The sequence below is a fragment of the Frigoribacterium sp. Leaf172 genome (assembly GCF_001424285.1).
Taxonomy (GTDB): domain Bacteria; phylum Actinomycetota; class Actinomycetes; order Actinomycetales; family Microbacteriaceae; genus Frigoribacterium.
On record NZ_LMPB01000002.1, the window covers coordinates 687,070 to 743,778 of the forward strand.

Sequence of the window (56,709 nt, forward strand, 5' to 3'; positions counted from 1 at the left end):
GACGAACCGACCCGCGCCTCCTCGGCCCCCCTGCTGAGCGGACGCGGCCTCAGCCGGACGTATCGCCTGCCCCGGTCGTCGCCGTTCCAGCCGGGCCCGGTCAGGCACGCGCTGGTCGGCGCCGACCTCGACGTCGGCCACGGCGAGAGCGTCGCCCTGATCGGCGAGTCGGGCAGCGGGAAGAGCACCCTGGTCAAGACCCTGCTCGCCCTCGACACGCCGACGGAGGGCACGGTCCGCTTCGACGGACGCCCGGTGCGACCCGGCCGGGCGTCGGCGCTGCGCTGGTTCCGCCGCGACACCGGCGTCGTGCTGCAGGACCCCTACAGCTCGCTCGATCCGCGGATGCGCGTGCGCGACACCGTCGCCGAGCCGCTGCGGGCCCTCTCGATCGCGGGCGACCGGCGGGCCCGGGTCGACGAGGTGCTCGACCGGGTGGGTCTGACCCGGCACCACGCCGACGGCTACCCGCACGAGCTCAGCGGCGGGCAGCGCCAGCGCGTCGCCATCGCCCGCGCGATCGTCCACCGACCCCGCCTGCTCGTCGGCGACGAGCCGATGAGCGCGCTCGACGTCACGGTCCGAGCCCAGATCCTGCAGCTGCTGCGCGAGCTGCGCGACGACCTCGGGCTGTCGCTGCTCACGGTCTCGCACGACATCGGTCTCGTGCAGCATCTCGCCGACCGGGTCGCCGTGCTGCACGAGGGGCGGATCGTCGAGCAGGGGACGGTCGACGCGGTGCTGCGCCACCCCGGGCACCCCTACACCCGCGCGCTCGTGGCCGCGGTGCCGACGCTAGACTGATCCGCCGACCCTCGACCGACCCGCCATCGGGCGCCCGTCGCGCCTCGCGGGTCACCAGAGCGGCGGGTGCCTCCGCTGCCATCTCAGGCGCCGCTCGAGCTGCGCCCCCACGGCCAGGAGGACGTCCTCGCGACCGGGCCTGCCGATCAGCTGCACGCCGGCCGGCGATCCGTCGACCTCGCCGACCGGCAGGGTGATCGCGGGCAGCCCGGCGACGTTGACGAACGAGGTGAAGGGCGAGTAGAGGCACTGCTGCTCGAAGTTGCGCTCGGCGTCGTCGGCGTCGTACCAGCCGATCGGGCGGGCCGTCAGGGCGAGCGTCGGGGTCAGGACGACGTCGAAGGGGGCGAACCGGTCGATCACGGTCCGCTCGAACGCCGTCAGCCCCGCGAGGGCGGCGCCGAGCTCGCGAGCCGGGACTCCGCGGCCCCGCTCGACGAGCCACCGGGTGATGGGCTCGAGACGGGCGAGCTGCTCGTCGGTCTCGGCGGGGATCCCCGCGGCGCCGGCCTGCCAGAGGGTGCGGAAGAGCGCCGGGTAGTCCGACGCAGGCATCGTCGTCTCGTCCACGCCGTGCCCGAGATCGGCCAGCAGGTCGGCCGTGAAGCGGACGACGCCGAGGAGGCGCGGGTCGACCCAGACGTCGAACACGTCGTCCCAGGGGCTGGTCGTCATCACGGCGACCTGGAAGCGTCCGGCCCCGCGGAGGGCCGTGCCGAGGTAGGCGCCGTCGGGCGACGGCGGCGCCCAGAGCGCGTGCCCGTGCCGCGGCGGCCGTCCGTCGGGCGAGACCATCGCGTCGAGCAGCAGGGCGGCGTCGGCGACGGTGCGCGCCAGCGGCCCCCCGACGGCGAGCCCGCCGAGGCTCGCGAGTCCCGGCTGCGAGGGCACGCGTCCCCGCGACGGCTTCACCCCCACCAGTCCGGTCGCGGCGGCCGGGATCCGGATGCTGCCGCCCCCGTCCGACCCGGGGGCGAAGGGCAGCATGCCCGCGGCGACCGCGGCCGCGGCCCCTCCGCTCGAGCCGCCTGCGCCGGTGTCGAGTCGCCAGGGGTTGCGCGTCGGCGGGCCGATGAGGGTCTCGGTGTACGCGGTCAGCCCGTACTCGGGGGTCGCCGTCTTGCCGAGGCTCACGCCGCCGGCCTCGTCGAGGGCCGCGACGATCTCGGACGACGTCTCGGGCACCCGGCCGTCGGCCAGGCGCGAACCGGACCGGGTCGGCACGCCCGCCCGATCGCCGAGGTCCTTGTCGGCGAGCGGCAGCCCCCACAGCGGCGCCGTCGTCCGACCCGCACGGGTCAGCTCGTCGGCACGGTCGCGGGCACGGTCGGCGGTGACCGTCACGAAGGCGCCGACCTCTCCGTCGAGGCGCTCGATGCGGTCCAGGTAGTGGTCGGTCAGCTCGCCGGGGGAGAGCTCTCCGCGATGCAGGAGATTCCATTGCTCGTGGGCGCTGAGGTCGTGGAGTTCGGGCACCCGTCGAGCGTAGGCCCGCCCGTCAGCGCGCGCTGCGGCCGCGTCGCCTCTTGAGCGACTTCTGCATCGTGATGGTGCCGAGCCAGCGGCCGAACTTGAAGCCCACGCGGCCCATCCGGCCCACCTCGACGAACCCGAGCCGGGCGTGGAGGGCGACCGACGCCTCGGCGTTCTTGTCGGCGATGACGGCGACCATCTCTCGGATCCCGGCCTCGCGGCAGGCCTCCACGAGCGCCTCGAGCAGACCTGCCCCGAGGCCCTTTCCCGTCGAGGCGGCGCGCAGGTAGATGGACGTCTCGACCGTGTACCGGTAGGCCGCCTTGCCGCCCCAGGGCGAGGCGAGGGCGTACCCGAGCACTTCGCCGCTCGGATTCACGGCCACGAGGAACGGCATCCCGAGCGACGAGACGAACGCGAGCTTGCGGCGCCATTCGGCGAGGGTCATGGCGTCCTCGTCGAAGGTCACGGACGAGTTGGCGACGTAGTGGTTGTAGATCTCGCGCACGTAGGGCAGGTCGGCGGCCACGGCGGCACGGACCTCGAAGCGGAACGGCGGCTCGACGGGGGCGGGCGGGCGCAGGGCGCGCGGCAGCTGCCGACGGGTCTGGTATTCCTCTTCGAGCACGCAGCCACTCTGCCACGACGGCGGGAGGCGCGGCGAGGGCGGGAGGGGGCGGCGCGCGTCAGAGGGGCGGGAGCGCCCAGTCGACGGGGTCGCCGCCCTGCTCGACCAGCAGTGCGTCGGCACGGCTGAACGGCTTCGAGCCGAAGAAGCCCCGGGACGCCGACAACGGGCTCGGGTGCGCCGACTCGATGGTGGGGACGTCTCCGAGCATCGGCTTGAGGGCCGCGGCGTCACGACCCCACAGGATGGCGACGAGGGGTCCGCCGCGTGCCGCGAGCACCTCGATGGCGCGCTGGGTCACGGGCTCCCAGCCCTTGCCGCGATGCGACGCCGTCTCACCGGGACGCACGGTGAGCACCCGGTTGAGCAGCATGACGCCGTGGTCGGACCACGACGTCAGATCGCCGTGCTCGGCCGGGGGCACGCCGAGGTCGTCGTGCAGCTCGCGATAGACGTTGACGAGGCTCCGCGGCAGGGGTCGAACGCTGCGCTCGACCGAGAACGACAGCCCGACGGCGTGACCGGGGGTCGGATAGGGATCCTGGCCGACGATGAGCACGCGCACGCTCGCCAGGGGCGCGCGGAAGGCGCGCAGCACGTTCTCGCCGGCGGGCAGGTACCCCCGCCCCGCGCGCACCTCCGCGCGCAGGTACTCGCCCATGTCGGCGATGCGGTCGGCGACCGGTTCGAGGGCCTCGGCCCAGCCGGGGTCGATCTGCTCGGCGAGCGGACGACGCGACGCGCCCGCGGGCGCGGACCCGGCGTCCGGCGTCACGCAGGACCCAGCGTGCCGACCGAGACGCCGATGATCCCGCCGCCGTCGTCGACCTGCGGCTCGACCCGCCAGACGCTCCCGGTGCCGAGCACCGTCAACGCGCCGTCGCCGACCACGAGGGCCGTGTTCTCGTCGATCGCCACCCCTCCGGCGACGAGTCCCGCCTCGGTCGCGGCGATCAGGCGGGTGAGGGTCCCCCACTGCGCGGCGTGGACGTCGACGGCGATGTCGACCAGGCCGAGTCCGCCGCTGAGGGTGACCTCGTCGAGGTCCTCCGCCGCGTCCTCCGGGCAGACCGGGACGTCGCCGATGAGCCAGCCGCCGAGGAGGGCGCGGTCGGCGGCGATCATGGCTCCGGCGGAGAAGCCGAGGTACGGCAGACCGTCGGCCACGAGCAGCCGGACCTGATCCACGAGCGGGATGACGGCCTCGAGGTACGCCGGCGTCAGCCCCCCGGCCACGACGAGCCCGTCGACGTCGCTCAGCACGCGGGTGTCGAAGACCTCCCCCGCCTCGACGATGCTGGTGACGACCTCGCAGCGCCCGCCCGAGGCGAGCATCGACGGGTACCCGGTGCGGAACCCGGCCGACGGCGAGTCGTCGGCGACGACGATCAGGAGGGCGATGCGCGGCACGGCGCGCCCGACCGCTCCGCCCCGCACGGCCGCCTCGGCGACGAACAGGTCGTACAGGTCGGGGGTGTCGGGCGACCAGCCGCCGCCGACGAGGTGGATGCTCATGCCCCGACCGCCGTCGCGTGGTCGCGGGTCACCGGCGGGAGGGCGCTCCAGGGGAAGGTGATCCAGCGGGAGGTGCGCTTCCAGACGAAGTCGGGCTCGAGCACCGTGCGCGGCTTGCTGTAGAGGCAGACCGTGCGGACGTCGGCGGCGATCCCGCCGAGGAGGTCGCGGACGAGCACGAGCGTGCGCCCCGAGTCCGAGACGTCGTCGACGATCAGCACCCGCTTGCCCTCGAGCGAGGGCGCGTCGAGGGTCGGGGGCAGCAGCACCGGCTCGGGCAGACGCTCGTCGACGCCGGTGTAGAACTCGACGTTGATCGACCCGCACATCTTCGTGTCGAGGGCGTAGGCGACGGCCCCCGCCAGCACGAGCCCGCCCCGGGCCACGGCGACGATCACGTCGGGGGTGAAGTCGGCCGCGACGACGTCGCTCGCCAGGTGGCGCGCCGCCTCGCCGAACTCCAGCCAGCCCAGCACCTCACGCTCGGGGGCACCGGTCTCGACCGACCCGTCGGACTGCGCCGGCGGGGCCTCGGGCGGTGCTGCGGCGGTGTCGGTCGAGTCGTCGGGTGAGGAAACCATGCCAGCAACCGTAGTGCGCCCACGGGCCCCGGCGCGAAGGCGGACCCGTCAGGGTCCGACCCAACGACCCCCGGGAGGCGCGAAGACGGTGTCGACGCCGTCGGACCACAGGAGGGAGTCCGGTTCGCGGTCGGCCACCCCGGGCAGTCCGGAGTCGGCGACCAGCTCGTCGTCGAGGTCGACGAGCTCCGCCCGTCGCAGCGGCCAGGCCCCGTGCTCGTTCGGCCAGAAGCGCGTCGTGCCGCCGCGTCCGACGTGCATGCCCCACCGGGCCGTCAGGAAGTCGGCGAGCGGGTCGCCGACCACGGCCTCGTCGGTCGGCCGCACCTGCAGACGCGTGCTCGGTCGGGGGCCGGGACCGTGCCGACGCGAGGCGTACTCGACGACGTCCCCGCGCCTCCTGCGGGTCATCGAGGCCCACCGGTACGGCAGCCCGAGACCGGCGTTCGCGGCGAGCACCGGCAGGAGGCGCGCGGCCTCGAGCGTCCGGAAGACGACCCCTCGCCTCCCCTGGTCGTCGACGGAGTAGAGCCGCACGTTCGTCTCGAGGAACGTGCCGAGGACGGGGACCGGGGGCAGCGGACCGAACGCGCTGCGCGACAGCTCGAACGGGATCAGACCGACCCAGGCCGACCCGTCGAAGACGTCGGGGCGGGTGCCCCGGGGCAGCAGCGGTGCGACCCGCTCCGGCTCGACCCTCCAGTGCGCGAACGCAAGACCGCCCCAGTGCTGCCGGATGAACGGCCGGCGGGACAGCGCCGGGGCGACGTCGGAGACGGGATCGGGTTCACGGGTCATCGCCTCACCCTACGGGCGCGGCGGCCGGTGGGTAGGGTCGGGGTCGACCCGAGAGGAGCAGTCTCCGGTGCCGACCGATCCGACCGACCCGACCGTCCGCCTCGCGGACCCGACGCCCCTCGAGCGAGCCGTCGACGAGGGGTTCCTCATCGTGCGCGCGGCCGCCGTGGTCGCCGTCGCCAACAGCATCATCGTGCGGGCGCTCCAGGAGCGGCTGCCCTTCGACGCCGACGTCGCCACCGCCACGGCCCGCGACGAGCTGGCCCGGCTCGAGCGCGAGCAGCGGGACGGCATCGCCCGGCTCAAGACGCTCCGGCGCCGGACGCACCGCTCGTACGGGCAGTCGAGACACCAGTTCGACTACCGCGTCGACGACATCGACGCCCTGCGCCTGCGCGAGGCCACCCACCGCGAGCTCGCGGGACGGATCGCCCGCAGCGCCGCCGACGACGCCTTCGTCGACGACCTCGTCGCGACCGCCCGATCGCGTGCCTGGGACGACGTGGGCAGCACGGTGGTCGACCGTCTGGGCTGGGCCGCCGCGCCGACGCCCGACTACGACGAGGGTCGCGCCGACCGCCTCCGCGGGCTGGTCGACGAGGATCTCGCAGGGCTGCGAGCGGTCAGGCGTCCTCGCGGCTGACGACGCCGTCGAGCAGCGCGACCGGGTCGTCGACGAACGCCCGGACGGCGCGTTGCACGGCCTCGCGGTCGAACGACGTGTCGTTGTACGAGACCGCGACGTGCAGCACGCCGTCGAGCACCATCAGCTGCGCGGCCACCGTCTCGGGGGCGATCGGATGAACCGCCGACGCCGCCTCGATGGACCGTCCGTCGCGGATCCACGGGATGGACTGGAGCGGACGGTTGAGACCGAGGTTGCTGAGGACGACGCGGGCCCGGGCGTGCGCCGGGGTCGACGCGGGCAGGACCCTCCTCGCCGGACGGACGGACTCCTTGATCGCGCCCGCCATGAGGGCGGCGAGAGGGCGACCCGACGACGTGGTCTGCGCGATGCTGCGATCGACTGCCGTGAGGTCGTCGCCGCCCGTCACCGGGATCCCGGTGACGAAGTTGCCGGTCGTGTCGACGCCCGACGGGAGGTAGCCGCGGACGTCGTAGACCATCTCGCTGTCCGGCGAGAGGCGCAGCCCCTCCGCGGCCAGAGCGGCGCGGAGGGCCACGATGACGCCGGCGCCGAACGAGACCGGCTCGTCCCGTCGTCGGAGCCAGTTGTGGAGCGCCTTGAACGACGCCTTGGAGCCCGCCGCCACGACGACCGAGGTGGAGCCGTTCCAGCCGATCGACGGGCGCTCGACCGGCGCGATGCGGGGCGCGACGGGCGACTCGACCCGGCGGGCCCTCAGGAGGGCGACGACGCGCCCCGGGTGCTTGGCGAAGGTCTCGACGAACGCCGTCCAGAGGGGGCGGCTGATGCCCTCGGCCGTCAGCCACGCGGGGATCTCCCCGCCCCCGGCGACCGCGACGAGCGTGGCCGGCAGGCGCGTGGTGAAGCGCGCGTCCACGACGCCGTGGTCGAGGATCAGGAGCAGGCGGTCCCCCGCGAGCACGACCCGCATGGGCAGACCGGGCTCGATGTGGGCGACGAGGCCCTCGAGGGCCTCGGAGAGCTCCCGGGTGGCGAGCTCGGGCGCCTCGACGACCATCCGCTCGGCGACCTCGCGGAGGCTCTCGGGGGCGTACTCCCATTCACGGCCGTCGACGGCGCGGAGCCCCAGGCGGGCGTCGGGGCCCACGGAGAGGATGCGCCAGACCGCGTCGACCAGCGCCTCGCGGCCGGGCAGGGCGACGGGTCCGAACACGGACAGGATGTGGATCCCCGAGCCGAGCCGGTCGACGGCGCGCATGGGCAGACGGGCGACGCCCCGGCCGGTGGACGCGGCGGTCATCGTGCCCTCTCGGCGACGCTCGACGAGCCGCCCGGGACGCCCTGCGTCTCGCCGGCCGGCACGCGGTGGCCCATGAGCCCCGCGCCACGACGACGCTGACGGAGGTAGAGCAGAGGACCGCGGGCGACGGACACGAGCTCGTGCCGTGCCGTGCGGGCGATCTCGCGATCGAGATCGACGTCGCGCGGAGCCGAGGAGGCGCGGGGCGACTCCGTCCCCTCGCCCATCGGTGCGTCGACGCGGCGTTTCGCGGCGAGCACCCGGATCGCCCCGGGGGCGCGACGCAGTGCCAGTCGGAGGCTCGCGGGGTCGAGCGCGATCTTCGTCAGCCAGGCGCCGAGACCCGTGCCGTAGCCCGTCGCCTGCAGTCGCAGGGCGGCGAGATCCGAGCGGTGACGGTGCCAGACGAGCGCCGACGGCTCGACGACGAGGGCGTGACCGGCCAGCAGGACGCGGGTGAAGACGTCGAGGTCCTCGCCGCCGCCGGTCGGGGTGCCGACGCCGAAGGCGGTGTCGAACCCGCCCAGCAGCACGGCGGGGCGACGCCGGAGCGCGAAGTTGGCACCGGTGCCGAAGGCGCCGACGGAGAAGGGGAACAGCGGAAGGTCGGCCGGCGGCTCGGCGAGCCGGAACACGCGGGTCGAGACGTTGCGAGACCACGAGACGCGGTCGTCGAAGAAGCGCTGCACGGGCGTGCGCAGCTCGCCGCTCGGGACGAGACCCGAGACGCACACGACGTCCTCGCCGTGGGCGAATCCGGCGGCGAGGCCGTGGAGCCACTGGTCGTCGACGATGACGTCGTCGTCCGTGAAGGCGACGATCTCGCCGGTCGCGGCGGCGAGGCCGGCGTTGCGGGCGCTGGAGAGTCCGGGCACCGGCTCCTCGAGGTACCGCACGCGCGGATCGTCGAACTCGGTGCGGACCAGATCGCGGGTCTCGTCGGTCGCCGCGGCGTTGTCGACGACGATGACGTCGAACGAGGGGTAGTCGAGTCGGAGGACGCTCCGCAGCGCACCACGGAGGTGATCGGCGCGGTCCCGCGTGCAGAGCACCACGGTCGCCGTCGGCAGGTGGATCGGTTCGACGGGGGTCAGGGCCTCCGGAAGGGAGGCGACCTCCGACCGCAGCAGGTCCACCGAGACCCGTCCGTCGACGACGGGCGCGTCGACGAAGCCGAGCACGCTCCGACCGCGGCGGACGAGCAGCCGCGCGCCGCGGTGCCCCTCGGGGTCCGTCAGCACGACGTCGCCGAGATCCGGGCGGGCGAGGTCGTCGGCGTCGATGGCGCCGATCCAGAGCGCGCCCTCCCAGGTGGGCGCGCTGGAGCCGGCCATGGGCCGGACGAGGTGGAGATCTGTCATGAGGTGCCGTCCGTCCGGCCGGCCGTGGCCGGCCGCGTCGAGTCGCGGGTGAGGAGCGCTCGGCCGGCGACGGGGTCGACGGGAGCCAGGGAGGCGCGGCGGAGGCTGCCGAGGGCGTAGCCGGCCACGGTGGCCACGACGGCGGTGACGAGCGCGAGGAGACGACCCGCGCCTCCTCGTCCGATCGAGCGCAGCTCGCGGAGGGCCGCGCGCGGGATGTCGCGACGCAGGTAGGCCGACTCGCTCGAGAGGGAGTCCGAGGCGCCCAGCTGCCGGCTGAGAGCCGCCTTCGAGACGCCCTCGTAGAACGAGCGACGACGGAGGTAGGCCCAGGTGACCCGGTTCGCGGTGACGTGGTGCCGCACGTCGGCACGGGGCTCGAGCACGATGCGGGCGGTCGGATCGGCCTGGCGGATGCGGATGCAGAGATCGGTCTCCTCGCCGCCGAGCGGGATCGCGCCGACCCGGCCGGTGTCGAGGTTGAATCCCCCGACGTCGAGGATGCTCTCGCGGCGGAAGGCCATCGAGCAGCCGATCACGTTGCGCACGGCCGAGAGCTCGGTCGGCAGACCCCGGTGGCTGCAGCCGACGATCCAGAGCAGCTCGGGCGGGTAGAGGGTGTTGCCGCCGTCCGGCCACACGGGGGTCGCATGGCCGCCGACGCCGGCCACGCGGGCGTCGGCGAAGGGGCCGAGCAGATGCGTGAGCCAGGCGGGGTCGGCGGAGGCGTCGTCGTCGAGGAACGCGACGACGTCGCCCGCGGCGAGGCGGACCCCCGTGTTGCGCGCGCCCGAGAGCCCCTGGCGGAATTCGTTCGGGGCCACGACCACGTCGACCCACCGCTTCCGCGAGCGGGCGAGCAGCGCATCGTTGTGGTCGATCACGAGCACGACCTCGGGCCCCTCGGGGAGTCCGCGCACGGACTCCACCGAGGCGACGAGATCGTCCCAGCGGTCTTCGGTGTACGCGCAGACGATGACGGAGACCGTCGTCGACCGCAGGGTCACGCGACGTCCTGGCGGGCTCCGAGTCGGGCGTCCCCACGGGCGCCGTCGATGACCGCGAAGACGGGTGCCGGCTCGTCGGTGGCCTGGGCCGCCGTCAGAGCGGACTCGCGGATGCGGCGCATGCGGGCCGCGCCGGACGGGCGACGACGACGCTCCTCGAGGATCACGCGCAGCACGCGGAAGCCGTCGGAGATCGCGTTCAGGTTGCTCGTGCCGTGGATGCGGAGCTTCTCGACGCTCGGGACCTCGACGATGTCGTAGCCGAGAGCGGCGATGCGGCAGTTGAGGATCGTCTCGATCTCGAAGCCGTCGCCGTTGTGCATCTGACCGTCGGCGCGGGGCGCGAGGTCGGAGGGCAGCAGCTCGAGGCTCGGCACGATGCGGGCCCAGAAGGCGTTGTAGCCGTAGCAGAGGTCGGTGTACTTCGTGCCGAGGAGCAGGTTGGTGAGGGCGTTGAGGCCCCAGTTGCCGAGGGCGCGGAATCGCGTGATGTCCTCGCTGCCGCCGCCGTGGACGAAGCGGCTGCCCTTGGCGACGTCGGCGCCCGAGGTGAGCGCCTCGACGAAGCGGGGGATCTCGGCCGGGTCGGCGGAGCCGTCGGCGTCGAACATGACGATGATGTCGCCGGTCGCGGCCTCGAAGCCGCAGGCCAGGGCGTTGCCCTTGCCCTTGCGGCTCTGGCGGACGACCTTGATGTCGGGCATGACGCGCTGAGCGGTCGCGATGGTGTCGTCGACCGAGTTGCCGTCGACGAGGATGACCTCGTGGACGGACGGGAGCATCGGGAGGACGATCTCGAGGTTGCGGGCTTCGTTCCGGGCGGGGACGACGATCGAGATACGGGGAGCGGCGCCGTTTTCGGGCGTGGGGAACACCTGGTTCATGGGGTCCTTGCAGGGGTAAGCGAACTGGCAAAGGGGATGGTGCGAGAGAGGCCCTGTCACCGGCGGAGTTTCGGGTTCACGCCAGGGGGCTGGGCTCGGTCGTCCAATTTCGGGTTGAACGACGTCGCCGTCGGGTGAGTGCAAACTTACGCGTCATCCGGCGGAGCGCAAGTACCGATCGGGCGGCCGTGTCGCGCAACGATCACCCGAGCGCCGGGAACGGCCCGGGCCTCACCCGGTCCCCCTCGTCCGAGCGCCCGCCGGAGGGGCCCGGTCGCCCGTGTCCCCCGAAGAGCGGCCCTGGCCGGGGGACATCGGACCCCTCAGCCGGCTCTTCGGTACAGTCGACGAGACCTCGAGGCGCCGTCGCACGACAGCCCCTCGGACCGAGCTCGGGAGGGCAGCCATGGGGCGCAGCGTCACGGAGGACAGCACGCTCTGCGTCTGCGGCCACACCCGCGAGGCCCACGAGCATTACCGCCGTGGGAGCGACTGCTCCCTCTGCGGAGCCGCCGCGTGCCGGCGCTTCCGAGTCGATCGGACGGCGCCCGCCCGGCCGTCCTCCGCTCCGGGCTTGTCCCCCGAAAAAAACTGACTGGTACTCACTTACCGGCCGATCGGTCCCCCAGAGGGAGGACATGCCGGTCGAGGACGACCCCCGTCCGGGGGTCGCATCACCCCCGGACGGGGGTGCTCCTCACGGCGGCGCCGCCGGCTCTGCCCCCTCTTCTGGGGCGGGCGGGTGACCCGCCGGATGGTCCGCGAATCACCCGTCCGGCGAGTCGGCCGCCGGGAGCGGCCGGCGCTCAGCGCGTATGGAGCACTCCCTTGGCGACCTTGTGGGGCGCGGCCTGGGCCACGGGCTTGACCGTGACGAGATCGAGGTTGACGTGCGACGGCAGCTCGACCGCATGGACGATGGCCTCCGCCACGTCGTCGGCGACGAGCGGCCCCTCGACGTCGCGGTAGACCGCGTCGGCCCGATCCTGATCGCCCGCGAAGCGGTTCACGGAGAACTCCTCCGTGTGCACCATGCCGGGGGCGATCTCCACGACCCGGATCGGCTCACCGGACAGCTCGAGGCGCAGCACGGCCACCAGGGCGTGCTCCGCGAACTTCGAGGCGTTGTATCCGCCGCCGTTCTCGTAGGCGACATGACCGGCGATCGACGTCACCGTGACGATGTCCGCGCCTCCCGGTCCCCCTCCGGTCCTCGCGTGGTCCGCGCCGCGACGGAGCGACGGCAGGAGCGCCGACACCGCGCGCTTCGTGCCGAGCACGTTGACGTCGAACATGCGCTGCCAGTCCTCGATCGAGCCCGCCTCGACGCTGTCCAGGCCGAAGGCGCCGCCCGCGTTGTTCACCAGCGCGTCGAGCACCCCGGTCGACTCGACGTGCTCGCGGAGCGCGGCGACGTCGGCGTCCACCGTGACGTCGGCCCGGAACCAGGTCGCCCCGGTCTCGGCGGCGAGCTCGCGGAGGCGGTCCTCCCGTCGGGCGACGGCGATCACGTCCCAGCCCCGCCGGCGGAACAGACGGACCGTCGCCGCCCCGATCCCCGAGCTGGCCCCTGTCACCACGACACGCTTCGTCATCCACTGCTCCTCGTCGTCGAGTCGGCGCCCGCCGACCGGCCGCCGGTCGTCCCGGCACCCCGTCGACGCTAGCGCGCCCGGTTACGCCGCGTGTCCGTCGCGTGGACAGCCCCACGGCCCTTCCGTAGCGTTGCCGCATCGCAGTCCGGCCGATCGGCCGCCGCAGACCCCGACCGCAGGAGCACAGCATGAGCGACGACACGTCCGCCTGGAAGTTCGAGACCCGGCAGATCCACGCGGGGGCGCAGCCCGACCCCACCACGCACGCCCGCGCGACGCCGATCTACAAGACGACGTCGTACGTCTTCCGCGACGCCCAGCACGCGCAGGACCTCTTCGCGCTCGCCGAGAACGGCAACATCTACTCGCGGATCATGAACCCGACCCACGACGTCGTCGAGCAGCGGATCGCCGCGCTCGAAGGCGGCACCGGGGCCCTGCTCGTCGCGTCGGGTCAGGCGGCGTCGACGTTCGCGGTGCTGAACATCGCGCAGGCCGGCGACCACATCGTGTCGTCGTCGTCGATCTACGGCGGCACGTACAACCTCTTCAAGTACACGCTCGCGAAGCTCGGCATCGAGACGACGTTCGTCGAGAACCAGGACGACCCCGACGAGTGGCGTCGCGCCGTCCGGCCCGAGACCAAGCTGTTCTTCGCCGAGACGATCGGAAACCCGAAGATCAACATCCTCGACATCGAGACGGTCTCGGGGGTCGCGCACTCCGAGGGCGTCCCGCTGATCGTCGACAACACGATCGCGACCCCGTACCTCATCCGCCCCCTCGAGCACGGCGCCGACATCGTCGTGCACTCGGCGACGAAGTTCCTCGGCGGGCACGGGACGGTCATCGGCGGGTTCATCGTCGACGGCGGCGCCTTCGCCTGGTCGGACAACGCCGAGCGGTTCCCGGGCCTGACGACGCCCGACCCGTCGTATCACGGCGCCGTGTACACCCAGGCGGTCGGCGACCCCCTGGCCTACATCATCAAGGCGCGCGTGCAGCTGCTGCGCGATCTCGGCGCCTCGAACAGCCCCGACACGGCGTTCTCGCTCATCCAGGGCATCGAGACCCTCAGCCTGCGGATCGAGCGTCACGTCCAGAACGCGCAGGAGATCGCGGAGTGGCTGGACGCCCGCTCCGACGTCGCCGCCGTGTACTACGCGGGTCTGCCGACCAGCCCGTGGTACGCCGCCGCCAACAAGTACGCCCCGAAGGGCGTCGGCGCCGTGCTCTCGTTCGAGCTCAAGGGCGGCGTCGACGCCGGCCGGGCGCTCGTCGACGGGCTGAGCCTGTTCAGCCACCTCGCCAACATCGGCGACGTCCGCAGTCTCGTGATCCACCCCGCCTCGACCACGCACTCGCAGCTCACCCCCGAGCAGCAGCTGACGACGGGCGTCACCCCGGGTCTGGTCCGGCTGTCGGTCGGCCTCGAGAACATCGACGATCTGAAGTCCGACCTCGAGGCGGGCTTCGCGGCCGCGCAGGCCGTCACCCGCGAGTCGCTCCGCAGCAGCTGAGCCGGGAGGACGAGGAGGCGCGGTGCGGTAACAATCGCACCGCGCCTCCTCGGCTCCACCAGGATGGGGACCCATGGACTGGCAGACCACACCCGAGGACACCGTCCCGTCGAGCGTCGTCAGCGAGCGCACGCGTCTCGCGATGCTCGGCCGACCGCCGGTCACGGGCGCCTGGCGCGACGGCGACGACCCGGGCGACCGGCGGTTCGTCGCGCTCGACGACCTCGCGCTCGAGAGCGGCGTCGTCATCCCCCGACCCCGCATCGCCTACGAGACGTGGGGCGAGCTCGACGCTGATCGTGGCAACGCCGTCCTGCTGCTGCACGCCCTGACGGGCGACAGCCACGTGCGGGGCGTCTCGGGGCCCGGTCACCCGACCGCCGGCTGGTGGAACGGCGTCGTCGGGCCGGGCCTCGCGATCGACACCGACCGCTGGCATGTCGTGGCGCCGAACATGCTGGGCGGCTGCCAGGGCAGCACGGGCCCCGCGTCGATCGCGCCCGACGCGGTCGAGTGGGGGTCGAGGTTCCCGCACCTGACCATCCGCGACCAGGTCGCCGCCCAGACGGCGTTCTCCGACCACCTCGGCATCGACCGGTGGGCGGCCGTCGTCGGCGGATCGATGGGCGGGATGCACGCGCTCGAATGGGGCGTCACCCACCCCGAGCGCGTCGCCCGTCTCGGGGTGCTCGCCGCTCCGCCGGTCGCGAGCGCCGACCAGATCGCGCTCAACACCGTGCAGCACGAGGCGATCCGGATGGACGCCGCGTGGAACGACGGCGACTTCTACGACGCACCGGACGGTGAGGGGCCGTATCGCGGGCTCGCGCTGGCCCGCCGCATGGCGCTGCTGAACTACCGGTCGCCCGACGAGCTCAACGCCCGGTTCGGACGGAGCTGGCAGAGCGACATCTCGCCGCTCGGCGGGCCGGGGCGGTTCCAGGTGGAGAGCTACCTGGACTTCCACGGCAACAAGTTCACCCGGCGATTCGATGCCGGCAGCTACGCGACCCTGCTCGGCGCGATGAACTCGCACGACGTCGGCCGCGACCGGGGCGGCGTCGCGGCGGCGCTCGACCGGGTCACCGCGCGCACCCTCGTCCTGGGCATCGACAGCGACCGGCTGTTCCCGGTGTCCGATCAGCGCCTCATCGCCCGTCATCTCGCCGGCGGGATCGACGGTCACGAGCCGGCGGTCATCGCGAGCGAGTTCGGCCACGACGGCTTCCTGATCGAGAACGAGGCCGTCGGCGGGCACCTGCGTCGGCTGCTGGACGACTGAACGGCGCGTACGTCCCCCGCCGGGGGGTCCTGTGTGAAAGCATGGGGTCTGCTGTCAACCGACAGGATGGACGACATCCGATGCACACCTGGGATCCGCATGGACATCTTCGCGCAGGAGCGTGACCGGTTGCTCGGCCGTGCGGCGCGGGCGCTCGGCATCCCGTGCGCGCTCGTCTCCCTCGTCTCCCTGGCCATTCCGGGGGTGACGGAACCGCTGCACCTGGCGGCGATCGTGCCCCTCGCGGCCCTCCTGATCGTCGCGCTGTGGATGGTCGGACGGGCGTCGACGCCGTCGTGGGTGCTGATCGGTCTCGGCTCCGGCATCGCCGTCAGCCTGGTGGCCCTCCTCCCCTCGGGCGATCCGACCGACCCAGCCCTCGCCACCGCGGTGATCCCCCTCGTGGGCGGGGCCACGGCCTCGTTCTGCATCGTCCTCTCGTCGAGCCGCATCCGGGTCGTCATCGCCGCGGTCGCCTTCGTGGTCGCCGTGTCGCTCGTGGCCTGGACGACGGGCTCGCTCCTCACCTTCCCCGTCGCGTCCGTCGTGCTCGGCTGGGCGCTCATCTTCGTCATGGGCGTCTGGCTGGGTCGCAGCGTCCCGCTGGCCGCGCGACGCATCTACAGCATCGGCAACGCCCATCGCGCCGAACGCCAGGCCAGCGAGACCGAGGCGCAGCGACGCCAGGGCGCCCGGCTGCTGCACGACACCGTCCTCGCGACGCTGACCCTCCTCGCGCACTCCGGCGTCGGGGTCACCCCTCAGGCGCTGCAGGCGCAGGCGGCGGAGGACGCCCGACTGCTCCGACACCTCCGCCTCGGCGGGACCCCTCAGCCGCAGGCCTCCGGCGACTACTCGCTCGAGACCGTCGAGGAGTCCCCGCTCGGCCAGACGCTGGAGTCCGTCAAGCAGCGCTTCGGCCGGATGGGTCTCGAGGTCAGCTGGCACGGCACCGGTCAGGTGCTGCTGCCCACCCACGTGCTCGACGCGTTCCTGCTCGCCCTGGCCGAGTGCCTCGAGAACGTCCGCCGGCACGCCGGGGTCACCGAGGCGCACGTCACGATCATCCACGACGACAGCATGGTGCGGGCCATGGTCACGGACGCCGGGGTCGGCTTCGACCTCGACGGGGTGAGCGAGGAGCGCCTGGGCTTCAAGGAGTCCGTCGTCGGACGACTGCGCGAGGTCGGCGGCAGCGCCCGCCTCTTCTCGTCGCCCGGATCGGGGACCACCGTCGTGCTGGAGGCGCCGCGATGAACGTCGACGAGAACACGCTGGGCGTCACCCGCGGGCGGCGCGCCGCGCGCGGGCTGCCGATCGGCTCGACGGGCGCCCGCTCGCTGCGACAGGCTCGTGCCGCGGGTGCGACCCTCGGCACGGGCTATCTGGGCATCGGCGCCGCCGTGGTCGCGGGTCTCCAGGCCGTCTACGGACTCATCTTCTTCTTCAGCCACCTCGAGGACTACCCCGCGGTCGCCCCCGCGCTGGCCGCGTGGCTCCTCTACATCGCGGTCTTCGTCGTCACGACGGCCCTCGTCACCATCCGGGGCCAACGGCTGACCGGGTGGATGTTCGCGGCCATCGCGGTCATCCTGGCCCTCGTCGTCGCCCTCGACTTCATCGCCATCGCACCGCTGCACGACGTCGGGGCCTACGCCACGGCCAGCGTCGCCGTCGGCTTCGGTCTGCTGCCGGTCGTGACGCTCCGACCGGCCCGCGAGATCGTCGCCGCGACGATCGTGCTCCTCGCGGCGTTCGTCGTCATGACGCTCGCCACGACGCCGATCACCTCGGCGTCGGGGCCCCAGCAGATCGCCGTGATCTCGCTCGCGGTGCTGCCGAGCGCGGTGGCGACCGTCGTCCTGCAGCGGTTCCGCCGCATGGTCCAGGTCGAGCTCGACCGCGTGCTGGTGCAGAGCAACGTGTCGCAACCCCGTTTCGCCGTGGGCATGCTCGCCAGCGACGAGCTGGCCCGGCTCGACCTCGCGGCCGAGAAGCTCCTCGACGGGGTGGCCGGGGGCGAGGTGCCGCTGCCCCTCGCGCCGAAGGTCGCGTCGCAGGCGGCGTCGCTCGCCACCGAGCTGCGGCTGCATCTCATCGAGGGTCGTCGCGAGACGTGGCTGCACCACGCCGTCACCGAGTCCGAGTACCTCGGCCGCTCGGTGACCCTCGCCGACCCGTCGTCGCTGGCGGGCCTCCTCGCTCCCCCGCAGCGCGACGGGCTCCTGCAGGCCGTCTGGCTGCTGCTCGGCGACTCGAAGAGCCGGAGCCCGGGCACGACCATCACGCTCGGTCTCGGTCCGGTCACGGCCGCCGGCCAGTCGCTCGCCGGTCGCAGCGTCGAGGTGCCGGTGCTCATCACCACCACGGGGATCCGGCGGAACAGGGTCACCCCCGCCACCTGGAACGTCCTCGAGCGGGTGGGCGAGTACACCGTCTCGACGCACGAGCAGAGCGTCCGCCTGCAGGTCTCGTGCCTCGTCGACAACCCGGCCGAGACGTGATCGGCCTGGCCGCTCGGCGAAGCGGTCCCCCCACCCTCACGGCATCTAGCATGATGGGCACGCTCGAAGAAAGAAGGACCCCGTGACGAACTCCGACGATCGCATCCGTCTGGCCCTGGTCGACGACCACAAGATGCTCCTCGGCGCCCTCAGCGAGTGGATCCGCGGCGCCGCGAGCGACATCTCGGTGGTGGCGGCCGTCGCGTCGTGGCCCGAGCTGCTGACGCACCCCGAGTTCCCCGTCGACGTCGTCCTGCTCGACCTCGACCTCAAAGACAGCATCCCCATCTCGCTGAAGATCAACACGCTGAAGACCACCGGGGTCAAGACGGTGCTGATGAGCACGTACTCCGAACCCAACGTCGTGCGCGAGGCGCTGGCCGCGGGCGCGCTCGGCTACCTCGTCAAGAGCGAGGACGCCGAGATGATCGTCGAGGCTATCCGATCGGCGTCGCAGGGCGAGTCCTACATCTCGGCCGAGCTCGACCTCGCCCTCAACGCCGCCGAGATCGGCGGCGTGCCGAAGCTCAGCGCCCAGGAGCGCCGCGTCATGGCCCTCTACGGCGGCGGCGAGCCGGTCAAGGCCGTGGCGTACCAGCTCGGCATCAGCGAAGAGACCGCCAAGAGCTACCTCAAGCGCATCCGCGAGAAGTACCGGGTGGCCGGTTACGACGTCGGCACGAAGGTCGCCCTCCGGAAGCGCGCCATCCAGGACGGCATCCTGCTGCAGACGGACCTCCCGGCGCAGACCAGCTTCTAGCCGCGTCACGGACGAGCCGAGGAGGCGCGGGTCACCCGACCCGCGCCTCCTCGGTCGTCTCCGGCCGGGGCTCACCCCGGCCCGGGCGCCTCAGCCCTGGGTGATGAACACCGACCCGGTGTCGGTGTCCTCCTTGTGGTCCGCCTCGGCGGCGGCCGCGCAGAGCGCCGCCTGGCGCGCGTCGCCCGTCTTCTGCAGACGGAAGCTGATGACCGTGAGCACGACACCGGCGAGGGCGAGGGCCACGCCGACCCAGCCGGGGGCTGCGAAGCCGAAGCCGGCCGCGATGACGGCGCCGCCGAGGTAGGCGCCGGCGCTGTTGCCGAGGTTCATCGACGAGTGGTTGAGCGCGGCGCCGATGACCTGGCTCTCGCCCGCGACCTCCATCAGGCGCGACTGCACGGACGGGCCGATCATCGAGCTGACGAGACCGAGCAGGAACGTCGTCGCGAAGATGCCGACGATGCCGTCGACGAGCAGGGCGTAGGCGACGAGCGCGGCGATGAGACCGATGAAGCCGACGGTGAGGGCGGCCTTGAGGTTCTTGTCGGCGGCCCATCCGCCGATCACGTTGCCGATCGTCATGCCGACGCCGACCCCGACGAGCACCCACGGGACGACGCCCTCGTCGACGCCGGCCCCCTCGGTGACCGCGTTCGCGATGTAGCTGTAGACGGCGAAGAAGCCGCCGAAGCCGATGGCGCCGATGCCCATGACGAGCCAGACCTGGGGCTTCCGGAACGCGCTGAGCTCACGGCGCATCGATGCGGACGAGTCGCCCTCGAGACGCGGGACGGCGAGCGCGACGGCGACGAAGGTGAGGGCGAAGATGGCCGCGACGGCGAGGTAGGCCACGCGCCAGCCCTGCGCCTGACCGAGGGCGGTGATGGTGGGCACGCCGATCACGTTGGCGATCGTCAGACCGCTGAGCACGAGCGCGACGCCCTTGCCGCGGTTGCCCGGCCCCATGATCGTGGCCGCGACGATCGAGGCGATGCCGAAGTAGGCGCCGTGCGGCAGCCCCGCGAAGAAGCGGGCGCCGAGCACCCAGCCGAACGACGGCAGCACGGCCGAGAGCACCGTGCCGAGCACGAAGAGCCCGAGCAACCCCATCAGCAGCTTCTTCTTCGGCAGGTGCGACGACATGGCCGCGATGGTCGGGGCCCCGACGACGACGCCCAGGGCGTAGGCGCTGACGAGCCAGCCGGCGCGCGCGATGCCCTCCTCGGACGACTGGGCGTAGAGGCCCGGCAGCAGATCCTGGGCGATGTTGGGCAGCAGCCCCATGGCGACGAACTCGGTCGAGCCGATGCCGAAGCCGCCGAGCGCCAGGGCGATGAGGGCGAACGTCTTGCGACGGGTTGAGAGGGTGTTCACGGGCGGCTGCCTTCGCTGGGGTGGAGGGTGTCGGGCGGCGGGTGCCCGGGGCTCTCCGTCGAACGGGCCGGGATGGTGCGTCGGAGGCGGACCGCACCTCCTGCGGGCCTCGGACCGAATCGATTCGATCGGCGCGGGACCACCGACGAGCTTACGACCTCGGGAGGCGCGGTGACAGCCCCGCGACGGACGTCAGGAGGCGCGGCGGAAGCCGTGGACGGCTGGTCCCCGACGGAACGGCCGGAGGATGCGATTCCCCGGGAGCGTGGTCAGGCCGCCGGGTCTCGCCTAGGGTGGACCCCGGCCGTACCCGGGGCCTTTTGTCCGACATCGAGCGACTCACCCGCGCTCACCGCACGAAAGAGCCCTGTCTTGCGCCCTTCTCCCCTGCGTCGCCTCGCGACCGTCCTCGCCGCGGCCTCGCTGGTCGCCACCGTCGCCGTCGTGGCGCCCGTCGCGTCCGCACCTGCTCCCGCGGAGGCCGCCACCGTCGCGGCCACCGCCCACCCGACCGGGTCGACGTCGCTCAAGACGCCGGCCGCGGGCGGCACGACGATCTGGGTCTCGACGACCGGGCGCGACTACATCGACCTGCGCTACCCCGACGGCCACGTCGAGCCGTACAAGCGCTCGTACTGCATCGGCAACGCGGCCTCGACCGACTGGGTGAGGAAGCAGTGCCCGGCGGCGAACTACTCGAACCCCGTCCGCTCGCTGCAGATGGCGATGCTCCTGGTGCAGCCCGGCGACGTCGTGGTCGTGCGGGGCGGCACCTACACCGAGTCCGTGAGCAACAACGGCAAGGGCGGCAGCGCCTCGAAGCCGATCGTGATCCAGAACGCCCCCGGCGAGCGCGCCGTCGTCGCTGGGCGCTTCGTCTTCACGGGGGCCGACCACTGGCTGGTCTGGGGTCTCCGCTTCACGTACGACGCGGCGAAGTCGAACACGTACGGTCTCGTCACCTTCGCCGGCGGCACGGGCTGGACGTTCCGCGGCAACGACGTCTCGGGGTCGAGGCGCACCGCGAACGTCATGGTGACGACCGAGGCCCCCTCGGGCACGAGCACCGCAGCGCGGGTCGCCGCGGCGCCGCACGACTGGACGGTCGTCGGCAACGTGATCCACGAGAACAAGGGTCAGGACGTCCTCGGCACCGACCACAACCTGTACCTGCTCGCGTCGATCTGGTCGTCGAACGGCCTCGTCGAGCGCAATCTCATCTGGGGAGCACCCCGCGGCGCGAACATCAAGGCGGCCGGCAGCAGCGACCCGAACGAGAGCCCGCGCGACGTGGCCATCCGCTACAACACGCTCCTCTACGCGGGCAGCGGCGTGACGATCGGGCTGAAGGCCGAGGGCGTCGTGCTCTGGCGCAACGTCATCGGCGCCCCGCAGGGCGAGCAGTACAACAGCGGCGGCATCAAGACGTACCGCATCGCGCAGCCGGCCAGGAACCTGGCGAAGTACAACTACATCGCCGGGTACCGGTATCCGTACTACACCGATCCGGGTGCCGGTCAGATCACGAAGGCGAGCAACGTCGCCGTGACCTACGCCCTGCCCCTGACCGGTTCGGTCAAGAACGACACGGTGCGCCCGGCGAACGCGTCGGTCGACCGGTCGTACGGGCGCAACTACGGGCAGTGACACCGCCCGGGGCGTTCGGCTCAGGCGTCGAGGGCCCGTTCGAGGCGTTCGACCTTGCCCGTGAGCTCACCCGTGCGCCCGGGTCGGATGTCGGCCTTGAGCACCAGCGAGACCCGGCTGCCGAACGCGCCCACCGCCTCCGCGGCCTCCTTGACGACGGCCATGACCTCGTCCCACTCGCCCTCGATCTCGGTGAACATGGACGAGGTGCGGTTCGGCAGCCCGGAGTCCCGGACGACGCGCACGGCGGCGGCCACCGCGGCGTGCACCGAGTCGCCGTGGGCGTCGGGGTCGAGGTCTCCGGCGGGGGCGCCGCCGCTGGGTGAGAGGGAGAAGGCGACGATCATGCGCTCATCCTGTCAGCGGCCGGGCCGCGGCGCACTCCCCCGAGACGCCAGAGCATGATGCAGCCGACGACGAGCAGAACGACCTCGCCGAGGTTCCGCAGGGTGATGACGACGAGCATCCACGGCTCGACCCGCAGCAGGTCGTCGTAGAACCACGGGTAGATCAGCTGGGTCAGCGCAGCGATGCCCAGGGCGAGCCCCGCCGGGACCCGGAACGACGGCCCGCCGGTGCGCGACGCGACGAGTCCGACGACCACGGGCACGGCCAGCCACGACACGAACTGGGGCGAGCCGACCTTGTTCGTGACGATCAGGGCGGTCGTCAGCGCCAGGGCCAGTGGGCCGAGGAGGTGCGGGGCGGCCGCACCCGCCAGTCGCGCCCGCAGACCGAGCAGCACCACGCCTCCGACCACCACCGCCATCACGACGGTCGTCGCCCGGGCGGCGAGACCCACGCCGTCGCCCTGCACCTGGAAGGTCAGGATCTGCTGGTCGTAGTAGACAGCCGTGCCCGTCACGCCGGCGGCGGCCCGCCAGAGCCACGGCGTCGCGGCCGGCGATTCGATCTGCAGCCCCCGGCCCGCCTGCTGTCCGATGAAGCCGAGCACGGTGGCGCCGCTGCCGAGCGCCAGCGAGACGGCGACGACGGCGGCCGTGGTCGCGACGGCGGCGACGACGATCGCCGGCCAGCGCCGCGAGGCGAGCACGGCCGCGCCCACGAGGGCCGCGGGCCACACCTTCACCCAGGCCGCGATCGTCAGCACGACGGAAGCCGCCACGGGCCGCTCGGCGACGAGCAGCACGCCGATCAGGGCCAGCGCCACGGTCACCGCGTCGATTCGCCCGAGGGCGATGGGACCGAGCGCCGCGACGAACAGCAGCCACCACCAGGCGGCCGTCGTCGTCGAGGGCGTCCGTCGCCGCGTGATGACGGCGAAGGCGACCGCGTCGAGGGCGACGACGACGACGAGCCACACGGTCGCGTAGTCCGCGGCGCCGCCGAGCCGCGCGACGAGCATCGGGACGGCCGCGAGCAGGGGGTAGACCCAGGCGACGTCGATCCCGACCCGGTCGCCGCCCGACACGGCCTGGTCCATCCACGACCGGTAGACGGTCCGGACGTCGCCGAGCGACTGGTCGGGCCCGACCAGGGCGATCCAGGCGACGACGAGGTGCACGACGGCGAAGGCGATCCAGAGGATCTCGCGTCGCCGCCCGACCACGACGAGCCGCCGGCCGAGGGGCGTCCGCGCCGCGACGATCTCGGGAGGCGCGGCGACGGTCATCCCGTCAGGCTAGCCGTCGTGCGTCACACGGCGCCTCACGGCTCGGCGGTGTCGCCGGTCGCCGATATCCTCGGCTTCATGACCCGTTCCCCGTCGCGACTCGTCGCGTCCGTCGCCGCCGCCCTCCTCTCGGTCGGCGCCCTCGCCGCCTGCGCCCCCACGTCCGACTCCGAGGGCTCGGGCAGCGGCGTCGGCGCCGTCACCGAGGGCAAGCTCACCGTCGCGACCGGCGAGCCGGCCTACTCCCCCTGGGTGGAGGACGACGCCCCCGAGTCGGGGTCGGGCTACGAGGCCGCGCTGGCCTACGCCGTCGCCGACCGCCTCGGGTACGACCGCGACGACGTCGTCTGGGTGCGCGCCACCTTCGACGAGTCGATCGCACCCGGCCCGAAGACCTTCGACCTCAACCTGCAGCAGTTCTCGATCACCGAGCAGCGCGCGAAGGCCGTCGACTTCTCGTCGCCGTACTACGAGACCCGCCAGGCCGTCGTGACGCTCCCCGGCACGGCGGCCGAGGGCGCGTCGAGCGTGGCCGACCTCCGGGGACTCGACATCGGCGCGCAGAGCGGCTCGACGAGCTTCACGGCCGCCGAGACCGTCATCGACCCCGAAGACGGCGTCCAGGCCTACAACTCGAACGACGACGCCAAGGCGGCCCTCGAGTCCGGCCAGGTCGACGCCATCGTGCTCGACGTGCCCACCGCGACCTACTTCGTCGAGGGCGGCGTCGTGCTCGGTCAGCTCGCCGCCGTCGACGGGGCGAGTGATCAGCTCGGCATCGTCCTGCCCCTCGGCAGCTCCTTGACCGCCGACGTCACGAAGGCCGTCGACGACCTCGAGGCCGACGGCACCCTCGGCGACCTGCAGCAGGAGTGGCTCGCCGACTACGACGTCAAGGACCTCTCGTAGCGCCCACCGCGGTCGCGACGGGGGCTCCCCCCGTCAGCGATCTCGAGATCGGACGCCGCGCCTATCGCCGCCGGCAGTCCGTCCGCTCCGTGCTCGTCGCCGTGATCAGCACGGTGGTCTTCGCCGGGCTCGCCTGGTGGGCGGTCACGAGCACGCCCGGGTGGGAGCGCGTGCGGTTCAGCTTCTTCGACGGTCCGACCCTCGTGGCGGCCTGGCCGCGCGTGCTCGAGGGCCTCTGGCTCAACGTGCGCGTGCTCGTCGTCGCCGCCCTCGGCGTCGCCGTCCTGGCGACCGTCCTGTCGGCCCTCCGGACCCTCCGCGGCCCGGTGTTCTTCCCGGTCCGAGCTCTCGTCCGCGGCTACACCGACCTGTTCCGGGGCCTGCCGCTGATCATCGTCCTGTACCTCGTCGGCTTCGGCATCCCGGGCCTCGGTCTCGGCATCCCGCGCCTCCCCGCCGAGTTCTGGGGCACCATCGCGCTGGTGCTGACCTACTCGGCCTACGTGTCCGAGGTCGTGCGCGCCGGCATCGACGCCGTGCACCCGTCTCAGAGGCTCGCCGCCCGATCACTCGGGCTCGGCCATGCCAAGACCCTCCGCCTCGTGGTGTTCCCTCAGGCCATCCGCAAGGTGACCCCCGCTCTCATGAACGACTTCGTCTCGATGCAGAAAGACGTCGGCCTCATCTCCGTCCTCGGCGCGGTCGACGCCGTCCGGGCCGCGCAGATCGAGACGGCCACCGCCGCGAACTTCACGCCGTACGTGCTCGCCGGGCTGCTCTTCGTGCTGCTGGCCCTGCCGACGCTCTGGCTGACCGACTGGCTCTCGGCGCGCCTCCGTCGTCGCGAGCAGGCCGGGAGCGTCGTATGACCGCCCCCGCATCCGCCGCGTCCGGCGCCCCCGCGCCCGAGATCGTCCTGCGTCTCGAGGGGGTCCGCAAGGCCTTCGGCCTCACGACCGTGCTCGACGGCATCGACCTCGAGGTGGCCCGCGACGAGGTCGTCGCGCTCATCGGCGCGAGCGGCTCGGGCAAGTCGACCCTGCTGCGCACCGTCAACCTCCTCGAGCCGATCGACGACGGGCGCATCGTCCTCGGCGGCGATGACATCAGCGACCCGAGGGCCAAGGCGGACGCGGTCCGCGCCCGGATCGGAGTGGTCTTCCAGCACTTCAATCTGTTCCCGCATCTGACGGTGCTCGAGAACGTGTCCCTCGCCAGTCGCCACGTCCTCCGACGGCCGAAGGCCGAGGCCCACGCGAGGGCCCTCGAACTGCTCGATCGGGTGGGGCTCGGCGACAAGGCCGGCGCCTACCCCGACCGGCTGTCGGGCGGTCAGCAGCAGCGGGTCGCCATCGCCCGGGCGCTGGCGCCCCGGCCCACGCTCCTCCTGCTCGACGAGATCACGAGCGCGCTCGATCCCGAGCTGGTGGGCGAGGTGCTCGACCTCGTCCGCACCCTGAAAGACGTGGGGACGACGATCCTCATGGCGACGCACGAGATGGCGTTCGCGCGCGACGTCGCCGACCGCGTGGTGTTCCTCGACGCGGGTCGCATCGCCGAGCAGGGTCCGCCCGAGCAGCTCTTCACGGCGCCGCGCACCGAGCGGGCGAGGGAGTTCCTCACCCGTTTCACCGCCTGACGGGTGACTCCCAGCTGATCCCAGGGGGGCCATAGGGTCACCCGCCATCATCCTCTCAGGGCCGCACGGCCCCGCATCATCCGAGCCGACACCGAGGCGTGACCGCGCCGCACCCCGAGCCGACCCTGGAGAGACCATCATGAAGAAGAAGACCGGAATCATCATCGCCGTCGCGGCGGTCGTCGTCGTCGGCCTGGGCACCACGGCGGCTGTCGCCGGGCCCGCGTTCTACCGCGACGTCATCGTCGGCGAGCCCGACGCGGCCCCCACTGTCTCCGTGACCCCCGGTTCGAGCACGGTCGACGCGAGTCAGCTGACCGGCGACTGGTCGGTGGGCGACGGCAGCACCGCCGGCTACCGGGTCGACGAGGTGCTCAACGGCACCGACGTCACCGTCGTCGGCACCACCGACCAGGTCTCGGGCACGGTCACCGTCGACGGCACCTCGGTGACCGCGGCCGACATCACCGTCGACGTGGCCAGCATCGCGACCGACAGCGGCAACCGCGACGGGTACTTCCGCGACACGGCGATGGAGGTCGGCACCTACCCGACGGCCGAGTTCACGCTGACCGAGCCCGTCGACGCGGCCGTCCCCGCCGACGGCGAGGTCGCCACCGTGACGGCCACCGGCGAACTGACCATGCACGGCGTCACGCAGACCGTCGAGGTCCCCCTCCAGGCCGCCCTCTCGGGCGACGGGGTCCAGGTGAGCGGATCGATCCCGGTCACGTTCTCCGACTACGGCGTCGACGCGCCGAGCCTCGGCTTCGTCGAGGTCGAAGACCAGGGGACCGTCGAGTTCCTCGTGTCGGCGACCCCCGCCTCCTAGTCCTCCGCCGCGCTGCCCGCCACGAGTGATGCGATCGTGGCGGGCAGCGCGTCGATCAACCCGAGCACGGTGATCGGGCCGCCGCGACTGGCCCGGACCGCCGCGAGTCCGTGCACGACCGAGGCCGTGGCCGCCAGACGCGCCAGCGCCTCGCCGTCGGCCGCGATCTCGGCGGCGTGCGTCGCGACCAGGGCTCCGAGCACTCCCCCGAGGGCGTCACCGGTGCCCGCGGTGGCCAGCCACGGCGTCCCGCTCTCGGCCACCAGGCGGGTGCCTCCCGGCGAGGCCACGACGGTCCGGTGCCCCTTCACCAGCACAGTGCACCCCCACTCGCCGGCCGCTCGCACGGCGGCTCCGCCCGGGTCGGCCGCGATCTCGTCGACCTCGCGACCCGTCGCCCTGGCCAGTTCGCGGAAGTGCGGCGTGACGACCACCGGCCCTGCGGCCTCCGGTCGCCAGGGCAGCGCGCCGGCGTCGAGCACGAGCGGCAGCCCCGAGGAGGCGGCGGTCGCGAACCCGTCGCGCGTCTCGTCGTCGAGGTGGTCCGGATCGACGCCCGAGCCGAGCAGCCATGCCTGCACGCGCCCGCTGCTCGTGACCGCCTCGGGGCGTCGCTGCAGCACGAGGTCCGACGCCCGCGCGGGCCCGAGGTAGCGGAGCATGCCGACGCCGGTGTGCAGCGCCGCCTCCACGCCGAGCACGGCCGCCCCCGGGAAGGCGCTCGAGCCGGTGACGACGCCGAGCACCCCGCGGCTGTACTTGTCGTCGTCGGGCGCCGGCACGGCGATCCCTGCGGCGGCGTCGGAGGGGGTCCAGGTCGCGAAGTCGCTCATGCCCTCGACGGTAGTCGCGGCCCGCACGCTCCGACGGGGGAACATCGGGGCGAGGCGTACCGTTGGCTCCCGAAGACGATCCCCAGCGAAAGGCGACGAGGACACCCGTGACCCAGACGGCAGCGACCCCCACGACCGACACGACCACCTCCGACCGGGCTCCCGGGCTCTTCGACCCGATCACCCTCCGCGGCACGACGTTCCGCAACCGCCTCTGGGTCGCGCCCATGTGCCAGTACTCGGCCGAGCGCGAAGACGGCGTCCCGACCGACTGGCACCTCGTGCACCTGGGCTCCCTGGCCCGAGGAGGCGCGGGTGCGGTCATCGCGGAGGCGACCTCCGTCACGCCGGAGGGCCGCATCTCGCCTCAGGATCTCGGCCTCTGGAACGACGCGCAGCTCGAGGCGTTCCGTCCGATCACGGACTTCATCCGCTCGAGGGGATCCGTGCCCGGCGTGCAGCTCGCGCACGCCGGTCGCAAGGCGTCGACGTTCCGCCCCTGGAGCGACGAGCAGGGCACCGTGCCGGCCGACCAGGGCGGTTGGCGGACGGTGGCGCCCTCGGCGGTCGCCTTCGAGGGCTATGACGAGCCGGCCGAGCTGACGATCTCCGACATCGCCGGGCTGGTCGAGGCCTTCCGTCTGGCGGCTCGTCGATCCGTCGAGGCCGGCTTCGAGCTGATCGAGCTGCACGCCGCCCACGGCTACCTGCTGCATCAGTTCCTCTCGCCCCTCAGCAACCGACGGGACGACGAGTACGGCGGCTCTCTCGAGAACCGTGCGAGGTTCCTCCTCGAGGTCGTCCGGGTCGTCCGCTCGGAGGTCGGCGGGACCCTGCCCCTCCTCGTGCGCTTCTCGGCGACCGACTGGGCCGACGGCGGCTGGAACGAGGACGACACCTCGACGGTCGCGGCCTGGTGCCGGGACGCCGGTGCGGACCTCTTCGACATCTCGACCGGTGGTCTCGTCTCCGGCGTCAGCATCCCCGTCGGTCTCGGCTACCAGGTGCGCTTCGCCGAGCACGTCCGCATGAACGCCGAGGTCGAGACCGGGGCAGTGGGTCTCATCGTCGGGGCCGCCCAGGCCGACGAGGTCATCACCAGCGGACGCGCCGACGTCGTCCTGATGGCCCGCGAGTTCCTCCGCGATCCGCATTTCCCTCTGCGCGCCGCCGCCGAGCTCGGGGTCGAGCTCGACTACTGGCCCGCGCAGTATCAGCGCGCGCCCTTCCGCCTGAGCTGAGACCCCGCCGCGGGGGCGCCGAGCCGAGGCTCAGCGTCCCCGTCGCGTGGCGTCCTGGACCTCGCCGATGAGCTCCTCGAGGATGTCCTCCAGGAACAGCACGCCCTCGGTCGTGCCGTGCTCGTCGAACGAGCGGGCGACGTGCACGCCGCTCCGGCGCATGGTCGCCAGCGCGTCCTCGAGGTCGGTGCCCCGGTAGATCGAGATCAGCTGCCGGATCCGCTTCGGAGGCACGGGGTCGCCGAACTCGTCGTCGTCCAGGTCGAGCACGTCCTTGAGATGCAGGTACCCCGTGGGGTCGCCGACGTCGTCCACGAGCACGTAGCGCGAGAAGCCGTTCTGGGCCACGGCCCGCTCGACGTCCGACGGGGTGGCGTCCTCGGGAAGGGTCACGAGCCCCGGCATCGGCACGGCGACGTCGGACACCTTCTTCTCGGTGAACTCGAACGCCGCCTGGACCGTCCCGCTCGCGTCGGTCAGGGTGCCCTCGCGGCGCGACTGGGCGACGATGTTCGCTACCTCGTCGACGGTGAAGGCGCTCGCCGCCTCGTCCTTCGGCTCGACCCGGAAGGCCCGCAGCACCGTGTTCGCCGACCAGTTCAGCGACAGGACCACGACGTGCAGCACCCGGGCGATGGCGACGAGCGGGGGTGCGAGCATCAGCGCGGCGCGGTCGGGCAGCGAGAACGAGATGTTCTTCGGCACCATCTCGCCGAACACGACGTGCAGGAACGACACGAGCACCAGCGTGATGACGAAGCCGATCACGCTCACGAGCTCGGGGCTGAGACCGGTCAGGCCGAGAGGCCCCTCGAGCAGATGGTGGATCGAGGGCTCCGACACGTTGAGGATCAGCAGCGAGCAGATGGTGATGCCCAGCTGCGTGGTCGCGAGCATCATCGTCGCGTGCTCCATCGCCCAGAGCGTCGTCCGCGCCGCGCGGCTGCCGGTCTCGGCGAGAGGCTCGATCTGCGACCGTCTGGCCGAGATGACGGCGAACTCGGCGGCGACGAAGAACGCGTTGCCCATCAGCAGCAGCACGAGCCAGACGATGCCCCACCAGTCGTCGCTCATCGGAGGGCCTTCCGTTCGGCGGTCGTCCCGCGAGGAGCCGAGGAGGCGCGGGTCGGGGTCGCGCTCGCGTCACCCGATCCGGTGGTCGCGTCGTCGTCCGTGGCGGGCGTGAAGCGGATCCGATCGATCCGCCGCCCGTCCAGCCTCTCGACGCGGAACGCGCCGGCCTCGGTCTCGACCACGTCGCCGGCCGACGGCAGGTGCCCGAGCTCGCTCATCAGCCAGCCGCCGACGGTCTCGTACGGGCCGTCCTCCGGGACCTTCACCGACGCGCGCTCGAGGAGCTCGTCGGGGCGGAGCAGACCGGGGAAGGTCAGCCAGTTGCGCGATCGGACCACGTCGACGCGACTGCGGTCGTGCTCGTCGGACACCTCGCCGACGAGCTCCTCGATGAGGTCCTCGAGCGTCACGACGCCGGCGGTTCCGCCGTACTCGTCGACGACGACGGCCATCTGATAGCCGCGCCCCCTGACCTCGGTCAGCAGGTTGTCGAGCGTCATGGTCTCGGGCACCCGCACGGCGTCGGTCTGCAGCGCGGAGACGGGGACGTCGGCCCGACGCTCGCGCGGCACCGAGACGGCCTGCTTGACGTGCACGAGCCCGACGACGTCGTCGATCCCGTCGTCGGTCACCGGGAACCTCGAGTAGCCCGTCCGGCGGGCGAGCTGGAGGACGGTCTCGGCGCTGTCCGTGCGCGAAACGGACGAGAGGCGGGGCCGCGGGGTCATGACGTCGGACGCCGTGTGATCGCTGAACGCGAGGGTGCGGGCGAGCAGCGTCGCCGTGTCGGCCTCGAGACTGCCCTCGGTGGCCGATCGACGGACCAGCGACGAGAGCTCCTCGGCCGTCCGAGCCCCCGAGAGCTCCTCCTTCGGCTCGACGCCCACCGACCGGAGGATGGCGTTCGCGGTGTTGTTGAGCAGCGCCACCGCCGGCTTGAAGACCGTCGTGAACCCGACCTGGAACGGCATGACGAGCTTCGCCGTCCGCAGCGGGAGCGCGAGGGCGAAGTTCTTCGGCACGAGCTCGCCGACGATCATCGACAGGAGGGTGGCGACCACGATCGACACGATCGGGGCCGAGATCGTGACGGCCGCCTCGGGGATCCCCGCCGACACGAGCGGCGGCGAGATGAGGCGCGAGATCGCGGGCTCCATCGTGTAGCCCGTGAGGAGGGTGGTGAGGGTGATGCCGAGCTGGGCGCTCGAGAGGTGCGTCGAGGTGATGCGGAGGGCCCCGATGGTGGTCGAGAGGCCCTTCTCGCCCTTGCTCTGACGGGACTCGAGCTCGGACCGGTCGAGGTTCACGAGGGAGAACTCGCTTGCCACGAAGAGACCGGTGCCGATGGTCAGGAGGATGCCGAAGGCGAGGAGGATCCATTCGTTCACGACGAACGGTCACCTCGCTCGGCGTGGTGCGGGTGAGTGGTCGTCGACGCGGTGCGCGTCGGAGACGGAGGGTCGTCCATAGACGGAAGAGCTTACGGCACGCGCGCTCGTCGCGGTGGCCCGGCTACCAGCCCACCGGGAGGGCCTTGCCCTCCTCGTAGCCCGCCGCGGACTGGACGCCGACGAGGGCGCGGTCGGCGAACTCGGTGACTGAGCGGGCGCCGGCGTAGGTGAACGAGCTGCGGACGCCCGAGGTGATCATGTCGAGGAGGTCCTCGACGCCGGGGCGGAGCGGGTCGAGGTAGATCCGGGACGACGAGATCCCCTCGGCGAACAGCGTCTTGCGCGCCAGCTCGTACGGGTCGAGCCGCTCGAAGCGCCCCTGCACGGCCTTCGTCGAGGCCATCCCCCAGCTCTCCTTGTAGAGGCCGCGCTCGTCGGCCGCCAGATCGCCCGGGGCCTCGATCGTGCCGGCGAACCACGAGCCGATCATGATCGACGACGCCCCGGCGGCGAGCGCGAGGGCCACGTCGCGCGGGTAGCGGACGCCGCCGTCGGCCCAGACGTGCGCGCCCATGGCCTTGGCCGCGGCCGCCGTCTCGAGGACCGCCGAGAACTGCGGTCGCCCGACGGCCGTCATCATGCGGGTGGTGCACATGGCCCCGGGTCCGACGCCGACCTTGACGATGGTCGCCCCGGCCCCGACCAGGTGGTGCACGGCCTGCTCGGTGACCACGTTGCCTGCGACGATCGGGAGCCCCAGCTTCAGCGCGGACACCGCCGCGATGGCCTTCACCATGCCGTCCTGGTCGCCGTGCGCCGTGTCGATGACCAGCACGTCGACGCCCGCCGCCGCGAGCGCCCTGGCCTTCTCGGCGACGTCGCCGTTGATGCCGACGGCGGCGGCGACGCGCAGGCGTCCGCCCGCGTCGAGGGCCGGCTGGTAGAGCGTCGACCGGAGGGCGCTCTTCCGGCTGGTGGTGCCGATGACGCGCCCGTGTCGGAGGACCGGTGCGAAGTCGATGTCGGCCGCGACGAGGCGGTCGAAGGCGGCCCGCGGTCCGTCGACGTCGTCGGCGTCGAGCGAGGTCAGGGCTCCGTGCAGGAGATCGCCGAGGACGGCGTCCCGGGGGGCCGTCGCGAGTCGGGATGCGGCGATGCACCCGAGGTAGGCGCCGTCCGCGTCGCGCAGCACGATGCCGTGGCCCTCCACGGCCGGGACGGTCGAGAGCGCCGCGTCGACGGTCTGCCCGGCATCGAGGGTGTACGGGGTGTCGTAGTCGACCGGCTGGCTCTTGACCCACCGGATGGCGGCGTCGAGCTGCTGGAGGGGCATGTCCTGCGGGAGGACCCCCAGGCCGCCGCGACGAGCGAGGGTCGCCGCGAGGCGGGGCCCGGTGACCGAGTTCATGTTGGCCGAGACGACGGGGATGGTCGCGCCCGTGCCGTCGCCCGGGGCGAGAGAGACGTCGAGCCTGCTGGTGACCGATGACCGGCTGGGCACCAGGAACACGTCGGAGTACGTCAGGTCGTGGGTCGGCGTCGTCTCGTAGAACCTCATGCCGACAAGGTTAATCCCTGTGAGTCCCGGACCCGCCTGTCGTGCGAAGCGATTAAGCTGGAGGACGGCGGGCCTCCCGGGGCCCCACCTGATCAACAATCAACGGAGAGTGGGCGATCGGCAGTGACTAGCCACGTGACGGGAACGACGGACGACGGCGCGGCGGCCGAGTTCGGGGCCAACGAGTGGTTGGTCGACGAGCTCTACGAGCAGTGGGTGGTCGACAGGAACTCGGTCGACGAGTCGTGGTGGCCCGTGCTCGAGGCGTACACGCCCGCCGACTCCTCGGCCCCCGCGAAGTCGACGGCCTCCACGGGGTCCCCGGCACCGGCGCAGCCCCCGGCGCCCGCCGAGTCCTCCGCTCCCGCCCAGTCCGCCGCCCCCGCGAAGAAGCCCGCGGCGCGGACGACGTCGGTCGAGCCCTCGGCCAAGCCGATCCCCGCCGAGGCGCCGAAGAAGAAGAAGGATCCCGCCCGGGCGGAGTCGACGGCCGAGCAGCCCACCCCCGAGCCGGTCAACACGGTCACCCCGCTGCGCGGCATGGCGAAGTCCCTGGCCACGAACATGGACGCGAGCCTCACCGTCCCGACCGCGACGAGCGTCCGCACGATCCCCGCCAAGCTGATGATCGACAACCGCATCGTCATCAACAACCACCTCAAGCGGGCGCGGGGCGGCAAGATCTCGTTCACGCACCTCATCGGCTGGGCCCTCGTCCAGGCCCTGAAGGAGTTCCCGAGCCAGAACGTCTTCTACGACGAGGTCGACGGCAAGCCGTCGGTCGTCACTCCCCCGCACATCAACGTCGGTCTCGCGATCGACATCCCCAAGCCCGACGGCACGAGGGCGCTGCTGGTCCCCGGGATCAAGCAGGCCGACGAGATGCACTTCGGCGAGTTCCTCCAGGCCTACGAGGACGTCGTCAAGCGAGCTCGCGACAACAAGCTGACGGGCGCCGACTTCCAGGGCAACACCATCTCGCTGACGAACCCCGGCGGCATCGGCACCGTGCACAGCGTCCCGCGCCTCATGCGCGGCGCCGGGTCCATCATCGGCGCCGGCGCCCTCGACTACCCGGCCGAGTTCCAGGGTTCGGCCTCGAAGACCCTCGTCGAGCTCGGCATCGGCAAGACCATCACGCTGACCAGCACCTACGACCACCGCGTGATCCAGGGCGCGGGCTCGGGCGAGTTCCTCAAGAAGGTCCACGAGCTGCTCATCGGTCAGCGGGGCTTCTACGAGGACATCTTCGCGGCGCTGCGGATCCCGTACGAGCCCATCCACTGGAACCCCGACATCAACGTCAACATCGCCGAGCGCATCAACAAGACCGCCCGCGTGCAGGAGCTCATCAACAGCTACCGCGTCCGCGGGCACCTGATGGCCGACATCGACCCGCTCGAGTACCGCCAGCGCACGCACCCCGATCTGGCCATCGAGAGCCACGGACTCACCTTCTGGGACCTCGACCGCGAGTTCGTCACGGGCGGGCTCGGCGGCACCACCAACCTGCTGCTCCGCGACATCCTCGGCATCCTGCGCGACTCGTACTGCCGCACGATCGGCATCGAGTACATGCACATCCAGGATCCCGCTCAGCGACGCTGGATCCAGGACCACATCGAGGTCCCGTACGTGAAGCCGTCGCACGACGAGCAGATGCGGATCCTCGCCAAGCTCAACGAGGCGGAGGCGTTCGAGACGTTCCTCCAGACCAAGTACGTCGGCCAGAAGCGCTTCAGCCTCGAAGGCGGCGAGTCGACCATCTCGCTGCTCGACACCGTGCTCCAGCAGGCCGCCCGCGAGGGTCTCGACGAGGTCGCCATCGGCATGGCCCACCGCGGTCGCCTCAACGTGCTGACGAACATCGCCGGCAAGACGTACGGGCAGATCTTCCGCGAGTTCGAGGGCACCCAGGACCCGAAGACCGTCCAGGGCTCGGGTGACGTCAAGTACCACCTCGGCACCGAAGGCGAGTTCACGAGCGCCACCGGCGAGACCATCCCGGTCTACATCGCGGCCAACCCCTCGCACCTCGAGGCCGGCGACGGCGTGCTCGAGGGCATCGTCCGCGCGAAGCAGGACCGCGGCCCCTCCGGCGCCTTCGCGACCCTGCCCATCCTGATCCACGGCGATGCCGCGATGGCCGGTCAGGGAGTCGTCGTCGAGACCCTCCAGATGTCGCAGCTCCGGGGCTACCGGGTCGGAGGCACGATCCACCTGGTCATCAACAACCAGGTCGGCTTCACGACGCCGCCGTCCGAGTCGCGCTCGTCGGTCTACTCGACCGACGTGGCCAAGACCATCCAGGCCCCCGTCTTCCACGTGAACGGCGACGACCCCGAGGCCGTGGCCCGGGTCGCCGAGCTCGCGTTCGCCTACCGCCAGCAGTTCAAGCGCGACGTCGTCATCGACCTCGTCTGCTACCGGCGACGCGGACACAACGAGGGCGACGACCCGTCGATGACCCAGCCGCTGATGTACAACCTCATCGAGGAGAAGCGCAGCGTCCGCACGCTGTACACCGAAGCGCTCGTCGGGCGCGGCGACATCACACGCGACGAGTACGACGGGGCGCATCGCGACTTCCAGGACCGTCTCGAGCGCGCCTTCGCCGAGACGCACGCGGCGCAGACGGGCTCCATCCCGATCGTCTCGGAGGACGACCACGACGTGGCCGATCTCGAGAGGCCGATCACGCAGCGCGACGACTCGGCGGGCGAGCCCGAGTCGACGGCGATCTCGCTCGAGCTCCTCCACCGCATCGGCGACGCGCACGACAACCCGCCCGAGGGCTTCGCGGTGCACCCCAAGCTCCAGCAGCTGCTGAAGAAGCGCGTCGACATGAGCCGCAACGGCGGCATCGACTGGGCCTTCGGCGAGCTCCTCGCCATGGGGTCCGTCGTCACCGAGGGGACACCGGTGCGACTCGCCGGGCAGGACAGCCGACGAGGCACGTTCGTCCAGCGTCACTCGGTGCTGCACGACCGCGAGAACGGCCAGGAGTGGCTGCCCCTCCAGTACATCTCGGACGACCAGGCCAAGCTCTGGATCTACGACTCGCTGCTCAGCGAGTACGCGGCGATGGCCTTCGAGTACGGCTACTCCGTCGAACGGGCCGACGCCCTCGTCATGTGGGAGGCCCAGTTCGGGGACTTCTCGAACGGCGCCCAGACGGTCATCGACGAGTTCATCTCGAGCGCCGAGCAGAAGTGGGGTCAGCGCTCGAGCGTCGTCCTCCTGCTGCCGCACGGCTACGAGGGTCAGGGGCCCGACCACTCCTCCGCCCGGATGGAGCGGTTCCTGCAGCTCTGCGCCGAGGACAACATGACCATCGCGCGGCCGTCGACGCCGGCGTCGTACTTCCACCTGCTGCGTCGCCAGGCGTACGCCCGTCCGCGCCGCCCGCTGGTCGTCTTCACACCCAAGGCCATGCTTCGACTGCGCGGCGCGACGAGCGGCGTCGACGACTTCACGTCGGGCCGCTTCGAGCCCGTGCTCGACTGCACCCGCGTGGCCGACCCGTCGACCACGAAGCGCGTCGTGCTGCACAGCGGCAAGATCCACTACGACCTCGCCGCCGAGCTCGACAAGCGCGGCGTCCAGAACGACATCGCGCTCGTGCGACTCGAGCAGCTGTACCCGCTGCCCCTGGAGAGGATCCGCGACGTGCTGTCGCGCTACCCCGAGGCCGAGCTCTACTGGGCTCAGGAGGAGCCCGAGAACCAGGGCGCCTGGCCGTTCGTCGTGCTCGAGCTGCAGAAGCACCTCGATCGACCCGTGCGGGTGGCCTCGCGACCGGCCTCGGCGTCGCCGGCCGCCGGATCCACGAAGGCCAGCGCAGCTCAGCAGACCGAGCTGATCAGCAGGGCGCTCACCCTCTGACCCGGGTCCTCCCGTGTGACGACGGAACGGCCGGTCCCCTCGGGGAGCCGGCCGTTCCGTCGTCGAGCGACGCCTCGGGATCGAGGCGCAGTCGGCTCAGATGAGCTTCGAGTAGCGGACACCCGCCTCGTGGTACCCGCGCTTGCGGTAGAAGCGGCTCGCCGTGTCCGTCGCGGCCGCGCCGACCGCGTTGACCACCCGGGCCCCGTGCGTGTCGGCCCACGCCTCGACGTGACCGAGGAGGCGCGAGCCCAGTCCGTCTCGCCGGCCCGCCTCGGAGACCACGAGCAGCAGCAGCTCCGCCGTCGGGGCGTCGTCGTTGTAGGCCCACACGATGCGTCCGCCGGCGACGGCGACGATGCGGTCATCGACGTCGCGGACCACCCAGGTCTGGTGGCCGGCATCGACCGTGAGCCGCGCCAGCCGGGCCGACAGAACGTCGGCGTCGAGCGTGTGACCGAGGAGGCGGATGAGCGAGACCAGGTCGTCCAGGTCGCTGGTGGTCGGGCTGCCGAGGGTCTGCACCGGTGCGGTCATGCGACGACGCTAGCGCAGGCTCGCGACCGGTGACGACACGACGCAGGAGCGCTGCTCGGCACCCGCGCCTCCTGCCGCCCCGGTCGGTCTCAGCGGTGGGCCGACTGCAGCTCGCGGAGCCGTGCCAGCACGGTCGAGCGGAGGTCCTCCGGGGCCGTCTCGCGGCAGGCGCGCTGGACGGCCTCGGTCAGGACGACCCCGACCTCGTGCTCGCCGGCGCAATCGCCGCACGTCGCCATGTGCTCTCTGATGTCGGCCGCGTCCTCGCGGCAGAGCTCGTCGTGCAGGTACTCCTCGAGTTCGGCCTTGGCCTTGTCGCAACCGCAGTCGGTCATTTCTTGCTGCCCTTCGATGTCGTGCCCGCGGGGACCTCGATGCCGCGGCCGCGCGCGTAGTCGGCCAGCAGCTCGCGGAGGAGGCGGCGCCCGCGGTGGAGGCGGCTCATGACCGTGCCCACCGGGGTCTTCATGATGTCGGCGATCTCCTGGTACGAGAACCCCTCGACGTCGGCGAAGTACACGGCCATGCGGAAGTCCTCGGGGACCTTCTGCAGGGCGTCCTTCACGGCGCTGTCGGGGAGGTGGTCGATCGCCTCGGCCTCGGCCGAGCGGGTGCTGCCGGAGGCGCGGGTCGCCGACTCGGCGCCGCCCATCTGCCAGTCCTCGAGCTCGTCGATCGTGCCCTGGTACGGGTCCCGCTGCTTCTTGCGGTAGGTGTTGATGAACGTGTTCGTCTGGATGCGGTACAGCCAGGCCTTCAGGTTGGTGCCCTGGGTGAACTGCGAGAACGCGGCGAACGCCTTGACGAAGGTCTCCTGCACGAGGTCGGAGGCGTCGGCCGGGTTGCGCGTCATGCGCATGCCCGCCGCGTAGAGCTGATCCATGTACGGCAGCGCCTGCTCCTCGAAGAGGGCGCGCAGATCGGGTTCGCCCTCGGAGGACCGCTCGACCGCCTCGACGACGGTCTCTGCGACCGGGGTCGTCGGACCGGTGGGCTCTGATGTGGGCTCGTCGCCCTCGAGGGTGCTCATCACGACCGATTCTAGTTCGGCCACGGTGATCGCTCTCGGTGCAAGTGCTGTCGGCACAGGTCCTCCCGCTGTTCGCTGCATTACTGTGGTGAACCGATGCAGGTCTTCAGGTATTCCGGCCCCGAGTTCAGTCCCTACGACGAGGGCCGCGCCCCCGAGGTGGACGACGGTCGCTGGGTCGCGCCCCGCGCCGCCGGCCCTCTCCGCGCCTCCCTCTCGCTGCCCGGTTCGAAATCGCTGACGAACCGCGAGCTCGTGCTGTCGGCACTGGCGTCCGAGCCGTCGACGCTGCGACTCCCGCTCCACTCGCGGGACACCGACCTGATGGTCCAGGCCCTCCGGAGCCTGGGCGTCCGCATCGACGAGATCCCGAACGACGAGCCCTTCGGGCCCGACCTCCTCGTCACGCCCTCCGATCTCGCGGGCGGGACCAGCATCGACTGCGGTCTCGCCGGCACGGTCATGCGGTTCCTCCCCCCGCTGGCCGCGCTGGCCCTCGGGCCCGTGGCCTTCGACGGCGACGCCAGCGCCCGCCGGCGGCCGATGACCACGACCGTGCAGTCCCTCCGAGCACTCGGGGTCGACGTGTCCGACGACGGGCGGGGCTCGCTGCCGTTCAGCCTCTACGGCACCGGCGAGGTCGAGGGGGGCGAGATCGAGATCGACGCCTCCGCGTCGAGCCAGTTCGTCTCCGGCCTGCTGCTGTCCGCACCCCGCTTCACGCGCGGGCTGACGCTGCGTCACACGGGCGAGCGGCTGCCGAGCCTGCCGCACATCGAGATGACCATCGAGGTCCTCGCCCGACGCGGCGTCGAGGTCGAGTCACCCGAGCCCGGCGTGTGGGTCGTCTCCCCCGGGGCCATCGCCGGCCGGGACGTCACGATCGAGCCCGACCTGTCGAACGCCGCGCCGTTCCTCGTGGCCGCCCTCGTCGCGGGCGGCACGGTCTCCATCCGCCACTGGCCCGTCGAGACGACGCAGGTCGGGGCCGACCTGATCGAGCTGCTGCCGCTCTGGGGAGCCGCGGTCTCGCTCGAGGGCGACACGCTCACGGTCGACGGCGGCCCCGGCCTGGTCGGCGGCGGCTCGCTGCCGGGCGTCGACGTCGACCTGTCGCGCGGCGGCGAGCTGGCTCCGGCCCTCGTGGCTCTCGCCGCGCTGGCCTCGGGCCCGAGCACGATCACGGGCATCGGCCACCTCCGCGGGCACGAGACCGATCGTCTCGCGGCCCTCGCCGCCGAGATCACGGCGCTCGGCGGCTCCGTCGACGAGCTCGACGACGGCCTGCACATCGAACCGTCGCCGCTCCACGCCGGGCAGTGGCGCAGCTACGAGGACCACCGCATGGCCACGGCGGGTGCCATCATCGGCCTCGCCGTCGACGGGGTCGAGATCGACGACGTCGGCGTCACGTCGAAGACCCTGCCCCAGTTCGTCGACCTGTGGGACGACCTGCTCGGCCGACGCGCGACGGCGCGCCCCGCCGACATCGACCTGCTCGGCTTCCTGTAGGCCCCGGCATGAGCTGGTGGGCGGACGGCGACGACGCCGACGAGGGCGACTACGCCGAGTACGACGAGAGCTCGGTGCGCGTGCGCCCGAATCCGAAGGGCAACAAGCCCCGCACGAAGCAGCGCCCCGCCTACGCGAACGCGGAGGAGGGCGTCGTCTGGACGGTCGACCGCGGTCGCTACGGCGTGCTGATGGACGCCGGCACGCCCGACGAGCGCGAGATCACGACCGCCCGCGCGCGCGAGCTCGGGAAGAAGTCCGTCGTGACCGGGGACCGGGTCGACATCGTGGGCGACACCTCGGGCTCCGAGGGCTCGCTCGCGCGCATCGTCCGGGTGCGCGAGCGCACGACTCTCCTGCGCCGGAGCGCCGACGACAGCGACGCCGTCGAGCGCGTCATCGTGGCGAACGCCGATCAGATGCTGATCGTCGTCGCGGCGGCCGACCCCGAGCCCCGGCCCCGCCTCGTCGACCGCTACCTGGTGGCCGCCTTCGACGCGAGGGTCGAGCCGATCCTCTGCATCACGAAGACCGACCTGGCCGACCCGGCGCCGTTCGCCGCGCACTTCTCGTGCCTCGATCTGCGGATCGTGACGAGCACCTCCTCGGCCTTCGACCCGGGGCCGGACGGCGAGCCCTCCGCGGTGCTCGACGAGCTCCGAGGGATCCTCGACGGCCACGTCACCGTCACGGTGGGGCACTCGGGAGTCGGCAAGTCGACGCTCGTGAACGCCCTCACGGGGTCGCAGCGCGAGGTCGGCGTCGTCAACGCCGTGACCGGACGGGGGCGGCACACGTCGTCGTCGACCGTCTCGTTCAAGGTGCCGACCGGCGGCTGGATCGTCGACACGCCCGGGGTCCGCTCCTTCGGCCTGGGGCACGTCGATCCCGAGAACATCCTCCGATCGTTCGCCGCGCACGCCCTGCCCGCGGCCGGCGAGCCCGTCGGGGGCATCCCGCTCGCCGAGGCGCACGACTGGGAGATCATCGACCGCGTCGAGGCCGGCGAGCTCGGCGACGTCGGGCGCGAGCGGCTCGCGTCGCTGCAGTCGCTGCTCGCGTCAAAGGGCGGCGTGAGCGCGCGCGATCAGGCGGCCGCCGCGGACGACGCGCGCGACGACGAACGCGGCTGAGACCCGACACGATCCGAGCCGAGGAGGCGCGGGTCGGGGCCGCCCGCTGAGTACGCTGGCAGCGTGACCGACCCGACCCCCGCCTCCTCCCCCTGGGCCGACGACCTGGCGCTCGCGCTCGAGCTGGCCGATCTCGCCGACTCGATCAGCACCGAGCGGTACCGGTCGGCCGACCTGCACGTGTCGCTGAAGCCCGACCGCAGTCATGTGACCGACGCGGATCAGGCGGTCGAGAGGGCCATCCGCGCCCGGGTGGCCGAGGCTCGGCCGGGCGACACGTTCTACGGCGAGGAATACGGGCACGACGCCCCGTCGCACCGGCAGTGGGTCGTCGACCCGATCGACGGGACGGCGAACTTCCTCCGCGGGGTGCCGGTCTGGGCGTCGCTCATCTCGCTCGTGGTCGACGGCGTGCCCGTGGTCGGCGTCGTCAGCGCGCCCGTGCTGGCACGCCGCTGGTGGGCCACGCAGGGCGGCGGCGCCTTCTCGACCGAGCACGAGGGGCCCCTGCGCGTCTCGGGCGTGCGCGACCTCGCGGACGCGTCGATCAGCTTCAACGGACTCGAGTACTGGGTCGACGCGGGGCGACTGCCTCAGCTGCTCGACCTCACCGACCGGGTCTGGCGGACCCGCGCCTACGGCGACTTCTGGTCGTACATGCTGCTCGCCGAGGGTGCGCTCGACATGGCCGGCGAGTTCGACCTGCAGCCCTACGACATGGCCGCGCTCGTGCCCATCGTCGAGGAGGCCGGCGGGCGGTTCACGAGCGCCGACGGACGGGAGGGCCCCTGGCACGGCACGGCGATCGTCACGAACGGCATGCTGCACGACGAGGTGCTCGCGATCGTGGCCGAACGGCCCGGCGACTCGGACGCCTAGACGCCGTCGGCGGGTTCATCCCCGAGACGGAGGAGACTCCTCCTCCGGCTGATGCCCGGCGCCCGGCGCGGCGCTTGACTGAGGTCACGCCCGGCGCCACCCGCCGGCGACCATCAGCCGAAGGACATCGCCATGATCGCCACCGCCGCCATCGTCTCCGACTCGACCCGCGCCTCCTGGACCGTCATCGATCCCGCCGCGATCTCGCTGCCGCGGACGCTCCAGGTCGACCTCACGAGCTACGTCGTCGCCGCTCAGTCGGTCGAGTAGCTCGCCACCCGGCCCGTCCTGCGGGCACGGAGGTCGAGCAGCGCGAGCACGAGGGCGACCGTCACGAGCCCCAGCACGACGAGGAAGCCGTTCCGGTAGGCCTCGTGATAGGCGGCGAGGTCGGCGCCCGCGGCTCCCCCGGCTCCGGCGATGACCGAGTAGAACGTCGACACGGCCGCCGCCGTGCCGATCGCCGTCCCGGCCCGCTGACCGACCTGACCCATCGAACCCGCCACCCCGCCCATCTCGACGGGGACCTCCGCCAGCGTCAGGGTCTGATTGGGCGAGATGACGAAGCCGCCGCCGGTGCCCGCCAGGAGCATGCCGACGCCCATCGCGTAGGGCGTGATCTCGGCGGGCGTCAGCACGGCCGCGAGCAGCAGGGCGACGAAGCCGACCGCGACGAGCACGAGGCCCAGGACGACGAGGCTCCGGCCGTACCGCTCGACGAGCCGACCGCCGAAGAAGGCCGCGACCGCGCTCGTCAGGGCGAAGGGGATGGTCACCATGCCCGCGTAGACCGGAGCCAGCCCGAGTCCCTGCTGCAGGTAGAGGGTCGTCAGCAGGAACGTGGCGGGCAGCGCGCAGAAGTAGACCGTCGCGATGAGCGTCCCGTTGCGGTACGAGGCCAGAGCGAAGAGGCTGAAGTGCACGACGGGTGACCTGCCCCGCGCCTTGTAGCGCTGCTCCCAGCGGATGAAGGCCGCACCGAACACGACGAAGCCGACGAGGAAGAGCCATCGGAGGGGGTCGTCGCCCTGCCCGGTCGTCAGGACGAACGGCAGCATGAGCGTCAGGATGGTCAGCCCGAGCAGCACGATGCCGAACAGATCGAGCTCGTTGTGACCGCTCGGCGCGGTGGAGGCCCTCGGCAGCAGCTTGACCGCGAAGACGATCGCCGCGAGACCGAGCGGGATGTTCATCCAGAAGAGGAGGCGCCAGCCGTCCTCCGGGCCGCCGAGGGCGATGAGGAGACCGCCGAGCGTCGGGCCGAACGCCGTGCTGACCCCGATGATGGTGCCGAAGAAGCCAAACGCTCGGGCTCGCTCACGGCCTTGGAAGAGCTGCTGGATGAGCCCCAGCACCTGCGGCATCTGGATCCCCGCGGCCACGCCCTGGAGGATGCGGGCGACGACGAGCAGCTCGATGGTGGGTGCCAGAGCGCAGAGGAGGCTCGCAACCGTGAAGCACGAGAGGCCGATCACGAACATGAGCCGACGCGACTTCAGGTCGCCGAGACGGCCGGAGGGCACGAGCGAGAGCCCGAAGGCGAGCGCGTACCCGGCGACGATGAGCTGCAGCGCGGTGGGACCCGCCCCGAGGGACGCCTCGATGCTCGGCAGCCCGACGTTGACCTTCGACAGGTCGAGGATGGTCAGAGCGGCCACCGCGACGCACACGGCGAACGCCTGCCACTTCTGACGCTCGGGGCTCGGGGATTCGCGTGGCTTCGTCATGGGGTGGTTCCGTCATACACCCGCCCCGGGGCCGCGGGCCGACCCTCTCGGGCCGACCCGCGCCTCCTCGTCAGGCCGCGATGTAGCCGTTGGGGTTCAGCACATACTTCGTCGCCGCTCCCTTGTCGAACAGCTCGTAGCCCTTCGGCGCGTCGGCGAGGCCGATCGCCTCGGCGTGCACGTTCTTCGCGATGTGCACGCGGTCGTGGAGGATCGCCATCATCAGACCGCGGTTGTACTTCATGACGGGGCACTGACCCGTGGTGAACGACAGCGACTTCGCCCATCCGGTGCCGAGGCTGAGCGACAGCGAGCCCTTCTGCGCGGCCGCGTCGACCCCTCCCGGGTCACCGGTGACGTAGAGCCCGGGGATGCCCATGGCCCCGCCGGCCGCCGTGATGTCCATCAGGGAGTTCAGCACCGTCGCGGGAGCCTCCTCCCCCGATCCGCCGCCGTGGCCCTTCGCCTCGAAGCCGACCGCGTCGACGGCGCAGTCGACGAGGGGCTCGCCCAGGATCTGGTCGATCTGCTCGCCCGGGTCCCCCTTGGTGAGGTCCACCGTCTCGCAGCCGAAGCTGCGGGCCTGCGCCAGACGATCCGCGTTCATGTCGCCGACGATGACGACGCTGGCGCCGAGCAGCAGCGCGCTGGTCGCCGCGGCGAGGCCCACGGGCCCGGCCCCGGCCACGTAGACGGTCGAGCCGACCTCGACCCCGGCGGTGACGGCCCCGTGGAACCCGGTCGGGAAGATGTCGGACAGCATCGCGAGGTCCAGGACCTTCTCGAGGGCCTGGTCGCGGTCGGGGAACTTCAGCAGGTTCCAGTCGGCGTAGGGGACGAGGACGTACTCGGCCTGACCGCCGACCCAGCCGCCCATGTCGACGTAGCCGTAGGCGCTGCCGGGACGGTCGGGGTTCACGTTGAGGCAGATGCCGGTCTTGCGCTCCTTGCAGTTGCGACAGCGGCCGCAGGCGATGTTGAACGGCACCGAGACGATGTCGCCGACCTTGATGAACTCGACGTCGGGGCCGACCTCGACGACCTCGCCGGTGATCTCGTGCCCGAGCACGAGGTCGGTCGGGGCGGTCGTGCGACCGCGGACCATGTGCTGGTCCGAGCCGCAGATGTTGGTGGCAACCGTGCGGAGGATCGCCCCGTGGTTGACCTTCCGCCCGATGTTCGCCGGGTTGACGCCCGGCCCGTCCTTCAGCTCGAACGTCGGATAGTCGACGTCGATGACCTCGACGACTCCGGGGCCCTTGTACGCGACGGCGTGGTTCGTTGCCATGGTGATCCTCCTTGACCACTCGGGGCACGGAATCGTGCCCGTGCTCACACGCTAGGACCCGCGGGAGGCGCGGGCCGGGTTTCGCAGCCGGCCATCAGCAAGATCACCCCCCACCCGGTCGCGATCATCCCCTGAATGGTCTGCCATGCGATATCCGATATGTGAGACAATGATCGACAGCGCTGAAAGGACGATCGACCAGGGTGCCTCGGAGCACGGTCGCCGATCGGCGCTCAGGCGTCGCACACGGCGCCCGACCCCGATAGAGACAGGAACCCCGCCGTGCGATCACGTGTCGACGTCCCGTGCGAACCCGCTTCACCGCTGTCTCCCGCCGCGTGGTTCATGAGATCGCCGGCTCGTCGGACCCTGCTCCAGGTCGGCGCCGACGCCGGCGCGTGGGTGATCGCGCTCGTGTTCGCCGTCGTGGTGCGACACGACTTCGCCATCCACGAGATCGCCTGGAGGTCCGTCGCGGCGACGGCCGCCGTCGTGATCGTGATCCACTGCGCCGTGGGCTTCGCCACTGGCGTCTACCGTCGCCGATTCGTGCCGGGAAGCCTCCTCGAGGTCCGCGCGGTCGCCGCGTCGGCGGCCCTCAGCGGACTCGTCCTGGGGCTGCCCGTGCTGCTCGTCGGCACCGAGGTGAGTCTGGCGCGCAGCACCACGTTCATCGCCACGCCCGTCGCATTCGTCGCGATGGGCACCCTGCGCTACATCGCCCGGATCATCGTCGAACACCGGAACCGGCCTCGCGACGACGCCCAGCGCACCCTGATCTTCGGTGCCGGTCGTCTGGCCAACCACCTCGTCCGGCGCATGCTGACCGATCCCGACTCGCCGTACCTGCCGGTCGGGCTCCTCGACGACGACCCGACCCGCGGAGGCCTCCGCATCGAAGGGGTGCGTGTGCTCGGGAGCCGCCACGACCTCGTCGGGGCCGCGACCGCCTCGGGAGCCGAGGTGCTGGTCATCGGGGTCGGCCGAGCCGACGCCGCCCTCCTGCAGGACATCACGGACCTCGCCGCCACCGCCGGCCTGCGGGTCATGGTGCTCCCCCTCCTCGACGAGGTCCTCGACGGCCGGTCCCGACTCCGAGACGTCCGCGACATCGCGATCGAGGACATCATCGGCCGTCACCCGGTCGACACCGACGTCGAGTCCATCGCCGGCTACCTCGCGGGCTCACGGGTGCTCGTGACCGGTGCCGGCGGTTCGATCGGCAGCGAGCTCTGCCGACAGATCGCCAAGTACGGTCCGGCCGACCTCATCATGCTCGACCGCGACGAGACCGGCCTGCAGCAGGCCCAGCTGACGGTCTCCGGCAACGGGCTGCTCGACTCGCGCGAGGTCGTCCTCGCCGACATCCGCGATGCGGCGGCCCTGCACCGCATCTTCGCCGAACGACGTCCCGACGTCGTCTTCCACGCCGCGGCGCTCAAGCACCTCCCGATGCTCGAGCAGTACCCCGACGAGGCCTGGAAGACCAATGTGCTCGGCACTCGGAACGTGCTCGACGCCAGCCGGGCCGCCGGAGTGACGACGTTCGTGAACATCTCTACGGACAAGGCGGCCAACCCCACGAGCGTGCTCGGCCACTCGAAGCGGCTGGCCGAGCGACTGACCGCCTCAGCGGCCGACGAGACGGGGGCGAGGTACCTGTCGGTCCGGTTCGGGAACGTCCTCGGCAGCCGCGGTTCGATGCTCCCGGTGTTCTCGTCTCTCATCGAGGCCGGCGGTCCGCTCACCATCACCCACCCCGACGTGACGCGTTTCTTCATGACGATCCCCGAGGCGTGCAACCTGGTCGTCCAGGCCGGCGGCATCGGGTCGCCCGCCGAGGTCCTCATCCTCGACATGGGCGAGCCCGTCCGGATCCTCGACATCGCCGAGCGGATGATCGCCATGTCCGGTCGGGACGTCGACATCGTGTTCACGGGTCTCCGGGACGGCGAGAAGCTGCACGAGGAGCTGGTCGGCGACGGCGAGACCGACGATCGTCCGGTGCACCCCAAGATCTCGCACGCCTCGGTGCCGCCCCTCCACCCGTCGCTGCTCCCCGCGGAGCACCCGGGAGGTGCGGGGTCGCTCTTCGACCTCGCGTTCGAGGCCCCCGCGGGAGCTCGTCGATCCTGACGGCATCGCCGCACACGACGAACGCCCCCGCCGAGTTCGGCGAGGGCGTTCGTCATGAGACGGAGTGTGACAGCGACCGATGGTGGAGATGGGGGGAATTGAACCCCCGTCCATCGCTGAGATTGCACGCATTCTACGGGCGTAGCCAGATGAGACGTTCTGCTCGGCCCCGACCTTCGCTACTGGCTTCTCGGTCGACGGGCCCAGCCCGAGTTCGAGTCCCGCGTGACCCTCAGGCGCAGTCACGCAGCGAGCCCTCTAGATGACGTCAGGCTCTGGTTAGAAGGCGGTCACCAGACTGACGGACTTCATGTGGCTCTACTGCTTACGCAGCGAGAGCGAAGTCAGTGCGCTTGTTATTGGCACTTATTGTTTTCCAGAGATCGTTTACGAGATAACCCTGGATCCTCGGCCCGCTTCTCGTTCGCACGCAGGCGATGTCGAAACCGATCATCCCCCTGAGGGGCCGCTGTCACACTCTGTGGAGTTGTCGCCGGTGGTGCCGACCGCGGTGTACCGCGGCCCTCCAGTGTAAGCCCTCCGCGCCTCCTCGTCCAGCGACCGCAGGCCCGGGAGGCGCGGCGACAGGAGACGGAGACCGCCGCTACTCGCCGAGGTGCTTGCGCGCTGACATCGCGGACTGCGCCTCGCGGGTCGCCGTCCGCTCGCGGAGCGTCTGACGCTTGTCGTACTCGCGCTTGCCCTTGGCCACCGCGATCTCGACCTTGGCACGGCCGTCGCTGAAGTACATCTTGAGCGGCACGATCGTGAAGCCGCCCTCTTTCGTCTTCTGGCCGATCTTGACGATCTCCTGCTTGTGCAGGAGGAGCTTCCGCTTGCGACGCGGCGCGTGGTTGTTCCACGTGCCCTCCGTGTACTCGGGGATGTGCACGGCGTCGAGCCAGGCCTCGCCGTTCTCGACGAAGGCGTACCCGTCGACGAGCGACGCCCGGCCCTGACGCAGGGCCTTGACCTCGGTCCCGCTCAGCACCATGCCGGCCTCGTACGTGCTCTCGATCGTGTAGTCGTGGCGCGCCCGACGGTTGGTGGCCACGACCTTCTCGCCGCGTTCTTTCGCCACGGGGTGCCTCCTGGTCGTTCGAGTGATGGGTCTGCCGCGATAGGCAGCCTGTCAGTATACAGCCGGGCGGTCGTGCGGTTCGGTCGTCAGACCTTGAGGTAGCGGCGGATCGCGATGTTCGCCGACAGAGCCGCGAGCACGATGCCCACCAGGATGACGAAGGGCACCACCAGGGCGGCGTCTCGGAGCCCGACGAAGGGGGTTCCCTCGAAGGTGACCACCAGGTACCCCTTGACGAAGAAGTTGACGATCGCGACGATCGCACCGCCCGCCAGCAGCGACCCGATGAGCGCGGCGATCACGCCCTCGAGGATGAACGGCGTCTGGATGAACGTGTTCGAGGCCCCGACCAGCCGCATGATGCCGAGCTCGCGTCGTCGACTGAACGCGCTCAGCCGGATGGTCGTCGCGATCAGGAGCACGGCGGCGATGAGCATGAGCGAGGCGATGCCGATGGCCGTGTAGCTGGCGGCGTTCAGCACCGAGAAGATCGGGTCGAGGTAGGCCCGTTGGTCGACGACCTCCTGGACGCCGGCCAGGCTCGACAGGCTCTCGGCGAGCACGTCGGCCTGCGTCGGGTCCTTCAGGTTGACCCAGAAGGTCTCGTTCAGGTACGAGGGCTGCACGAACTCGGTGGCCGCGCTGTCCGCGAACTGCGTCGTGAAGCGGTCGTACGCCTGCTGCTGCGTCTCGAAGTACGAGCGGTCGACGAACGGCGCGAGCACCTCGGAGTCGAGCTGCGCCTGCACGGCGTCGATCTGGTCCTGTGTGGCTTTGGCACCCGTGCAGTTGCCGGTGGTGTCGGTGTCGGTGCAGAGGTAGACGGCCACCTGGGCCTTGTCGTACCAGTAGCCCTTCATCTGGTTGATCTGCATCTGGAGCAGAGCGGCGGTGCCGACGAAGGTCAGCGAGATGAACGTGACCAGGATGACCGAGACGACCATCGAGGCGTTGCGCCGGAGGCCGCTGCCGACCTCGCTGAGGACGAGTCCGAGTCTCATTCGTCCGCCCCTCTCAGGCTGAGATCCTCGACCCCGATGGCCTGGATGGGCACCGCCTGGGTCTGGTAGCCGCCGCTGCGTTCGTCGCGGAGGATGTTGCCCGCGCTGAGCTCGATGACCCGGCGCTGCATCTGATCGACGATGCCGGCGTCGTGGGTGGCCATGATGACGGTGGTGCCGCCCGAGTTGATCCGCTCGAGCAGGGTCATGATGCCGGCGCTCGTCGAGGGGTCGAGGTTTCCGGTCGGCTCGTCGGCCAGCAGCACGGCCGGCTTGTTCACGATGGCCCGCGCGATCGCGACGCGCTGCTGCTCACCGCCCGAGAGCTCGTGCGGCAGACGCTGCTGCTTGCCCACGAGACCGACCATCTTGAGCACGTCGGGCACGGCCTCCTGGATGAATCCCTTGCTCTTGCCGATCACCTGGAGGCTGAAGGCGACGTTGTCGAAGACGTTCTTCTGCGGGAGGAGACGGAAGTCCTGGAAGACCACGCCGATGTTGCGGCGGAAGTAGGGGACCTTGCGGCTCGACAGCGTCGCGAGGCGCTGACCGAGCACGTGGATCTGGCCGGCCGAGGGCTTCTCCTCTTTGAGCACGAGGCGCAGGAAGCTCGACTTGCCGGAGCCGCTCGCGCCGACGAGGAACACGAACTCGCCCTTGAGGATCTCGAGGGTGACCGCGTTGAGTGCCGGGCGGGGATTGCCGACGTAGACCTTGGTGACTTCATCAAACCGAATCATGACGGGGATCACCCTAAGCGCCACCGCCTGCGAACACCGCAGCGACGCGCCTCCCCCGTGCCCTATGAATCCCCTGGGGACGCTGGGGAGGAGACGAGGACCGACCCCACGGCCGGGATCAGGACTCGTCGCGCTTGCGCCAGCGGATGCCGGCCGAGATGAAGCCGTCGAGGTCGCCGTCGAACACGTTCGACGGGTTGTTCACCTCGTGCTCGCTGCGGAGGTCTTTCACCATCTGGTACGGCGCGAGCACGTAGCTGCGGATCTGATCGCCCCAGCTGGCCGTGATGTTGCCGGCCAGCTCCTTCTTCTTCGCGTTCTCGGCCTCCTTCTGGAGGAGGAGGAGGCGCGACTGGAGCACGCGCATCGCCGCAGCGCGGTTCTGGATCTGGCTCTTCTCGTTCTGCATCGACACGACCGTGCCCGTCGGGATGTGCGTCAGGCGCACGGCCGAGTCGGTCGTGTTGACGGACTGCCCGCCGGGACCGGAGGACCGGAACACGTCGACCCGGATGTCGTTCTCGGGGATCTCGATCGACTCGGTCTCCTCCATCAGGGGGATGACCTCGACCGCGGCGAAGCTCGTCTGCCGCTTGCCGGCCGCGCCGAACGGGCTCATCCGGACGAGCCGGTGGGTGCCGGCCTCGACGCTCAGGGTGCCGAAGGCGTAGGGGGCGTCGATCTCGAAGGTGGCGCTCTTGATGCCGGCCTCCTCCGCGTAGCTGGTGTCCATGACGGTGGCCGACATGCCGTGCTTCTCGGCGTAGCGCAGGTACATGCGCAGCAGCATCTCCGCGAAGTCGGCGGCGTCGACGCCGCCGGCGCCGGCGCGGATGGTGATGACCGCGGGGCGGGGGTCGTACTCGCCGTCGAGCAGGGTCTGGACCTCGAGCGTGTCCATCATCTTCTGGAGGGCCTTGAGCTCGGCCTGCGCCTCGTCCGCGCTCTCCTGGTCGTCTCCGTCGTTGGCCATCTCGACCAGGACCCCGAGGTCGTCGAGCCGCTGCTCGGTCGTCTCCAGCTTCTCGAGCTCGGCCTGACGGTGGCTGAGAGCGCTGGTGACCTTCTGCGCGTTCTCCGTGTCGTCCCACAGGTCGGGGGCGGACGCCTGCTCGCTGAGATCGGCGATCTCGGCCACGAGACGGTCTTGGCCGATCACCGCGCGGATGTCTTCGAACGTGGCCCGGAGGGCGGCAATCTGCTCAGAGAAATCCAGTGCGATCATGGTCCCCGAGCTTACCGGGCGCGACCGACGCCCGCGTCGCGGAGGGCCAGGTCGGCCAGCCGCCCGACCACGTCGGCGTCGCCGGTCCGCCAGGCGGCGACGGGGTTCGGGGCCACCGACCGCAGCACCGCCGGTTCGAGCGTCGACAACGCGCGGAGGGCCAGCAGGTCGTCACCGCCCTCGCTGCGGTGCAGGGCGCTCACCGCCGCCGCGCGTCGCACGAAGGCGATCCGCCGCCGCAGCCACGTCAGCAGCACGACCACGATGGGGATGCCCGCGACGAGCAGACCGACCACGAGGGAGGCGGTGCCCACCACCTCCTGCTGGTCCCGACCCGCGGCCACCACCTGAGACGCCGCGTCGCCGGCTCCGACGAACGGACGCCCGGCGGCCTCGCCGACGAGAGGCAGCCCGGCGATCGTCTCGGCCGCGTCGCTCATCGAGCGCTGGAAGCCCAGGCCCGCGTCCTCGACCCGGCGGCCCAGATCCGCGAACGTCCGGATGAACGCCGCGGCGGCGGACCCGGCGACGACCGCTGCGACGACGAGAGCGAGGGCGACGACGTCGGCCGTGATCTGCCGAGCACGGACCGGGGCCGACGACGAGTAGAGCTGCATCGCCCCAGTCTGCCCCGCGAGACGCTCGTCGAGCTCCGGGGCCGCCCGTCCGAGCGAGTCGGCGCCGCGGTCGGTTCAGCGGTGGCCGAGGAGGGGCGTGCGGTCGGCGTAGCCGGCCCGGCCCGCGCGGGCGACCGCGTCGGGCAGCGCCGCCAGCAGCGCGTCGACGTCGGCTTCGGTCGAGGTGTGCCCCACGGTCATCCGGAGCGCCCCGCGGGCCTCGTCGTCGGTCAGCCCCATCGCCAGCAGCACGTGCGACGGCTCGGGGATGCCCGCCTGGCAGGCGGAGCCGGTCGAGACGCTCACCCCGGCGGCGTCGAGGAGGAACAGCAGCGAGTCGCCCTCGCACCCCTCGAAGGTGAAATGCGCGTTGCCGGGCAGCCGGTCGACGGGGTCGCCGCGCAGCACAGCCCCGGGGACCGCGGCACGGACGCCCGCGATGAGGCGGTCGCGCAGCGGCTCGTAGTCGGTGTGGGGCTGCTCGGCGGCGACGGCGAAGGCGACGGCCGCCGGGGCGTCCTGGGTGCCCGATCGGACCTGCCGCTGCTGCCCCCCGCCGTGGATGAGCGGGACCACCGTCGCCGTGCGAGACAGGACGAGCGCTCCGATCCCGATCGGTCCGCCGATCTTGTGCGCGCTGACGCTGAGCGCCGCGAGCCCGGATCCGGCGAAGTCGACCGGCACCTGCCCGTAGGCCGCGACCGCGTCCGAATGAACCGGCACGCCGTGCGCCTCGGCGAGCGCGGCGACCTCCGCCACCGGCTGCAGGGTTCCCACCTCGTTGTTCGCCCAGAGCAGGCTCACCAGGGCGACGTCGTCGTGGGCCTCGAGCGCCTCGGCGAGGGCGTCGAGGCGGAGGCGACCGAGTCCGTCGAGGGGGATCCAGGTGACGAGGGCGCCCTCGTACCGCTCGAGCCACTCGACGGTGTCGACGGTCGCGTGGTGCTCGCCGGCGGCCACGAGGAGGCGCGGGCGGGGCCGGTCGGACTGGCGCGCCCACCACAGGCCCTTGAGGGCGAGGTTGACGGACTCGGTGCCGCCCGAGGTGAAGACGACCTCGATGGGCTCGCAGCCCAGGGTGGCGGCGACGCGCTCCCGCGCCTCCTCGAGGACCCGTCTGGCGCTCTGCCCCGCGCTGTGGATCGACGAGGGGTTGCCGACCGCGCCGAGGGCCTCCGTGTACGCCGAGAGGGCCGCCGGATGCATCGGCGTCGTGGCGGCGTGGTCGAGGTAGACGGTCATGGCGGTTCTCCGGATCCGAGGAGAGAGAGGGCGGGACGGAGGCGGGCCCGAGCACGGAGGGGCCGAGGTGGGCCCCGCGGCCGGTTCGAGCGAGGCCTCGCGCTCATCTACTGTAAGTGCCGTGTCCGACATCGACTCCCTGCGCGACCTGGGTCTGACCCGCGGACCGGACGGGCCGACCCTGCGGGTGTGGTCCAGCTCGGCCACGAGCATCGATCTGGTCGTCGACGACGCCCCCCACGACCGCGTCGTGCCCCTGACCCGCGGCGACGGCGACGTCTGGAGCGCCACGGACGGTGCGCTGACCCCTGGTCGGCGCTACTGGCTCCGTGCGGACGGCCCCCCGGGACGCGGGAACGCCTTCGACCCGTCCCGCGAGCTCCTCGACCCCTACGCGCGGGGACTCGGCCGCACGGGCCGGGGCACCTGGCAGTCGGCCGTCGTCGACGAGTCCTTCGACTGGGGCGGCGTCGCCAAGCCCCGCACGCCGCTCGACCGGGTGGTCGTCTACGAGGCCCACGTGCGGGGTCTCACGCGCCTCGCGCCGTTCGTCCCGGAAGAGCTGCGCGGAAGCTACGCCGGTCTCGCGGCGGAGTCGACCATCGCCTACCTCAAGGGTCTCGGAGTGACCGCCGTCCAGCTGCTGCCCATCCACCAGCACGTCGACGAGGAGCGGCTCGTCGCTCAGGGCATCGAGAACTACTGGGGCTACAACACCCTGTCGTACTTCGCGCCCCATACGGCCTACGCGAGCCGCGACGCCCAGCTGGCCGGCGCCTCCGCGGTCCTGAGGGAGTTCAAGGGGATGGTCCGGCTGCTGCACGAGGCCGGCATCGAGGTGTACCTCGACGTGGTCTACAACCACACGGCCGAGGAGGGCGAGGTCGGCGGTCCGGTCACGAGCCTCCGCGGTCTCGACGGTTCGCGCTACTACCGTCACGACGCGGCCGGCGACCCCGTCGACGTCACCGGCTGCGGCAACTCGATCGACACGAGCACGCCGGCCGCGGCGCGTCTCGTCCTCGACTCGCTTCGCTACTGGGCGGACGAGGTGCAGATCGACGGCTTCCGCTTCGACCTCGCGGCGACGCTCGGCCGCGGCGCCGACCACGTGTTCGATCCCGAGCACCCCCTCCTGACCGCGATCGTGACCGACCCGGCTCTCGAGGGGGTCAAGATGATCGCCGAGCCCTGGGACGTCGGCCTGGGCGGATGGCAGACGGGAGCCTTCCCTCCCGGCTGGATCGAGTGGAACGACCGGTTCCGCAACCGCTCGCGCGAGTTCTGGCTGACCGACGTCGCCGCAGCCCGGGCAGACGGCCTGCCGCCGTCGGGGCTGGGCAGCTTCGCCTCGAAGCTGAGCGGGTCGAGCAACATCTTCGCTCGGGAGCGCGGCCCCGTCGCGGGTCTGAACTTCATCACGGCGCACGACGGCTTCACCCTGCTCGACCTCGTCTCGTACGACGCCAAGCACAACCTGAGCAACGGCGAGGGCAACCGCGACGGCACCGACGACAACCGGTCGTTCAACCACGGCATCGAGGGCGAGAGCGTCAACCCGTGGATCTCCGACGCCCGTCGGCGCTCGATGCGGAACCTCCTGGCGACCCTGTTCGTCTCGGCGGGCGTGCCGATGCTCACCGCGGGAGACGAGCGGGGCCGCACCCAGCACGGCAACAACAACGCGTACTGCACCGACAGCGAGCTCACCTGGGTCGACTGGTCCGACGAGCCGTGGCACGTGGCCCTCCGCGACGACGTCGCAGCGCTGACCCGGCTGCGGGCCGAGAACCCCGCTCTCCGTCCGATCCGGTTCGGCGTCGACGGGGCCTGCACCCTCAGCGCCAACGAGATGGCCTGGTACTCGGCCTCGGGCGTCGAGATGCACCCCGACGAGTGGAACGACGTCGCGGTCCGGACGGTCCAGCACCTCGTCACCTCGACCCCCGAGCACGAGGAGCCGAACAGCGTGCTCGTCGTCGTGCACGGCGCGGAGACGACGATCACGGCGACCCTGCCGTCCCCCGACGGGGTCGCCGGCTACGAGGCCCTGTGGTCGAGCGACGACCGGGGGCTGCCGGCCGGTTCGGCACCCGGGGACGACATCGTCGTCTCGGGTCCGACCGTCGTCGTCTACCGGATCGTCTGAGCGTCCCGTGTCGACGAGCCGCGCCTCCTCGTCCGGTCCGTCGACGCCGGCGACCTCGGCCCTGACCGCGCTCGGCATCGCCTTCGTCGCGCATCCCTACGAGCACCGCGACACGGCGACCGACTACGGCGCCGAGGCGGCCGCCGCCCTCGGGGTCTCCGACGATCGGGTGCTCAAGACGCTCATGGTCGAGGCCGACGGAGCCCTCGTCGTGGCCGTGGTGCCCGTCTCGCGGCGTCTCGACCTCAAGGCGCTCGCGATGGAGGTCGGGGCCAAGAAGGCGGTGCTGGCCGCCCCGGCCCTCGCCGAACGTCGCACGGGCTACGTCGTGGGCGGCATCAGCCCCCTGGGGCAGCGGACGGCGGCGACGACCGTGATCGACGCGAGCTGCGCCTCCTTCACGACCGTGTTCGTCAGCGGCGGGAGGCGCGGGTTCGACGTCGAGATCGCGCCGGACGACCTCGTGCGGGCCGTGAACGGCCGGTACGCCGCCGTGGCACGGGACTGAACCGTGGCGGAGCAGCGCGTCGAGGGGACGCTCACGAGCTGGGACGACGCCCGGGGCTTCGGGTTCCTGAGTCCGGCGTCCGGTCGCGGCCGGGTCTTCGTGCACATCACCGCCTTCGGCCGCGGAACGCCCCGCCCCCGCACCGGGGAGGCCTACTCGTACGTCGTCGACGGCCACGGGGATCGCCGACCGCAGGCGGTCCGCGTGGCCCGAGCGGGGGCTGCCTGGTCGCCTCCGAGAGCGAGGTCTCCGCGACCGTCGCGTCGGGGCCGGGCCGCCGTGGCCGCGGCGGCCGTGGCGAGCGGGGCGCTCGTCGCCGTCGCGCTGACGACCGGCGGGCACTGGCCGGGCGCGGGATCGCCGGACGCGCTGTGGGCGAGGTGGTGGGCGGTCGGCCTGCTGGTCGCGCTCAACATCGGGACGGCCATCGCCTACGCGGTCGACAAGCGGGCCGCCCGGCGGGGCACGCGACGCGTGCCGGAGCGGACCCTCCTCGTCTGCGGGCTCGCCGGCGGGTGGCCGGGCGCGGTCCTGGCGCAGCAGCTGCTCCGGCACAAGACCGGCAAGCCGGCGTTCCGTCGGGCGTTCGCGCTCACCGTGGCGGCGCACCTCGCGATCGTCGCCCTGAGCGGGGTCGTCGTCGCCGCACTCGTCGGCTGACGGGCCGTGCGGGCGGGCGTCGGGGCGGAGGAAGACCGCGTCGACGCGGTTCGGGTGGCGACCGGACCGGTTCGGGCCGGGTCCGGGCGCTCACCGTCGCTCGCCGTGTTCGTCGATCGCACGGGACAGCCTCGGGTCTGAGCGGTCCGTGCACCCGACGGGGCGTCCGCAGTCGGGACGTCGCCGATCGACGGGCGCCGGGCTCTCGGGGCGGTTGTCGCTCCGGGCGGGCAGGCCGCGTCGTCGTCTCGACTGTACTGGTCCCCCAAACGACGGACAAGGATGCTCGGACCCGTCGCCCACCCCAGAAGGGGGGGTCAGTCGTGCGCCGAGCGCCCCGCCGAACGACGGCCGCGCCCCCGCCGCCTGATGCGCTCCGCGCGGTGCGCGACGAGGCCGGAGACGATCATGTAGCCGGCGTAGCCGAACAGGGCCACGGCCAGCAGCGGGACGATCCAGGCGCGCGCCGACCCGTTCACCGCCTGATTGACGAAACCGAGCCAGGGGACGCTGTACCAGAGGGTCCCCCTGACCTGGACCGGCAGCACGGCTTCGTCGTCGGCCTCGTCGTTGTTGTCGCCCTTCGTGACGAACGACGTGGTG

The 56,709-nt window shown here is 71.8% G+C and carries 52 protein-coding genes and 1 other RNA gene (2 of these 53 cut by a window edge); 22 read left to right on the forward strand and 31 right to left on the reverse strand.

What is annotated here, in order from left to right:
• Window positions 1-804, forward strand: partial view of an ABC transporter ATP-binding protein gene (locus ASF89_RS09495; protein ID WP_055796629.1) — the 3' portion only. Its footprint begins 9 nt before the window's first position; 804 of the gene's 813 nt are visible here — the last part of the coding sequence; its start codon lies beyond the left edge, outside the window; its stop codon occupies window positions 802-804.
• 51 nt (window positions 805-855) lie between these two features.
• Here ASF89_RS09495 and ASF89_RS09500 read toward each other — a convergent pair whose 3' ends face one another.
• Genes ASF89_RS09500 through ASF89_RS09525 form a run of 6 tightly spaced genes read right to left on the reverse strand, consistent with a single transcriptional unit; the run spans window position 856 to window position 5,799 of the window.
• Window positions 856-2,280, reverse strand: a complete 1,425-nt coding sequence (locus ASF89_RS09500; protein ID WP_055814122.1) for an amidase — start codon at window positions 2,278-2,280, stop codon at window positions 856-858.
• A 22-nt stretch (window positions 2,281-2,302) separates the two neighbouring features.
• Window positions 2,303-2,905, reverse strand: coding sequence for a GNAT family N-acetyltransferase (locus ASF89_RS09505; RefSeq protein WP_055796621.1), 603 nt, complete (start codon window positions 2,903-2,905; stop codon window positions 2,303-2,305).
• Window positions 2,906-2,963: 58 nt separating this feature from the next.
• On the reverse strand, window positions 2,964-3,680 hold the full coding sequence (locus tag ASF89_RS09510) for a uracil-DNA glycosylase (protein WP_055814125.1): 717 nt from the start codon (window positions 3,678-3,680) through the stop codon (window positions 2,964-2,966).
• Window positions 3,677-4,420, reverse strand: a complete 744-nt coding sequence (locus ASF89_RS09515) for a Type 1 glutamine amidotransferase-like domain-containing protein (RefSeq protein ID WP_156357321.1) — start codon at window positions 4,418-4,420, stop codon at window positions 3,677-3,679. The genes ASF89_RS09510 and ASF89_RS09515 overlap by 4 nt, the downstream gene beginning before the upstream one ends.
• Entirely contained in the window at window positions 4,417-5,001 is a 585-nt protein-coding gene (locus ASF89_RS09520) for a phosphoribosyltransferase (RefSeq protein WP_082475110.1), read from the reverse strand. The genes ASF89_RS09515 and ASF89_RS09520 overlap by 4 nt, the downstream gene beginning before the upstream one ends.
• Window positions 5,002-5,049: 48 nt before the next feature.
• Window positions 5,050-5,799, reverse strand: a complete 750-nt coding sequence (locus ASF89_RS09525) for a YqjF family protein (protein ID WP_055796614.1) — start codon at window positions 5,797-5,799, stop codon at window positions 5,050-5,052.
• A 67-nt stretch (window positions 5,800-5,866) separates the two neighbouring features.
• On the opposite strand from ASF89_RS09525, the gene ASF89_RS09530 reads away from it, so the two are divergent.
• Complete coding sequence (locus tag ASF89_RS09530) at window positions 5,867-6,442, forward strand: hypothetical protein (protein ID WP_055796610.1); 576 nt, start codon at window positions 5,867-5,869, stop codon at window positions 6,440-6,442.
• Here ASF89_RS09530 and ASF89_RS09535 read toward each other — a convergent pair.
• The 5 genes from ASF89_RS09535 to ASF89_RS09555 all read right to left on the reverse strand — a co-directional run bounded on the left by ASF89_RS09535 (window position 6,423) and on the right by ASF89_RS09555 (window position 12,556).
• Window positions 6,423-7,709: a hypothetical protein gene (locus tag ASF89_RS09535; protein ID WP_055796608.1), complete on the reverse strand. Its 1,287-nt coding sequence runs from the start codon at window positions 7,707-7,709 to the stop codon at window positions 6,423-6,425. The two genes, ASF89_RS09530 and ASF89_RS09535, sit on opposite strands and share 20 nt — an antisense overlap.
• Window positions 7,706-9,070 carry a glycosyltransferase family 2 protein gene (locus tag ASF89_RS09540; protein ID WP_082475109.1) on the reverse strand — a complete coding sequence of 455 codons (1,365 nt, stop codon included), beginning with the start codon at window positions 9,068-9,070 and terminating at the stop codon, window positions 7,706-7,708. The genes ASF89_RS09535 and ASF89_RS09540 overlap by 4 nt, the downstream gene beginning before the upstream one ends.
• A complete protein-coding gene (locus tag ASF89_RS09545; protein ID WP_055796605.1) occupies window positions 9,067-10,077 on the reverse strand; it encodes a glycosyltransferase family 2 protein in 1,011 nt (336 codons plus the stop codon). The genes ASF89_RS09540 and ASF89_RS09545 overlap by 4 nt, the downstream gene beginning before the upstream one ends.
• Complete coding sequence (locus tag ASF89_RS09550; protein ID WP_082475108.1) at window positions 10,074-10,961, reverse strand: glycosyltransferase family 2 protein; 888 nt, start codon at window positions 10,959-10,961, stop codon at window positions 10,074-10,076. Before ASF89_RS09550 ends, ASF89_RS09545 begins: the two co-directional genes overlap by 4 nt.
• 806 nt (window positions 10,962-11,767) lie before the next feature.
• On the reverse strand, window positions 11,768-12,556 hold the full coding sequence (locus ASF89_RS09555) for an SDR family oxidoreductase (protein ID WP_055814127.1): 789 nt from the start codon (window positions 12,554-12,556) through the stop codon (window positions 11,768-11,770).
• A 188-nt stretch (window positions 12,557-12,744) separates the two neighbouring features.
• Here ASF89_RS09555 and ASF89_RS09560 point away from each other — a divergent pair, with 188 nt between their 5' ends.
• From ASF89_RS09560 to ASF89_RS09580, 5 genes are all read left to right on the forward strand, one after another.
• Complete coding sequence (locus tag ASF89_RS09560; protein ID WP_055796601.1) at window positions 12,745-14,076, forward strand: bifunctional o-acetylhomoserine/o-acetylserine sulfhydrylase; 1,332 nt, start codon at window positions 12,745-12,747, stop codon at window positions 14,074-14,076.
• A gap of 73 nt (window positions 14,077-14,149) precedes the next feature.
• Window positions 14,150-15,358 carry a homoserine O-acetyltransferase gene (locus ASF89_RS09565; protein ID WP_055796598.1) on the forward strand — a complete coding sequence of 403 codons (1,209 nt, stop codon included), beginning with the start codon at window positions 14,150-14,152 and terminating at the stop codon, window positions 15,356-15,358.
• Between the two features lie 99 nt (window positions 15,359-15,457).
• Entirely contained in the window at window positions 15,458-16,615 is a 1,158-nt protein-coding gene (locus tag ASF89_RS09570) for a sensor histidine kinase (protein ID WP_055796595.1), read from the forward strand.
• The gene (locus ASF89_RS09575) at window positions 16,612-17,862 is read left to right on the forward strand and encodes a hypothetical protein (RefSeq protein WP_055814130.1); all 1,251 of its coding nucleotides are present in this window, start codon (window positions 16,612-16,614) and stop codon (window positions 17,860-17,862) included. The genes ASF89_RS09570 and ASF89_RS09575 overlap by 4 nt, the downstream gene beginning before the upstream one ends.
• Before the next feature lie 82 nt (window positions 17,863-17,944).
• Window positions 17,945-18,622, forward strand: coding sequence for a response regulator transcription factor (locus ASF89_RS09580; RefSeq protein WP_156357320.1), 678 nt, complete (start codon window positions 17,945-17,947; stop codon window positions 18,620-18,622).
• 90 nt (window positions 18,623-18,712) lie between these two features.
• Here ASF89_RS09580 and ASF89_RS09585 read toward each other — a convergent pair whose 3' ends face one another.
• Window positions 18,713-19,999: an MFS transporter gene (locus tag ASF89_RS09585; RefSeq protein ID WP_055796588.1), complete on the reverse strand. Its 1,287-nt coding sequence runs from the start codon at window positions 19,997-19,999 to the stop codon at window positions 18,713-18,715.
• Window positions 20,000-20,371: 372 nt separating this feature from the next.
• Here ASF89_RS09585 and ASF89_RS09590 point away from each other — a divergent pair, with 372 nt between their 5' ends.
• Window positions 20,372-21,646, forward strand: coding sequence for a hypothetical protein (locus ASF89_RS09590; RefSeq protein ID WP_055814132.1), 1,275 nt, complete (start codon window positions 20,372-20,374; stop codon window positions 21,644-21,646).
• Between the two features lie 20 nt (window positions 21,647-21,666).
• Here the strand turns inward: ASF89_RS09590 and ASF89_RS09595 are convergent, their stop codons facing one another.
• Together ASF89_RS09595 and ASF89_RS09600 are read right to left on the reverse strand one after the other, a co-directional pair.
• Complete coding sequence (locus ASF89_RS09595) at window positions 21,667-21,993, reverse strand: thiamine-binding protein (RefSeq protein ID WP_055796581.1); 327 nt, start codon at window positions 21,991-21,993, stop codon at window positions 21,667-21,669.
• The gene (locus tag ASF89_RS09600) at window positions 21,990-23,279 is read right to left on the reverse strand and encodes a glycosyltransferase 87 family protein (RefSeq protein ID WP_082489911.1); all 1,290 of its coding nucleotides are present in this window, start codon (window positions 23,277-23,279) and stop codon (window positions 21,990-21,992) included. The genes ASF89_RS09595 and ASF89_RS09600 overlap by 4 nt, the downstream gene beginning before the upstream one ends.
• 78 nt (window positions 23,280-23,357) lie before the next feature.
• Here ASF89_RS09600 and ASF89_RS09605 point away from each other — a divergent pair, with 78 nt between their 5' ends.
• The 4 genes from ASF89_RS09605 to ASF89_RS09620 all read left to right on the forward strand — a co-directional run bounded on the left by ASF89_RS09605 (window position 23,358) and on the right by ASF89_RS09620 (window position 26,659).
• Window positions 23,358-24,188, forward strand: a complete 831-nt coding sequence (locus tag ASF89_RS09605) for an ABC transporter substrate-binding protein (RefSeq protein ID WP_055798332.1) — start codon at window positions 23,358-23,360, stop codon at window positions 24,186-24,188.
• Window positions 24,189-24,277: 89 nt separating this feature from the next.
• Window positions 24,278-25,057 carry an amino acid ABC transporter permease gene (locus ASF89_RS09610; protein ID WP_200937146.1) on the forward strand — a complete coding sequence of 260 codons (780 nt, stop codon included), beginning with the start codon at window positions 24,278-24,280 and terminating at the stop codon, window positions 25,055-25,057.
• The gene (locus ASF89_RS09615) at window positions 25,054-25,827 is read left to right on the forward strand and encodes an amino acid ABC transporter ATP-binding protein (RefSeq protein ID WP_055814136.1); all 774 of its coding nucleotides are present in this window, start codon (window positions 25,054-25,056) and stop codon (window positions 25,825-25,827) included. Before ASF89_RS09610 ends, ASF89_RS09615 begins: the two co-directional genes overlap by 4 nt.
• 139 nt (window positions 25,828-25,966) lie before the next feature.
• Window positions 25,967-26,659 (forward strand): YceI family protein, encoded by a 693-nt coding sequence (locus tag ASF89_RS09620; protein ID WP_055796575.1) that lies wholly within the window; start codon window positions 25,967-25,969, stop codon window positions 26,657-26,659.
• Here the strand turns inward: ASF89_RS09620 and ASF89_RS09625 are convergent.
• Window positions 26,656-27,492 (reverse strand): ADP/ATP-dependent (S)-NAD(P)H-hydrate dehydratase, encoded by an 837-nt coding sequence (locus ASF89_RS09625; protein WP_055798322.1) that lies wholly within the window; start codon window positions 27,490-27,492, stop codon window positions 26,656-26,658. The genes ASF89_RS09620 and ASF89_RS09625 overlap by 4 nt on opposite strands.
• 107 nt (window positions 27,493-27,599) lie before the next feature.
• Here ASF89_RS09625 and ASF89_RS09630 point away from each other — a divergent pair, with 107 nt between their 5' ends.
• Window positions 27,600-28,733, forward strand: a complete 1,134-nt coding sequence (locus ASF89_RS09630) for an NADH:flavin oxidoreductase/NADH oxidase (RefSeq protein ID WP_055814139.1) — start codon at window positions 27,600-27,602, stop codon at window positions 28,731-28,733.
• 30 nt (window positions 28,734-28,763) lie between these two features.
• Here ASF89_RS09630 and ASF89_RS09635 read toward each other — a convergent pair whose 3' ends face one another.
• The 3 genes from ASF89_RS09635 to ASF89_RS09645 all read right to left on the reverse strand — a co-directional run bounded on the left by ASF89_RS09635 (window position 28,764) and on the right by ASF89_RS09645 (window position 32,756).
• Window positions 28,764-29,807, reverse strand: coding sequence for a hemolysin family protein (locus ASF89_RS09635; protein WP_055796569.1), 1,044 nt, complete (start codon window positions 29,805-29,807; stop codon window positions 28,764-28,766).
• Window positions 29,804-31,195: a hemolysin family protein gene (locus tag ASF89_RS09640; RefSeq protein WP_082489913.1), complete on the reverse strand. Its 1,392-nt coding sequence runs from the start codon at window positions 31,193-31,195 to the stop codon at window positions 29,804-29,806. The genes ASF89_RS09635 and ASF89_RS09640 overlap by 4 nt, the downstream gene beginning before the upstream one ends.
• 124 nt (window positions 31,196-31,319) lie before the next feature.
• Entirely contained in the window at window positions 31,320-32,756 is a 1,437-nt protein-coding gene (locus tag ASF89_RS09645; protein WP_055814142.1) for a GuaB1 family IMP dehydrogenase-related protein, read from the reverse strand.
• A 123-nt stretch (window positions 32,757-32,879) separates the two neighbouring features.
• Between ASF89_RS09645 and ASF89_RS09650 the strand changes: the two genes are divergently transcribed.
• Window positions 32,880-36,641, forward strand: a complete 3,762-nt coding sequence (locus ASF89_RS09650) for a multifunctional oxoglutarate decarboxylase/oxoglutarate dehydrogenase thiamine pyrophosphate-binding subunit/dihydrolipoyllysine-residue succinyltransferase subunit (RefSeq protein ID WP_082489914.1) — start codon at window positions 32,880-32,882, stop codon at window positions 36,639-36,641.
• Window positions 36,642-36,737: 96 nt separating this feature from the next.
• Here ASF89_RS09650 and ASF89_RS09655 read toward each other — a convergent pair whose 3' ends face one another.
• The 3 genes from ASF89_RS09655 to ASF89_RS09665 all read right to left on the reverse strand — a co-directional run bounded on the left by ASF89_RS09655 (window position 36,738) and on the right by ASF89_RS09665 (window position 38,208).
• Complete coding sequence (locus ASF89_RS09655) at window positions 36,738-37,178, reverse strand: GNAT family N-acetyltransferase (RefSeq protein ID WP_055796558.1); 441 nt, start codon at window positions 37,176-37,178, stop codon at window positions 36,738-36,740.
• Between the two features lie 89 nt (window positions 37,179-37,267).
• A complete protein-coding gene (locus tag ASF89_RS09660) occupies window positions 37,268-37,513 on the reverse strand; it encodes a zf-HC2 domain-containing protein (protein WP_055796555.1) in 246 nt (81 codons plus the stop codon).
• The gene (locus ASF89_RS09665; protein WP_055796553.1) at window positions 37,510-38,208 is read right to left on the reverse strand and encodes a sigma-70 family RNA polymerase sigma factor; all 699 of its coding nucleotides are present in this window, start codon (window positions 38,206-38,208) and stop codon (window positions 37,510-37,512) included. Before ASF89_RS09665 ends, ASF89_RS09660 begins: the two co-directional genes overlap by 4 nt.
• A 96-nt stretch (window positions 38,209-38,304) precedes the next feature.
• Here ASF89_RS09665 and aroA point away from each other — a divergent pair, with 96 nt between their 5' ends.
• The 4 genes from aroA to ASF89_RS15710 all read left to right on the forward strand — a co-directional run bounded on the left by aroA (window position 38,305) and on the right by ASF89_RS15710 (window position 42,002).
• Complete coding sequence (aroA, locus tag ASF89_RS09670) at window positions 38,305-39,720, forward strand: 3-phosphoshikimate 1-carboxyvinyltransferase (RefSeq protein WP_055796549.1); 1,416 nt, start codon at window positions 38,305-38,307, stop codon at window positions 39,718-39,720.
• An 8-nt stretch (window positions 39,721-39,728) separates the two neighbouring features.
• Window positions 39,729-40,853 (forward strand): ribosome small subunit-dependent GTPase A, encoded by a 1,125-nt coding sequence (gene rsgA, locus ASF89_RS09675; protein WP_055814148.1) that lies wholly within the window; start codon window positions 39,729-39,731, stop codon window positions 40,851-40,853.
• 63 nt (window positions 40,854-40,916) lie between these two features.
• Window positions 40,917-41,732, forward strand: coding sequence for an inositol monophosphatase family protein (locus ASF89_RS09680; RefSeq protein ID WP_055814151.1), 816 nt, complete (start codon window positions 40,917-40,919; stop codon window positions 41,730-41,732).
• Window positions 41,733-41,864: 132 nt separating this feature from the next.
• A complete protein-coding gene (locus ASF89_RS15710) occupies window positions 41,865-42,002 on the forward strand; it encodes a hypothetical protein (RefSeq protein ID WP_156357319.1) in 138 nt (45 codons plus the stop codon).
• Here the strand turns inward: ASF89_RS15710 and ASF89_RS09685 are convergent.
• Complete coding sequence (locus tag ASF89_RS09685; protein WP_055814153.1) at window positions 41,987-43,459, reverse strand: MFS transporter; 1,473 nt, start codon at window positions 43,457-43,459, stop codon at window positions 41,987-41,989. The genes ASF89_RS15710 and ASF89_RS09685 overlap by 16 nt on opposite strands.
• A 70-nt stretch (window positions 43,460-43,529) precedes the next feature.
• Window positions 43,530-44,747 carry a formaldehyde dehydrogenase, glutathione-independent gene (fdhA, locus tag ASF89_RS09690; RefSeq protein WP_055796534.1) on the reverse strand — a complete coding sequence of 406 codons (1,218 nt, stop codon included), beginning with the start codon at window positions 44,745-44,747 and terminating at the stop codon, window positions 43,530-43,532.
• A 345-nt stretch (window positions 44,748-45,092) separates the two neighbouring features.
• On the opposite strand from fdhA, the gene ASF89_RS09695 reads away from it, so the two are divergent.
• Window positions 45,093-46,883: a nucleoside-diphosphate sugar epimerase/dehydratase gene (locus ASF89_RS09695; RefSeq protein ID WP_055814155.1), complete on the forward strand. Its 1,791-nt coding sequence runs from the start codon at window positions 45,093-45,095 to the stop codon at window positions 46,881-46,883.
• Between the two features lie 80 nt (window positions 46,884-46,963).
• Here the strand turns inward: ASF89_RS09695 and ssrA are convergent.
• From ssrA to ASF89_RS09725, 7 genes are all read right to left on the reverse strand, one after another.
• Window positions 46,964-47,341, reverse strand: a transfer-messenger RNA (tmRNA) gene (gene ssrA, locus ASF89_RS15400).
• 146 nt (window positions 47,342-47,487) lie between these two features.
• The gene (gene smpB, locus ASF89_RS09700) at window positions 47,488-47,964 is read right to left on the reverse strand and encodes an SsrA-binding protein SmpB (RefSeq protein ID WP_055796527.1); all 477 of its coding nucleotides are present in this window, start codon (window positions 47,962-47,964) and stop codon (window positions 47,488-47,490) included.
• Between the two features lie 86 nt (window positions 47,965-48,050).
• The gene (gene ftsX, locus ASF89_RS09705) at window positions 48,051-48,965 is read right to left on the reverse strand and encodes a permease-like cell division protein FtsX (RefSeq protein ID WP_055796523.1); all 915 of its coding nucleotides are present in this window, start codon (window positions 48,963-48,965) and stop codon (window positions 48,051-48,053) included.
• Window positions 48,962-49,705, reverse strand: a complete 744-nt coding sequence (gene ftsE, locus ASF89_RS09710; RefSeq protein ID WP_055798319.1) for a cell division ATP-binding protein FtsE — start codon at window positions 49,703-49,705, stop codon at window positions 48,962-48,964. Before ftsE ends, ftsX begins: the two co-directional genes overlap by 4 nt.
• A gap of 118 nt (window positions 49,706-49,823) precedes the next feature.
• Complete coding sequence (gene prfB, locus ASF89_RS09715; protein WP_055796520.1) at window positions 49,824-50,930, reverse strand: peptide chain release factor 2; 1,107 nt, start codon at window positions 50,928-50,930, stop codon at window positions 49,824-49,826.
• A gap of 11 nt (window positions 50,931-50,941) precedes the next feature.
• Window positions 50,942-51,547, reverse strand: coding sequence for a hypothetical protein (locus ASF89_RS09720; RefSeq protein ID WP_055814158.1), 606 nt, complete (start codon window positions 51,545-51,547; stop codon window positions 50,942-50,944).
• A gap of 75 nt (window positions 51,548-51,622) precedes the next feature.
• Window positions 51,623-52,789 (reverse strand): cysteine desulfurase family protein, encoded by a 1,167-nt coding sequence (locus tag ASF89_RS09725; RefSeq protein WP_055814161.1) that lies wholly within the window; start codon window positions 52,787-52,789, stop codon window positions 51,623-51,625.
• A 121-nt stretch (window positions 52,790-52,910) separates the two neighbouring features.
• Between ASF89_RS09725 and glgX the strand changes: the two genes are divergently transcribed.
• The 3 genes from glgX to ASF89_RS09740 are packed head-to-tail and all read left to right on the forward strand — an operon-like array spanning window position 52,911 to window position 56,106.
• Entirely contained in the window at window positions 52,911-54,938 is a 2,028-nt protein-coding gene (gene glgX / locus ASF89_RS09730; protein ID WP_055814164.1) for a glycogen debranching protein GlgX, read from the forward strand.
• 7 nt (window positions 54,939-54,945) lie between these two features.
• On the forward strand, window positions 54,946-55,446 hold the full coding sequence (gene ybaK, locus ASF89_RS09735) for a Cys-tRNA(Pro) deacylase (protein ID WP_055814167.1): 501 nt from the start codon (window positions 54,946-54,948) through the stop codon (window positions 55,444-55,446).
• Window positions 55,447-55,449: 3 nt separating this feature from the next.
• On the forward strand, window positions 55,450-56,106 hold the full coding sequence (locus ASF89_RS09740) for a cold shock and DUF1294 domain-containing protein (RefSeq protein WP_055814170.1): 657 nt from the start codon (window positions 55,450-55,452) through the stop codon (window positions 56,104-56,106).
• Between the two features lie 317 nt (window positions 56,107-56,423).
• On the opposite strand, the gene ASF89_RS09745 is transcribed toward ASF89_RS09740, so the two are convergent.
• Window positions 56,424-56,709, reverse strand: partial view of a signal peptidase I gene (locus tag ASF89_RS09745; protein ID WP_055814173.1) — the final stretch only. Its footprint extends 317 nt past the window's final position; the window shows 286 of its 603 coding nt (coding positions 318-603); the start codon falls outside the window, past its right edge; it ends in the stop codon at window positions 56,424-56,426.

Coding starts and splice junctions, on each gene's coding strand:
- ASF89_RS15710 (WP_156357319.1), top strand. CDS start 41,865: ATGATCGCCACCGCCGCCATCGTCTCCGACTCGACCCGCGCCTCCTGG.
- ASF89_RS09540 (WP_082475109.1), bottom strand. CDS start 9,070: ATGACAGATCTCCACCTCGTCCGGCCCATGGCCGGCTCCAGCGCGCCC.
- rsgA (WP_055814148.1), top strand. CDS start 39,729: ATGAGCTGGTGGGCGGACGGCGACGACGCCGACGAGGGCGACTACGCC.
- ASF89_RS09685 (WP_055814153.1), bottom strand. CDS start 43,459: ATGACGAAGCCACGCGAATCCCCGAGCCCCGAGCGTCAGAAGTGGCAG.
- ftsE (WP_055798319.1), bottom strand. CDS start 49,705: ATGATTCGGTTTGATGAAGTCACCAAGGTCTACGTCGGCAATCCCCGC.
- ASF89_RS09615 (WP_055814136.1), top strand. CDS start 25,054: ATGACCGCCCCCGCATCCGCCGCGTCCGGCGCCCCCGCGCCCGAGATC.
- ASF89_RS09535 (WP_055796608.1), bottom strand. CDS start 7,709: ATGACCGCCGCGTCCACCGGCCGGGGCGTCGCCCGTCTGCCCATGCGC.
- ASF89_RS09620 (WP_055796575.1), top strand. CDS start 25,967: ATGAAGAAGAAGACCGGAATCATCATCGCCGTCGCGGCGGTCGTCGTC.
- ASF89_RS09520 (WP_082475110.1), bottom strand. CDS start 5,001: ATGGTTTCCTCACCCGACGACTCGACCGACACCGCCGCAGCACCGCCC.
- ASF89_RS09515 (WP_156357321.1), bottom strand. CDS start 4,420: ATGAGCATCCACCTCGTCGGCGGCGGCTGGTCGCCCGACACCCCCGAC.
- ASF89_RS09565 (WP_055796598.1), top strand. CDS start 14,150: ATGGACTGGCAGACCACACCCGAGGACACCGTCCCGTCGAGCGTCGTC.
- ASF89_RS09695 (WP_055814155.1), top strand. CDS start 45,093: ATGAGATCGCCGGCTCGTCGGACCCTGCTCCAGGTCGGCGCCGACGCC.
- ASF89_RS09560 (WP_055796601.1), top strand. CDS start 12,745: ATGAGCGACGACACGTCCGCCTGGAAGTTCGAGACCCGGCAGATCCAC.
- ASF89_RS09595 (WP_055796581.1), bottom strand. CDS start 21,993: ATGATCGTCGCCTTCTCCCTCTCACCCAGCGGCGGCGCCCCCGCCGGA.
- ASF89_RS09575 (WP_055814130.1), top strand. CDS start 16,612: ATGAACGTCGACGAGAACACGCTGGGCGTCACCCGCGGGCGGCGCGCC.
- ASF89_RS09570 (WP_055796595.1), top strand. CDS start 15,458: ATGGACATCTTCGCGCAGGAGCGTGACCGGTTGCTCGGCCGTGCGGCG.
- ASF89_RS09525 (WP_055796614.1), bottom strand. CDS start 5,799: ATGACCCGTGAACCCGATCCCGTCTCCGACGTCGCCCCGGCGCTGTCC.
- ASF89_RS09600 (WP_082489911.1), bottom strand. CDS start 23,279: ATGACCGTCGCCGCGCCTCCCGAGATCGTCGCGGCGCGGACGCCCCTC.
- ASF89_RS09550 (WP_082475108.1), bottom strand. CDS start 10,961: ATGAACCAGGTGTTCCCCACGCCCGAAAACGGCGCCGCTCCCCGTATC.
- ASF89_RS09605 (WP_055798332.1), top strand. CDS start 23,358: ATGACCCGTTCCCCGTCGCGACTCGTCGCGTCCGTCGCCGCCGCCCTC.
- ASF89_RS09625 (WP_055798322.1), bottom strand. CDS start 27,492: ATGAGCGACTTCGCGACCTGGACCCCCTCCGACGCCGCCGCAGGGATC.
- aroA (WP_055796549.1), top strand. CDS start 38,305: ATGCAGGTCTTCAGGTATTCCGGCCCCGAGTTCAGTCCCTACGACGAG.
- ASF89_RS09555 (WP_055814127.1), bottom strand. CDS start 12,556: ATGACGAAGCGTGTCGTGGTGACAGGGGCCAGCTCGGGGATCGGGGCG.
- ASF89_RS09665 (WP_055796553.1), bottom strand. CDS start 38,208: ATGAGCACCCTCGAGGGCGACGAGCCCACATCAGAGCCCACCGGTCCG.
- ASF89_RS09645 (WP_055814142.1), bottom strand. CDS start 32,756: ATGAGGTTCTACGAGACGACGCCGACCCACGACCTGACGTACTCCGAC.
- ASF89_RS09660 (WP_055796555.1), bottom strand. CDS start 37,513: ATGACCGACTGCGGTTGCGACAAGGCCAAGGCCGAACTCGAGGAGTAC.
- ftsX (WP_055796523.1), bottom strand. CDS start 48,965: ATGAGACTCGGACTCGTCCTCAGCGAGGTCGGCAGCGGCCTCCGGCGC.
- ASF89_RS09655 (WP_055796558.1), bottom strand. CDS start 37,178: ATGACCGCACCGGTGCAGACCCTCGGCAGCCCGACCACCAGCGACCTG.
- ASF89_RS09720 (WP_055814158.1), bottom strand. CDS start 51,547: ATGCAGCTCTACTCGTCGTCGGCCCCGGTCCGTGCTCGGCAGATCACG.
- ASF89_RS09635 (WP_055796569.1), bottom strand. CDS start 29,807: ATGAGCGACGACTGGTGGGGCATCGTCTGGCTCGTGCTGCTGCTGATG.
- ASF89_RS09725 (WP_055814161.1), bottom strand. CDS start 52,789: ATGACCGTCTACCTCGACCACGCCGCCACGACGCCGATGCATCCGGCG.
- prfB (WP_055796520.1), bottom strand. CDS start 50,930: ATGATCGCACTGGATTTCTCTGAGCAGATTGCCGCCCTCCGGGCCACG.
- fdhA (WP_055796534.1), bottom strand. CDS start 44,747: ATGGCAACGAACCACGCCGTCGCGTACAAGGGCCCCGGAGTCGTCGAG.